Source organism: Lawsonia intracellularis PHE/MN1-00 (assembly GCF_000055945.1).
GTDB classification, from domain to species: domain Bacteria; phylum Desulfobacterota; class Desulfovibrionia; order Desulfovibrionales; family Desulfovibrionaceae; genus Bilophila; species Bilophila intracellularis.
Genome location: NC_008011.1, coordinates 1,138,872 through 1,196,542 on the forward strand (window position 1 = coordinate 1,138,872; position 57,671 = coordinate 1,196,542).

General features: G+C 33.7%; 54 protein-coding genes and 4 tRNA genes (2 of these 58 cut by a window edge). 20 read left to right on the forward strand and 38 right to left on the reverse strand.

Features of this window, described 5'->3' with window-relative positions:
• A protein-coding gene (locus LI_RS04965) for a sulfite exporter TauE/SafE family protein (protein WP_011526994.1) crosses the window boundary here: on the reverse strand, positions 1-413 show its beginning. It extends 484 nt beyond the left edge of the window; the window shows 413 of its 897 coding nt (coding positions 1-413); it begins with the start codon at positions 411-413; the stop codon falls past the left edge of the window.
• A gap of 393 nt (positions 414-806) precedes the next feature.
• On the opposite strand from LI_RS04965, the gene dnaK reads away from it, so the two are divergent.
• Positions 807-2,708 (forward strand): molecular chaperone DnaK, encoded by a 1,902-nt coding sequence (gene dnaK, locus LI_RS04970; RefSeq protein WP_011526995.1) that lies wholly within the window; start codon positions 807-809, stop codon positions 2,706-2,708.
• Between the two features lie 132 nt (positions 2,709-2,840).
• Here the strand turns inward: dnaK and aspA are convergent, their stop codons facing one another.
• Together aspA and LI_RS04980 are read right to left on the reverse strand one after the other, a co-directional pair.
• Positions 2,841-4,256 (reverse strand): aspartate ammonia-lyase, encoded by a 1,416-nt coding sequence (aspA, locus tag LI_RS04975; protein WP_011526996.1) that lies wholly within the window; start codon positions 4,254-4,256, stop codon positions 2,841-2,843.
• 192 nt (positions 4,257-4,448) lie between these two features.
• Entirely contained in the window at positions 4,449-5,372 is a 924-nt protein-coding gene (locus LI_RS04980) for a M15 family metallopeptidase (protein WP_223604169.1), read from the reverse strand.
• A gap of 329 nt (positions 5,373-5,701) precedes the next feature.
• Here LI_RS04980 and LI_RS04985 point away from each other — a divergent pair, with 329 nt between their 5' ends.
• The 4 genes from LI_RS04985 to recR all read left to right on the forward strand — a co-directional run bounded on the left by LI_RS04985 (position 5,702) and on the right by recR (position 9,386).
• Positions 5,702-6,625 (forward strand): branched-chain amino acid transaminase, encoded by a 924-nt coding sequence (locus LI_RS04985; protein WP_011526998.1) that lies wholly within the window; start codon positions 5,702-5,704, stop codon positions 6,623-6,625.
• A gap of 30 nt (positions 6,626-6,655) precedes the next feature.
• On the forward strand, positions 6,656-8,380 hold the full coding sequence (dnaX, locus tag LI_RS04990) for a DNA polymerase III subunit gamma/tau (RefSeq protein ID WP_011526999.1): 1,725 nt from the start codon (positions 6,656-6,658) through the stop codon (positions 8,378-8,380).
• An 18-nt stretch (positions 8,381-8,398) separates the two neighbouring features.
• Positions 8,399-8,710, forward strand: a complete 312-nt coding sequence (locus tag LI_RS04995; protein WP_011527000.1) for a YbaB/EbfC family nucleoid-associated protein — start codon at positions 8,399-8,401, stop codon at positions 8,708-8,710.
• A 64-nt stretch (positions 8,711-8,774) separates the two neighbouring features.
• Positions 8,775-9,386, forward strand: coding sequence for a recombination mediator RecR (gene recR, locus LI_RS05000; RefSeq protein ID WP_011527001.1), 612 nt, complete (start codon positions 8,775-8,777; stop codon positions 9,384-9,386).
• Between the two features lie 160 nt (positions 9,387-9,546).
• Here the strand turns inward: recR and LI_RS05005 are convergent, their stop codons facing one another.
• Both LI_RS05005 and LI_RS05010 read right to left on the reverse strand, forming a co-directional pair.
• Positions 9,547-10,137, reverse strand: coding sequence for a ribonuclease H-like domain-containing protein (locus LI_RS05005; protein WP_011527002.1), 591 nt, complete (start codon positions 10,135-10,137; stop codon positions 9,547-9,549).
• Between the two features lie 164 nt (positions 10,138-10,301).
• Positions 10,302-11,201 (reverse strand): M23 family metallopeptidase, encoded by a 900-nt coding sequence (locus LI_RS05010; protein ID WP_011527003.1) that lies wholly within the window; start codon positions 11,199-11,201, stop codon positions 10,302-10,304.
• An 813-nt stretch (positions 11,202-12,014) separates the two neighbouring features.
• On the opposite strand from LI_RS05010, the gene purD reads away from it, so the two are divergent.
• From purD to lepB, 3 genes are read left to right on the forward strand one after another with little or no spacing between them, the layout of a single operon-like run.
• Complete coding sequence (gene purD, locus LI_RS05015) at positions 12,015-13,301, forward strand: phosphoribosylamine--glycine ligase (protein ID WP_011527004.1); 1,287 nt, start codon at positions 12,015-12,017, stop codon at positions 13,299-13,301.
• On the forward strand, positions 13,288-13,803 hold the full coding sequence (gene purE / locus LI_RS05020) for a 5-(carboxyamino)imidazole ribonucleotide mutase (RefSeq protein WP_011527005.1): 516 nt from the start codon (positions 13,288-13,290) through the stop codon (positions 13,801-13,803). Before purD ends, purE begins: the two co-directional genes overlap by 14 nt.
• Before the next feature lie 60 nt (positions 13,804-13,863).
• Positions 13,864-14,496, forward strand: coding sequence for a signal peptidase I (gene lepB, locus LI_RS05025; RefSeq protein ID WP_011527006.1), 633 nt, complete (start codon positions 13,864-13,866; stop codon positions 14,494-14,496).
• Between the two features lie 13 nt (positions 14,497-14,509).
• On the opposite strand, the gene LI_RS05030 is transcribed toward lepB, so the two are convergent.
• The 4 genes from LI_RS05030 to murJ form a co-directional block, all read right to left on the reverse strand.
• On the reverse strand, positions 14,510-14,830 hold the full coding sequence (locus LI_RS05030) for a multidrug/spermidine efflux SMR transporter subunit MdtI (protein ID WP_011527007.1): 321 nt from the start codon (positions 14,828-14,830) through the stop codon (positions 14,510-14,512).
• Positions 14,831-14,860: 30 nt separating this feature from the next.
• Positions 14,861-15,238 (reverse strand): DMT family transporter, encoded by a 378-nt coding sequence (locus LI_RS05035; protein ID WP_011527008.1) that lies wholly within the window; start codon positions 15,236-15,238, stop codon positions 14,861-14,863.
• A gap of 41 nt (positions 15,239-15,279) precedes the next feature.
• Positions 15,280-17,178, reverse strand: coding sequence for an LTA synthase family protein (locus LI_RS05040; RefSeq protein ID WP_223604174.1), 1,899 nt, complete (start codon positions 17,176-17,178; stop codon positions 15,280-15,282).
• A gap of 155 nt (positions 17,179-17,333) precedes the next feature.
• Positions 17,334-18,848 (reverse strand): murein biosynthesis integral membrane protein MurJ, encoded by a 1,515-nt coding sequence (gene murJ / locus LI_RS05045; RefSeq protein WP_011527010.1) that lies wholly within the window; start codon positions 18,846-18,848, stop codon positions 17,334-17,336.
• Positions 18,849-18,973: 125 nt separating this feature from the next.
• Between murJ and tgt the strand changes: the two genes are divergently transcribed.
• A complete protein-coding gene (gene tgt / locus LI_RS05050) occupies positions 18,974-20,089 on the forward strand; it encodes a tRNA guanosine(34) transglycosylase Tgt (RefSeq protein ID WP_011527011.1) in 1,116 nt (371 codons plus the stop codon).
• A 103-nt stretch (positions 20,090-20,192) separates the two neighbouring features.
• Here tgt and LI_RS05055 read toward each other — a convergent pair whose 3' ends face one another.
• The 14 genes from LI_RS05055 to LI_RS05120 form a co-directional block, all read right to left on the reverse strand.
• Positions 20,193-21,338: a glycosyltransferase family 2 protein gene (locus LI_RS05055; protein ID WP_011527012.1), complete on the reverse strand. Its 1,146-nt coding sequence runs from the start codon at positions 21,336-21,338 to the stop codon at positions 20,193-20,195.
• Positions 21,339-21,448: 110 nt separating this feature from the next.
• Entirely contained in the window at positions 21,449-21,835 is a 387-nt protein-coding gene (rplL, locus tag LI_RS05060; RefSeq protein WP_011527013.1) for a 50S ribosomal protein L7/L12, read from the reverse strand.
• 47 nt (positions 21,836-21,882) lie between these two features.
• The gene (rplJ, locus tag LI_RS05065; RefSeq protein ID WP_011527014.1) at positions 21,883-22,401 is read right to left on the reverse strand and encodes a 50S ribosomal protein L10; all 519 of its coding nucleotides are present in this window, start codon (positions 22,399-22,401) and stop codon (positions 21,883-21,885) included.
• 160 nt (positions 22,402-22,561) lie between these two features.
• Positions 22,562-23,269, reverse strand: coding sequence for a 50S ribosomal protein L1 (gene rplA, locus LI_RS05070; RefSeq protein ID WP_011527015.1), 708 nt, complete (start codon positions 23,267-23,269; stop codon positions 22,562-22,564).
• 104 nt (positions 23,270-23,373) lie between these two features.
• Positions 23,374-23,796: a 50S ribosomal protein L11 gene (gene rplK / locus LI_RS05075; protein ID WP_011527016.1), complete on the reverse strand. Its 423-nt coding sequence runs from the start codon at positions 23,794-23,796 to the stop codon at positions 23,374-23,376.
• A 79-nt stretch (positions 23,797-23,875) separates the two neighbouring features.
• The gene (nusG, locus tag LI_RS05080; protein WP_011527017.1) at positions 23,876-24,460 is read right to left on the reverse strand and encodes a transcription termination/antitermination protein NusG; all 585 of its coding nucleotides are present in this window, start codon (positions 24,458-24,460) and stop codon (positions 23,876-23,878) included.
• Between the two features lie 8 nt (positions 24,461-24,468).
• On the reverse strand, positions 24,469-24,708 hold the full coding sequence (gene secE / locus LI_RS05085) for a preprotein translocase subunit SecE (RefSeq protein ID WP_015353797.1): 240 nt from the start codon (positions 24,706-24,708) through the stop codon (positions 24,469-24,471).
• 30 nt (positions 24,709-24,738) lie between these two features.
• Positions 24,739-24,815 (reverse strand) — tRNA-Trp (locus LI_RS05090).
• A gap of 17 nt (positions 24,816-24,832) precedes the next feature.
• Complete coding sequence (rpmG, locus tag LI_RS05095) at positions 24,833-24,982, reverse strand: 50S ribosomal protein L33 (RefSeq protein ID WP_015353798.1); 150 nt, start codon at positions 24,980-24,982, stop codon at positions 24,833-24,835.
• 9 nt (positions 24,983-24,991) lie between these two features.
• Entirely contained in the window at positions 24,992-26,185 is a 1,194-nt protein-coding gene (gene tuf, locus LI_RS05100) for an elongation factor Tu (protein ID WP_011527018.1), read from the reverse strand.
• 146 nt (positions 26,186-26,331) lie between these two features.
• Positions 26,332-26,408: transfer RNA gene (locus LI_RS05105), tRNA-Gly, on the reverse strand.
• Between the two features lie 74 nt (positions 26,409-26,482).
• A tRNA-Tyr gene (locus LI_RS05110) sits at positions 26,483-26,568 on the reverse strand.
• A gap of 3 nt (positions 26,569-26,571) precedes the next feature.
• A tRNA-Thr gene (locus LI_RS05115) sits at positions 26,572-26,647 on the reverse strand.
• Positions 26,648-26,766: 119 nt separating this feature from the next.
• The gene (locus LI_RS05120) at positions 26,767-29,496 is read right to left on the reverse strand and encodes a M16 family metallopeptidase (RefSeq protein ID WP_011527019.1); all 2,730 of its coding nucleotides are present in this window, start codon (positions 29,494-29,496) and stop codon (positions 26,767-26,769) included.
• A gap of 151 nt (positions 29,497-29,647) precedes the next feature.
• Between LI_RS05120 and thiC the strand changes: the two genes are divergently transcribed.
• Complete coding sequence (gene thiC, locus LI_RS05125) at positions 29,648-30,925, forward strand: phosphomethylpyrimidine synthase ThiC (protein ID WP_011527020.1); 1,278 nt, start codon at positions 29,648-29,650, stop codon at positions 30,923-30,925.
• A gap of 157 nt (positions 30,926-31,082) precedes the next feature.
• Here the strand turns inward: thiC and purF are convergent, their stop codons facing one another.
• Together purF and carB are read right to left on the reverse strand one after the other, a co-directional pair.
• Positions 31,083-32,480, reverse strand: a complete 1,398-nt coding sequence (purF, locus tag LI_RS05130; RefSeq protein ID WP_011527021.1) for an amidophosphoribosyltransferase — start codon at positions 32,478-32,480, stop codon at positions 31,083-31,085.
• A 75-nt stretch (positions 32,481-32,555) separates the two neighbouring features.
• Positions 32,556-35,786, reverse strand: coding sequence for a carbamoyl-phosphate synthase large subunit (gene carB / locus LI_RS05135; protein WP_011527022.1), 3,231 nt, complete (start codon positions 35,784-35,786; stop codon positions 32,556-32,558).
• Positions 35,787-35,929: 143 nt separating this feature from the next.
• Here carB and LI_RS05140 point away from each other — a divergent pair, with 143 nt between their 5' ends.
• From LI_RS05140 to fusA, 5 genes are all read left to right on the forward strand, one after another.
• The gene (locus LI_RS05140; RefSeq protein WP_011527023.1) at positions 35,930-36,412 is read left to right on the forward strand and encodes an NUDIX domain-containing protein; all 483 of its coding nucleotides are present in this window, start codon (positions 35,930-35,932) and stop codon (positions 36,410-36,412) included.
• Between the two features lie 253 nt (positions 36,413-36,665).
• On the forward strand, positions 36,666-37,511 hold the full coding sequence (locus tag LI_RS05145; protein ID WP_015353800.1) for a hemolysin family protein: 846 nt from the start codon (positions 36,666-36,668) through the stop codon (positions 37,509-37,511).
• 169 nt (positions 37,512-37,680) lie between these two features.
• Complete coding sequence (rpsL, locus tag LI_RS05150) at positions 37,681-38,052, forward strand: 30S ribosomal protein S12 (protein WP_011527025.1); 372 nt, start codon at positions 37,681-37,683, stop codon at positions 38,050-38,052.
• Between the two features lie 137 nt (positions 38,053-38,189).
• Positions 38,190-38,660, forward strand: a complete 471-nt coding sequence (gene rpsG, locus LI_RS05155; RefSeq protein ID WP_011527026.1) for a 30S ribosomal protein S7 — start codon at positions 38,190-38,192, stop codon at positions 38,658-38,660.
• A 15-nt stretch (positions 38,661-38,675) separates the two neighbouring features.
• Positions 38,676-40,751: an elongation factor G gene (gene fusA, locus LI_RS05160; RefSeq protein ID WP_011527027.1), complete on the forward strand. Its 2,076-nt coding sequence runs from the start codon at positions 38,676-38,678 to the stop codon at positions 40,749-40,751.
• Positions 40,752-40,778: 27 nt separating this feature from the next.
• Here fusA and LI_RS05165 read toward each other — a convergent pair whose 3' ends face one another.
• Positions 40,779-41,873 (reverse strand): alpha/beta hydrolase family protein, encoded by a 1,095-nt coding sequence (locus LI_RS05165; protein ID WP_011527028.1) that lies wholly within the window; start codon positions 41,871-41,873, stop codon positions 40,779-40,781.
• Positions 41,874-42,108: 235 nt separating this feature from the next.
• Here LI_RS05165 and LI_RS05170 point away from each other — a divergent pair, with 235 nt between their 5' ends.
• The 3 genes from LI_RS05170 (at position 42,109) to LI_RS05180 (ending at position 45,654) form a co-directional block, all read left to right on the forward strand.
• A complete protein-coding gene (locus tag LI_RS05170; protein WP_015353801.1) occupies positions 42,109-42,381 on the forward strand; it encodes a PxxKW family cysteine-rich protein in 273 nt (90 codons plus the stop codon).
• Positions 42,382-43,014: 633 nt separating this feature from the next.
• On the forward strand, positions 43,015-44,883 hold the full coding sequence (gene mnmG / locus LI_RS05175; protein ID WP_011527029.1) for a tRNA uridine-5-carboxymethylaminomethyl(34) synthesis enzyme MnmG: 1,869 nt from the start codon (positions 43,015-43,017) through the stop codon (positions 44,881-44,883).
• 273 nt (positions 44,884-45,156) lie between these two features.
• Positions 45,157-45,654 (forward strand): C40 family peptidase, encoded by a 498-nt coding sequence (locus LI_RS05180; protein ID WP_223604177.1) that lies wholly within the window; start codon positions 45,157-45,159, stop codon positions 45,652-45,654.
• Positions 45,655-45,694: 40 nt separating this feature from the next.
• Here the strand turns inward: LI_RS05180 and LI_RS05185 are convergent, their stop codons facing one another.
• The 4 genes from LI_RS05185 to LI_RS05200 all read right to left on the reverse strand — a co-directional run bounded on the left by LI_RS05185 (position 45,695) and on the right by LI_RS05200 (position 49,487).
• Positions 45,695-46,789: a glycosyltransferase family 4 protein gene (locus tag LI_RS05185; protein WP_011527031.1), complete on the reverse strand. Its 1,095-nt coding sequence runs from the start codon at positions 46,787-46,789 to the stop codon at positions 45,695-45,697.
• A gap of 164 nt (positions 46,790-46,953) precedes the next feature.
• Complete coding sequence (locus LI_RS05190; protein ID WP_231850139.1) at positions 46,954-47,244, reverse strand: hypothetical protein; 291 nt, start codon at positions 47,242-47,244, stop codon at positions 46,954-46,956.
• A 48-nt stretch (positions 47,245-47,292) separates the two neighbouring features.
• Positions 47,293-48,243: an aminotransferase class IV gene (locus LI_RS05195; protein WP_011527033.1), complete on the reverse strand. Its 951-nt coding sequence runs from the start codon at positions 48,241-48,243 to the stop codon at positions 47,293-47,295.
• 200 nt (positions 48,244-48,443) lie between these two features.
• Complete coding sequence (locus LI_RS05200; RefSeq protein ID WP_011527034.1) at positions 48,444-49,487, reverse strand: aspartate-semialdehyde dehydrogenase; 1,044 nt, start codon at positions 49,485-49,487, stop codon at positions 48,444-48,446.
• A gap of 410 nt (positions 49,488-49,897) precedes the next feature.
• On the opposite strand from LI_RS05200, the gene LI_RS05205 reads away from it, so the two are divergent.
• A complete protein-coding gene (locus tag LI_RS05205) occupies positions 49,898-50,119 on the forward strand; it encodes a hypothetical protein (protein WP_041817052.1) in 222 nt (73 codons plus the stop codon).
• Positions 50,120-50,189: 70 nt separating this feature from the next.
• On the opposite strand, the gene LI_RS05210 is transcribed toward LI_RS05205, so the two are convergent.
• The 8 genes from LI_RS05210 to LI_RS05240 all read right to left on the reverse strand — a co-directional run bounded on the left by LI_RS05210 (position 50,190) and on the right by LI_RS05240 (position 56,648).
• A complete protein-coding gene (locus tag LI_RS05210; RefSeq protein ID WP_011527035.1) occupies positions 50,190-50,774 on the reverse strand; it encodes a tetratricopeptide repeat protein in 585 nt (194 codons plus the stop codon).
• Positions 50,767-50,898 carry a CcmD family protein gene (locus LI_RS07450; protein ID WP_172621352.1) on the reverse strand — a complete coding sequence of 44 codons (132 nt, stop codon included), beginning with the start codon at positions 50,896-50,898 and terminating at the stop codon, positions 50,767-50,769. Before LI_RS07450 ends, LI_RS05210 begins: the two co-directional genes overlap by 8 nt.
• A gap of 2 nt (positions 50,899-50,900) precedes the next feature.
• A complete protein-coding gene (gene ccsA / locus LI_RS05215) occupies positions 50,901-51,584 on the reverse strand; it encodes a cytochrome c biogenesis protein CcsA (RefSeq protein WP_011527036.1) in 684 nt (227 codons plus the stop codon).
• A 47-nt stretch (positions 51,585-51,631) separates the two neighbouring features.
• Complete coding sequence (locus LI_RS05220; RefSeq protein ID WP_011527037.1) at positions 51,632-52,309, reverse strand: heme exporter protein CcmB; 678 nt, start codon at positions 52,307-52,309, stop codon at positions 51,632-51,634.
• A gap of 44 nt (positions 52,310-52,353) precedes the next feature.
• Entirely contained in the window at positions 52,354-52,989 is a 636-nt protein-coding gene (locus tag LI_RS05225; protein ID WP_011527038.1) for an ABC transporter ATP-binding protein, read from the reverse strand.
• Positions 52,952-54,994, reverse strand: coding sequence for a heme lyase CcmF/NrfE family subunit (locus LI_RS05230; RefSeq protein WP_223604180.1), 2,043 nt, complete (start codon positions 54,992-54,994; stop codon positions 52,952-52,954). The genes LI_RS05225 and LI_RS05230 overlap by 38 nt, the downstream gene beginning before the upstream one ends.
• 102 nt (positions 54,995-55,096) lie before the next feature.
• A complete protein-coding gene (locus tag LI_RS05235; RefSeq protein ID WP_011527040.1) occupies positions 55,097-55,513 on the reverse strand; it encodes a cytochrome c maturation protein CcmE in 417 nt (138 codons plus the stop codon).
• 88 nt (positions 55,514-55,601) lie between these two features.
• Complete coding sequence (locus LI_RS05240) at positions 55,602-56,648, reverse strand: hemolysin family protein (protein ID WP_011527041.1); 1,047 nt, start codon at positions 56,646-56,648, stop codon at positions 55,602-55,604.
• Between the two features lie 747 nt (positions 56,649-57,395).
• Between LI_RS05240 and rpsJ the strand changes: the two genes are divergently transcribed.
• Positions 57,396-57,671, forward strand: the 5' portion of a protein-coding gene (gene rpsJ, locus LI_RS05245; protein ID WP_011527042.1) for a 30S ribosomal protein S10. The gene runs 42 nt beyond the window's last position; 276 of the gene's 318 nt are visible here — the first part of the coding sequence; it begins with the start codon at positions 57,396-57,398; its stop codon lies beyond the right edge, outside the window.

Genomic DNA, 57,671 nt, shown 5'->3' on the forward strand with positions numbered 1-57,671 from the left:
CTTTTTTTAGGGAAAAAGGAACTAAGTAAACTTTGGGTTAATTTTGCCCCAATAATTAAAAGAACTGTAGCTACAAATATTTTAAAGCTTTGACTATCAGAAAGATAGGTAATACGAATAAGCGCACCTACCATAACACCTGGTATACCCCCAAAAATAATAATCCAAGCAAGAGGCCAAATCATACGATGTTCTCTTGCATATTGGAGTGCTCCTACGGGGTTAGAAATGACATTATAAAGTTGTGTAGTAGAGCTTACCGATGGGTTTGTATAACCAAGAAAAGAAATTTGGAATGGTATAAGAAGAAATGCTCCAGAAAGACCAAGCATTGACATAAAAAATGATACAATAAATGAAGCTAACGGAGGGATAAAAAAAGAGGTTTCTACTCCTGCGGTAGGGAAATACATAGTATAATCCTTATTTATTAAGCTATATTTTAACTTCAAGTAAAATATGCATTATTATACTGTAATCTTTATGGCAAGCATACACTTCATATATGAAATGAAAATGTATTTTTTCATATTATTTTCTTCAAAGCTTAGATATATACAGAAATAGAGCGCATTGAAGAAGTATTTTTAGAGAATTCTAATGAAAATATAGGGGTTAAAAAAAAAAAATTGTCTTTTACCCCTAGACGACTTCACAGCATGCTTTATTTTTCACATCAGAGTTTGAAGTTAAGCATCCTTATTCTAACATAGGGAGAAATAATTACATTTTAACTTAATCAATACATGTTACTTGTATTTGTAATCTCTAGGTATTAGATTAAGGTTTGCGAGGAGGTACTATACATGGGTAAAATTATAGGTATTGACCTTGGCACAACAAATTCTTGTGTCTATGTCATGGAAGGTAAAGAACCAAAATGTATTACAAATCCTAACGGTGGAAGAACAACACCTTCTGTGGTTGCTTTTACTGATAAAGATAGGCTTGTAGGTGATGCAGCAAAACGTCAAGCAATTACAAATTCTGCTCGAACAATTTTTGCTGTAAAACGTCTTATGGGTCGTAGGGCAGACTCTCCAGAGGTTGTACACTGGAAAGAACATGCTCCATATAAGATTGTAGCTGCTTCTAATGGAGATGCTGCTGTAGAAATTGATGGAAGAGAATATAGTCCACAAGAAATTTCAGCAATTATTTTAAGCAAACTCAAAGCAGATGCAGAAGCATATCTTGGAGAATCTGTTAGTGAAGCCGTTATTACTGTTCCTGCATATTTTAATGATGCTCAACGTCAAGCAACAAAAGATGCTGGTCGTATTGCAGGATTAGATGTTAAACGTATTATTAATGAGCCAACAGCAGCTTCATTAGCATATGGTTTTGACAAAAAAGCAAATGAGAAAATTGCAGTTTTTGACCTTGGTGGTGGAACCTTTGATGTTTCCATACTTGAAGTTGGGGATAGCGTTGTTGAAGTACTAGCTACCAATGGAGATACATTTCTTGGTGGTGAAGATTTTGATCAACGTATTATTAATTATCTTGTGGAAGAGTTTAAGAAAGAACAAGGGATAGATCTTTCAAAAGATAATATGGCATTACAGCGTTTGAAAGATTCTGCTGAAAATGCAAAAAAAGAGCTTTCAACAGCAATGGAAACGGAAATTAACCTTCCATTCATTACAGCTGATCAGTCAGGACCTAAGCATCTATTAATTAAACTCACTCGTGCTAAGCTTGAACAGCTTGTTATGGATCTTGTAGGAAGAACAATAGAGCCTTGTAGTAAAGCTTTAGAAGATGCGGGGTTACAGACATCTAACATTGATGAGGTCATTCTTGTCGGTGGGATGACTCGTATGCCTTTAGTGCAGAAGAAGGTAGCAGAGTTTTTTGGTAAAGAGCCAAATCGTTCTGTAAATCCTGATGAAGTTGTTGCTATGGGTGCTGCTATCCAGGGTGGGATTTTAGCAGGAGATGTAAAAGATGTCTTATTGCTAGATGTAACACCTCTTTCCCTTGGGATTGAAACTATGGGAGGCGTTTTTACCAAACTTATTGATCGTAATACGACTATCCCTACTAGAAAAAGTCAAACGTTTACAACAGCTGCAGATAATCAGCCTTCGGTGTCTATTCATGTCTTGCAAGGTGAACGCCCAATGGCAAGTGATAATATGACCCTTGCACGTTTTGATCTGACAGGGATTCCTCCAGCACCTCGTGGAGTTCCTCAGATTGAAGTTGCTTTTAACATTGATGCAAATGGGATTGTAAATGTTTCTGCTAAAGATTTAGGTACAGGGAAAGAGCAGTCTATTCAAATTACAGCATCTTCCGGACTTTCTGAAGCAGATATTGAAAAGCTTATTCGTGAAGCTGAATCTCATGCTTCTGAAGATAAAAAGAAGCAAGAAATTATTGAAGTTCGTAACCATGCAGATGGATTAATTTATAGTACTGAAAAATCTATTAAAGATTTGGAAGGTAAAATTGATGCTGAGTTACAAGCAGATATTACATCTAAAATTGAAGCATTGAAAAAAGTTATGGAAGGCGAAGATAGTGCAGCTATCAAAAAAGCAACTGATGAGTTAGCCTCTGCTTCTCATAAGCTTGCTGAGCAGTTATATAAACAAACACAAGAAACTTCTGGAGCATCGGGTGACCCAACAGACACTAGTGCAAGCTCCAGTAAGAGTGGAGACGATGTAGTGGATGCAGACTTTACAGAAGTAAAATAACCTGTAGATTTCCACTACCCCCACTTATCCAACAAAAGGGCTGCAAGGCCCTTTTGTTGTTTTTTATCTATCAAATAGTAAAAAATAATTTTTACAATAAGACAGGTATGTTTTACTATAAATTACTTAAAGTTACATGACTTTCATTTTGAAAGGAATAGGGTGTATCATATTTTCTGGCTTTAACATTTCATCTAATTCATTTTGCGTAATATGACCTTGCTCTAATAGAATAGTTCTTACAGATTTTCCAGTTTCAAATGCTTGTTTTGCTATTGTTGAGCATACTTCATAGCCAAGAAAAGGCACAAGTACTGTAATAATACCAATAGAGTTATCAACAAATTCTCGGCATTTTTCAATATTTGCTATAATACCGTTGAAACATTTATCTGCAAGTGTATAGCATCCGTTAGAAATGATATTTATTGATTGGAACAAACTATATGCAATTATTGGTTCCATTACGTTTAATTCAAGTTGACCAGCCTCTGCTGCCATTGTGACTGTTATATCATTCCCAATCACTTTAAAAGCTATTTGATTTACAACTTCTGGAATAACCGGGTTAATTTTGCCAGGCATAATTGAGGAACCAGGTGCCCTTGGAGGTAAATTGATTTCTCCCAATCCACAGCGAGGACCACTTGAGAGTAGTCGTAAGTCATTACAGATTTTAGAAAGTTTAACTGTAACTCTTTTAAGAACACCAGAAAGCTGAACATAAGCACCCGTATCTTGTGTAGCTTCTATTAAATCTGGAGAACTAGTGAGGGTTAATTCTGTAATTTCTGTAAGATATGTTGTAGCAAGTTCTTTATACTGGGGGACTGTATTAATACCTGTACCAATAGCTGTAGCCCCAAGGTTAATTTCTTGCATAAGTTTTGATGTTTCTTTTATTCGTTCAATATCTTCTCTCATCATTATTGACCAAGCACGAAATTCTTGACCTAATGTCATGGGAACAGCATCTTGTAGTTGTGTTCTACCTATTTTTATAATGTTTTTGAATTCATCGGCTTTTTTATCTATTGTATCACAAAGATATGAAATACTAGTAATAAGACTTTTTAATTCTTTAATAAGTGCAATACGTAAAGCTGTAGGATAGACGTCATTTGTTGATTGGGACATATTTATATCATTATTAGGATGAAGGTATTGGTATTCTCCTTTCTCATGTCCCATAAGCTCAAGAGCACGATTACAAATTACTTCATTAGCATTCATATTTGTACTTGTCCCTGCACCTCCTTGAATACAATCCACAACAAATTGATCAAGGAGTTCTCCATTTATGATTTCATTACATGCAGCAGAGATAGCATCTTTTTTTTTATCAGAAAGAAGACCAAGTTTATTGTTTGCAAGTGCTGCAGCTTGTTTAACTTGAGCTAATGAAGTAATTAATGAGGGATATTTCCCAATAACTTCACCTGTAATTTGAAAGTTTTCAACAGCACGGAGTGTTTGACAGCCATAATAAGCTTCTATAGGAACAAGCACTTCTCCTAAGCTATCATGTTCTTTACGGAATTCATGCATGACACTTCCTTGTTTTTATTTTTAAGTTTAATTAAATTTTTAAGGTAGTATATAACAGTGAGTTTTGTTTTTGATAAATTAGTGAGGGCGATATATACTTTTTCTATAATGTAGTAAAGGACTTTAGTTATTTTGTTATAGGTTATAATATGATAAAGTTATCAACTTTGCCTTTAAAGTTAATAAGATATATCATGATGAGTGAACTTTGACATGCCATGGTTCAAAACGTACACCGAGAAAATTATCTTTAGGATAACGTAACGAAAGATAACCACTAACTGAAAGTTGTTTATATACAGATGTTGTGGTAAAATCAGCTGTGAAATTACGGTAACCAAAACCACGTTGGCCTACATCAAAATCACCAATTCCATGAAATGAATACCCAGGAGGAGCTAGTGATCTAGAGGCTAGTGATAAATTCCCATTATGCTTTTGTGCTTTTGCAAGAAAAAGATAAAACTGTTTTATAATACCACGGACTCCACTAGTAAGAACAACATCCTTACCAATAATTTTTTGTATTTCTGCCCATTTTTTTTGAGCTAACCCCTTATATATAAAATTCCCCATTCCAGGAACTTTATAAACATTATGTTGGGGAATAGTTGCTGTGAAGGAGTTTAAAGGTTTTTTATCCATAAAACCATAATTAGATGCATCAACATAGAATAACTCCTCTAGAAAAAGAATTTCTTTTTTTGAAAAATTTTCTATAGAAGAACGTTTTGCTACATTAATTGCTTCGTCTACACTGAGTAAGTAAAACCTTCCATGTCCTACTATATCCTGAATTGCAGTTAGCTTAGCCATGCTACTATCAAGTAATGCTTTTTCTTTCGCTTGAAGAATGATATCTGTGGGGAATGGCTTATCAAAGTTACGCATTTTTAGAAAATAGTCTCTAATTTCTTCTTCTGTAAGAGTTGTAATATTTTCTTGACGTTGTGAAGATTTTAGTTTGCCATGTCGATTGTTTTTTTGAAATGGAGCACGAGAAAGTGATTCTTTTTTCTTTAGTTTTCGTGGTGCTGCATAAATATTATGTATCCATGTAAAACACGCAATGACAGCCATTAGTCCTATAGAAAGAAATTTGCGTCTGGTTAACACAAGTTACTCCAATGGTGTAAAGGATGACATTGTCAAAGCCATGTTTAACACTAAACTAATTATATAAGATACAATAGATACCACAAAGTCCTTTTTATGAGAAACTAAAGGTAGTTTCAAGGATATTTTTAAAAATTCTGCTAAAATACAAGCTAACTAAAGGAGTATATCAGAGCAAGTTTAAACAATATAGTTATTTTATACAATAAAATATGATGGTTACATGTTATATGTGTTTATTCTTATTTAAAGCTTCTTGACCGAAAATTTCATTTCACTTAGCGTTATATTTTGTGATATAATAGAATAAATTTTGGTGGGGTGTTTGGATGGTTCAAAAAACAGAGTATATTTGGTTTGATGGGGAATTTATTCCTTGGGATCAGGCAAAAATTCATGTACTTTCACATGCGTTACACTATGGTACAGGAGCCTTTGAAGGGATTCGTGCATACCGTTGTATAGATGGCACATCTGCTATTTTTCGTCTTTCAGACCATGTTAAACGATTATTCCACTCCATAAAAATTCTTGGATTACGTATTCCTCACTTAGAAGAAGATATCTCCTCAGCTATTATTGATACACTAAAAATCAATAAACTTACAGAGGGATATATTAGACCATTATCTTTTGTTGGTGAAGGTATTATGGGTGTACATCCTGGAGATAATCCTATTAAGACTATTATTGCTGTATGGCCATGGGGAGCATACCTTGGAGAAGAAGGTCTTAAAAATGGAATAAATGTAAAAACAAGTTCTTTTGTTCGTCATCATGTTAATGCAATGATGACAAAAGCTAAGCTTTCAGGAAATTATGTTAATTCTGTCCTTGCAAAGATGGAAGCTAAGTCTAGTGGATATGATGAAGCGCTTATGTTGGATTCAGCAGGCTTTGTTTCTGAAGCTTCAGGAGAGAATATTTTTATTATACGTGATGGGGTTATTAAGACAACACCCTTAACCTCTATTTTAGGTGGAATTACACGTAATTCAGTTATAAGCATTGCAAGTGACCTAGGTTATACAGTTATTGAGCAGCAGTTTACTAGAGATGAACTTTATATATCTGATGAAGCTTTTTTTACTGGAACAGCTGCGGAAGTTACACCAATTCAATCAGTAGATAATCGTATCATTGGTGAAGGTAAAATAGGTAGTATAACACATGCTATTCAAAAAAAATATTTTAGTATTGTTAAAGGAGAAGATCCTTTTTATAAAAATTGGTTAACCTTTTTTACCATTTAGTTATTTTTGTTGGAGTAAATAGTTACTTATATGAAGCAGGTATCATTGGCTATCAGATATAGGCCACAGTCTTTTAAGGAGGTTGTGGGGCAAGAAATTGTTAAAAAAATTTTATCTCGTGCTGCTGCTGAAAGTAAAGTTGTTCCTGCGTATTTGTTGAGTGGTACAAGAGGGGTAGGGAAAACAACTATTGCTAGAATTTTTGCAAAAGCCTTAAATTGTCAACAGGCGCCTACAGCTGAACCTTGTAATACTTGTGAGCAGTGTAAACGTATTACTAAAGGTATACATGTAGATGTAGTGGAAATAGATGGAGCTTCTAATCGAGGTGTAGATGATGCTCGTCGATTACGGGAATCTATTGCTTATGCTCCAATGGAAGGGCGCTATAAAGTTTTTATTATTGATGAAGCACATATGCTTACACGAGAGTCATTTAATGCATTATTAAAGACATTAGAAGAACCACCTCCTTTTTCTACTTTTGTTTTTGCTACGACAGAACCTCATAAATTCCCTGTAACTATTATAAGCCGATGTCAACATTTTGTTTTAAAACCACTTACTAAAGAAGAGCTTATTTATAACCTTATTCATGTACTTAAACAGGAAAATATTTGTTATGAAGATAATGCTATTCAGTTAATAGCTCGAAGAGCATCTGGGAGTATACGTGATAGTATGTCATTACTTGGACAAACATTAATGTTTAGTAATGGCATATTAACTGAAAATGTTGTTCGAAATGTATTAGGGTTAGCAGAGCAAGAATTCTATGAAAAGCTTCTTAGAGCATTCAAAGATCAAAATTACGAAGAGGTAGTAAAACTTAACCAAATATTATTAGAGAAAGGAGTTGATTTAGGGTTTTTTCTTAGAGAATTTGCTACGTTGTGGAGAAATCTATTTTTATTGAGAAAAGTTTCTAAGTTAGATGCTAATATGCTGGGTATGCTTCCTGATGAAATACCACGTTTAACTTCATTAGCGAATTTATTTGAGCCTATATACCTTCATGCTGCTTGGCAGATGGTTCTTGAAAATCAACGCCAAATACTTATGAGTCTTGAACCTCCAGTAGCTTTAGAACTTTTATTTCTTAACCTTACATTATTACCTCATCTTGTATCTCTTGAGCAAATTTCTAATGGGTTAGCTGCATTATCTTCAACATCTTTAGAAACAGAGATATCTAATAAACTTAGAGATAACTCTATGAAGAAAGATGTCATCTCTGCTAGTACAGAAAGTGAATCTATTTCTAATACAAAATTTCAAAATGAGTACCAAGAAGTTGTTGAGGGAGATTTGCAATTTATCAGTGTTAAAGATGTAAAAAGTAAGAGAGATACTATTTCCTCTTCTATGAATGAAGGGGAGATTATTGAAGAACCAACATGGGAGGGCTTTTTACAATACTGTAGCAAAAATGGTTCAACTATAAATACATATTTTTTAAATAAACTTACAGGTATATTTCAACAAAATACCTTAGTTATAACAGTAGATTCACAATTTTTATATGAAAAACTTATATCTGATAAACTTGAAAAATTATATGAGCTTGTCCATAACTATGCTGGGGAAAAATATACTGTTCAACTTATAGAGCCTAAAAATACCTTTAAATTAGAAACAGAAATTAAAAAAGATATTGTTTCTCATCCTGTTATTCAAATTTTACAACAAACTTTTGATGCAGAACTATTACGGTGTACTCCAACTACAAATTTACATATTAAACCTAATAAATGAAAGTAAAGGAATACAGTTATGCAAAATATGAATGAATTAGTACGTCAAGCTGGTCTTATGCAGAATAAAATTGCCAATTTACAAAGAGAAATGGGTGATCGTACTATAGAAGCTACAAGTGGTGGGGGGATGGTAAAAGTTATTGCAAACTGTAAACAGGACATTAAATCAATAGAGATTGATCCTAAAGTTATAGAGTCAGGAGATATTGAAATGATACAAGATCTTATTCTTACTGCTGTAAATGAGGCTATACGTATTAGTCGGAATACAATGGAAAAAGAAATTAGTGCTATAACTGGTGGTATGCAACTTCCTGGTATATTATAATACTTTTTTATCTAAAGTTAGACAAAATTTAAATAATAATACATAAAAACTAGTAGGATGTGTTGTGGATCAGCATATACCAGAAATATTAAGGACTGTTATAGGTCAATTAACTAAACTTCCTGGATTAGGGCCAAAATCTGCTATGCGTATTGCTATGACGTTTTTAAAGTGGCCTGAAAGCGAAACTCGTAGTCTTGGGAAATCTATTTATGAATTACGAGATAAACTAGGACTATGTTCTTCTTGTGGTGCACTGTCAGATAGTAACCTTTGTTTTGTATGTGCAGATAGTGAAAGATTAGATAATCTTCTTTGTATTGTTTCTGAGTGGGATAGTATGGTGACATTAGAAGAAGTTGGTTTTTTTCAAGGGCGTTATATGATTTTAGGAGGATTACTAGCACCTCTTGATAATATGGGCTTAGACAAATTAGAGATTGATCGGTTAATAGATCGTTTAAACAAGGGAGAGGTAAAAGAAGTAATTCTTGCATTAGGCTCAACAATTGAGGCAGAAACCACAGCTACAATGATTTATAGTTTAATTAGTAAACGTTTCCCTTATATTCGAGTTACAAGATTAGCTCAGGGTATCCCTCTTGGAGCAGAAGTTAAATTTATGGATAGAGAAACACTGAGGCAGTCATTACAATATAGGCAAGAGTTATCTTAATTTTTTTGTTTTCTAACTTCATTAAAAGCCAATAGATTGGTATTACCTAAGTATATTAGAATATATTCAAGTCATTTATATAAATAAAATTTTTTGAGAGCTATATAAAAAGACTAATATGTTTAGCATGATAAATGGGTAAGTATTTTTTACAAATATCTTACCAATCAACAGGAATTCTTATGCATTGGTTATCATTATTTATAAATTGAACATATTGATTTGAATGCCCAAAAAGAAATAATTTATTAGTGATAGAAACATCATTTTTGCAATATTCAATAATATTTTCTAGATTGCCTTCTTTCCACCACTGTAATGCTTGTAATCCATTTGCTGTTTTTTTTATATTTAATGTAGCTTGTGCTAGATTATCTAGTGATATTCTGTGGGATAGGCTTTTTTTTATTTCTTTGAGTAAATCAAGTGAAGGAAGGTTCTGTAAATTATAGGGGGCAAACGGCTGTAATACAGCATAATCAAATGTTGTATGGTTAAACCCTATAATCAAATCAGCTTTTTTTAAACGTTGAAATAAGGGAAAAATAGTTTCTTGTGTATAGCTAGTAAAAGTATCTGTAGTAGAGTCGTAAGTAACAGCAATACTAATTTCCATTTTTTCTGCAAATTGCCAACCACCGACTTCTTCCGCAGAATAACGACTTTCTATGTCTAATACTAAGTAGTGATTAGGGATTGTTTTATTAGAAAATGTACTGTTGGAAGATGAGATAGTTTGAACTTGTTCCATATTGTTTTCTAATTAATTATAGTAGTATGTAGTTTAATTATAGGTTTATGCTATATATATATATTTAGCATTTTATAGTAAACATTACCCTAGAGTTAGTTTAACTCTATTAGTATTAATAATATAATTAATATATATTAACTAGTTATTGATAATAGTTGAGGTTAATCAAGAATATAACGTAATGGGTCTACATTCATACCATTTACTTTAACTTCATAGTGAAGGTGAGGTCCTGAACTCCGTCCTGTACTCCCAACGTATCCAATAATTTGACCTCGACGGACATTTTGTCCTACTTTGACATCTACTGTGCTCATATGTGCATATCGAGATGTTAGCCCTGAGCCATGTTGTAATACAACACAGTTTCCATATGCACCATCACAGCCAGCAAGGATAACACGTCCATTCCCAGAAGCTTGTATAGGAGTCCCAATTGCTGCACTAATATCTAAACCTTTATGATATTCAATTCGGCCAGTAAAGGGAGATGGTCTATTTCCAAAGTGAGAAGTAATAAAACCAGAAATAGGCCAAATAGATGGGATAGAAGCTAAAGCTTCTTTCTTGTCACGTAAAGTTTGGAGAAGCTCTTGTTGACGAACTTCTTCAAGTCTTACTTCTTCTGATAGTTGTTTAAGGAAATTATTGAGCTTTCGAACCATTAATTCTTGTCTATGTAAGGGAAGATAGGTTCGAGAAAATTCTTCTGTTCTGGAACCACCAATGGATGTAGCTTCAATATCTTTTTCAATATTGACAATAACTCTAAGTTTTGAGTCAAGACGTTGTACTCTTGAAAGGTCTTCTTGGAGTGAACTAATTTTTCCTACTAAACCCATTAGTTGAGTATTTTGTGTTTCAATTGTACGTTCAGATTCAGAAAGTTGTCTTTGGAGTATATTAGTATTTTGGTATTGTTGCCATAATAAGATATTACTAATAATCACTACTCCAAGAAAAATACAAAGTGAACTACCAAGCCAGCCTTTAATATAAAGGTTTTTACTAGTACCGTTTTTTTCTTTAAGTAGTATAATATGATAGTTACCAAAAAACATGTATAACTCATCAAATACTAGGTATGAGGTTTTTAATATAACTAATACTACTACCAAATATTAAGCATTGTAGTATAGTCATAGCCTATTAACTTTTTTAACTAAAACTCTACTATCCAAACTTGTTGCTAAAATTTTATTAGATGTACAATAGTCGTTTCCCCTAGCATTTGTCAATCGTTGTTTATGGGCTAGTTATAGGCAGTAACAAGATTTTTTATAAATTTATAATCATATTTTAGTAGGTTTTTTTTGTTTATTATTTAACTACAGCTGGTTATAAACTGTAGTGACGTAATTTAGTTAGTAAAAATTTTTTATTTTTTTAAATTTATATTTAATTTTACTGTACTAGATATTTTAAAATAATATTTATATCTACTATATAGATATACTAATTATATTTAGTAATACGATAATATATCAATAATAAATATTATAGATTAATTATTAATATATAGATACATACTTAATTTTAACCTTATATTATTTATTACTAAATAGACTAAATAAAATATTCGTTTTAAATTTACTTTAACTATCAATAAATATATAGGTAACTATTTGATATAATTTACTATAATAAATAAGCTACAATATAGCTTATGAAGAATTATACTATTTCTCTGTTTAAGTAATTTATTACTATCTCTTACATTTATTTTCATACTTATATATGCTGTTTATTTTTTATGAATCTTATTCATATTTTTTATTTTTCAGTTTTATTTATTTTAGTTGTTTTTTTATTTATAAGCAGCTACTTCATCTAGAAATATCTTTAAAGTAATATGGAGGGATAGTTTTTTTATTATGAGAGTATTAGTAATAGGTTCTGGAGGACGTGAGCATGCACTGACATGGAAGCTAAAAAAAAGTGAAAAGGTTTCAGAAATTTTTGTGGCTCCTGGTAATGGGGGGACAGCAAAATGTGCTACTAATATTCCTATAAAGGAAGATAATATTCAAGAACTAGTAAAGTTTGTAAAAGAATATTGTATAGATTTAGTGATCCCTGGGCCTGAATTACCATTAACACTAGGTATTTCTGATGCAATGAAAGCTATAGGAGTAGCCTGTTTTGGTCCTTCACGGTGGTGTTCTCAACTTGAAGGAAGTAAGGCTTTTGCAAAGCAACTTATGGTTCAACTTGGTATACCTACGGCTAATTATGGTATTTTTCATCATATTGACGACGCTAGAGATTTTATAAAAAATACTGGTACACCTGTTGTTATAAAAGTTGATGGGCTAGCTTCAGGAAAGGGTGTTTTTGTCAGCCATACAGAAGAAGATGCTCTAAAAGCTTTAGAATATATCATGGATAAAAAAGTATTTGGAGAGTCAGGTGCTACTATTGTAATTGAAGAATTTCTTGAAGGAGAAGAAGTATCATTATTAGCTTTTTGTTCTGGTGATGTAGTATTACCTCTTCCTTCTGTGCAAGATCATAAAGCTGCTTTTGATGGAGATGTTGGTCCTAATACAGGGGGAATGGGGGTATACAGTCCTGCTCCTTGTTTGCCAAAAGATATGCTAGAAGAAATGGCTAATCTTACGATCCTTCCTATAGTCAAAGAAATGTCTAAGCAAGGCCATCCATATGTTGGTATATTATATGCTGGTTTGATGATGACAAAAGATGGGCCTAAGGTTCTTGAATACAACATACGTTTTGGCGATCCAGAATGTCAGGTATTAATGATGAGACTTGAAAATGATCTCATAACATTAATAGAGAGTTGTCTTACAGGCTCACTTTCAGGTATAAATTTGAAGATACATTCAAGTAGTGCTTTGGGCGTTGTTATTGTTGCTGATGGATATCCTGATACTTACCCTAAAGGTATGCTTATTGAAGGGATAGAAAAAGTAAAAGAGCAAAAAGGGATAGAAGTATTCCATTCAGGTACTCAACTAGATAATGGCCAATTTTATTCTAATGGCGGTCGTATTCTTTGTGTTACCTCATTTTCTTCTACTTTATTAAAAGCTCAGCAAGATGTATACCAAGCACTTAAAATGATTCATATAGAGAAGACAAGATATCGTACAGATATAGGTTTGAAAGGATTAAGGTATAAGAATGAAACATGTTAAAGTTGCAATATTTATAGGTTCTCCTTCTGATGAGTCGATTGTAAGCCCTTGTACAGAAATTTTAACGCAGTTAAATATTCCCTATATATTTACAGTAAGTTCCGCACACCGAACTCCAGAGCGTACAGCTGAACTTATAGATAGCCTAGAGGCAAATGGATGTGAAGTTTTTATTTGTGCTGCAGGAATGGCGGCTCATTTAGCTGGTGCTGTAGCTGCCCGTACTTTAAAGCCTGTTATTGGTATTCCTATTACCTCTTCTTCTTTAGGCGGAATGGATGCACTACTTGCTACAGTACAAATGCCTTCAGGCTATCCTGTAGCAACAGTTGCATTGGATACTGCAGGTGCGCGTAATGCTGCATGGTTAGCTGCTCAAATTTTAGCATTACATGATTCAAAAATAAAAAAACAGTTAGATGCTGCTCGTAAAAAATTTAAAGATGATGTACTTTCAGTAAGTAAAAGTATAGAAGATAAATATACTAGTATTATTAGTTAATAAAAATCTTTTTATATTATAAAGTGGTCCTAATGAGATTAGAAGGGGAAATTATTTTTCATGGGTAGTATAGTAAAAATGTTTCAGTGGTTACGTAAAACAGTTTTTTGGGAATATTTAGAAGCTATATTTTGGGCTGGATGTATGGCTATTATTCTCACAACGTTTGTTATCCAAGCTTTTAAAATTCCCTCAGGTTCTATGTTGGAAACATTACAAATAGGTGATCATTTATTAGTAAATAAGTTTCTTTATGGATTAAAAAATCCATTTTCTGATAGTTATTTAATTAAGGGGATTGATCCAAAAGTTGGAGATGTCATTGTCTTTCGTTACCCAAAGGATACCTCTGTTGATTATATAAAAAGAATAGTTGGTGTCCCTGGTGACATTCTCGAAATGAAAGATAAGATTTTATATCGAAATGGTGAAAAAGTAGTAGAACCCTATGTACAACATTCCCAAGAAGATATTATTGTTCCTGTAAGAGATAATTGGGGACCTATAGTTGTTCCTTCTGAAAGTTATTTTGTCTTAGGGGATAATCGGGATGATTCTTTAGATTCTCGTTTCTGGGGATTTGTTAATCAGAAGAATATTTGTGGTAAAGCATGGATAATTTATTGGTCTTCACAAGGACTACATAATATACGTTTTGATCGGATTGGAAAGTTTATCCATGAGGATAATTAAAATATATAATAGATTATGCTAGATTTAGAGATACAATTCCCCCAATAAGTATAATAATACCAATCCATGCAGAAGGTTTAAGCTTTTGTCCAAATAGAAACCAACCACCAAGAGATGTACCTAAAATGCCAAAACCACCCCACATAGCATAAGCAACAGCAAGATCTAAACCTTGAGTTGCATAAGCTAAAGCTAAGAAGGCTAGTCCTACACATATAAGAGAGAGAATACCATAATAGATTTTTTTAAAGCCTTGAGAACGAGCTAACATTAGATTAGCAATAATGTCTAACCCTGCTGCTATAAGAATAGCTCCTATGTAACTATTAAACATTGTTGATAATCTCTCCATATACATTTTGTTTTAGTTATTTGATGAAATATTTACTGTTCCATGGTGAATGAGTATTGCTCCACTAAGTAGGGCAAATAAAGATATTAGCCGAGTAATAGTCATTTTTTCATCTATAACAAAGATACTAACAAGTGTAATAAGTATAAGTCCAAGTCCTTCCCAGAATGCATAAGCTACTCCGATTGGTAACCCTGTAGCAGCAAGTGCTAACATATAATAAGAAAGTCCTATACAGATAAGCATAAGGAGATAGCCAATATTTGGTTCAAATATCCAAGTTCCTAGTTGTGAAAGCTTCATAACAGAAGTGCCTATAACTTCAAGGAGAATCGCTATAATTAAGTATATCCAGTGCTTAACTTGTGAAGTATATTGACGGGGTTGCATAATACCTTCTTTACCTTGATGTTAAAAAATTCACTAAATTGTTAATTCTCTTTATTAGGACGTTTATTATTATAAAGCATATATTTTGCAATAGCAAAGAAGTCTGTAGCAGCTTGTCTCATAGATTGCGTACGTTCAGATTCCTTTTCAATTAAGTTATTGCACTCTGTATCTGCAAGAAAATAGAGCCCTTCTGTTTCTTCTTTTATATAACAATACCCATCTTGTACAAGTCGGATAAACGCTTCAGTTTCACCTGCAATAAACTGTTTAGAGTCATGGTGTGTTGCTGGATCTAAAAGATTTCTTCCCATTGTTTGATTATGATAAGTAATTCCTGCAAGAGAAGCTAGGGTTGGGAATATATCAGGTTGTCCACATGGGTATGGATATTCACCTGGTTGAATTCTTCCTGGAGCATAAAGTAATAGGGGAATATGATTACTTTGTAATCGACAAGCTAGATATCCAGGTGTCATGTTTAAGGATGGATCATTAAGTCCATGATCTCCAAAAATAGCAAATATGGTATTTTGGAACCATGGTTGAGTCTTTGCAAGAGCAAAGAATTCACCTAATGCATGATCAGCAAAGCGCATAGAATTATATTCTTCGTCACTTGTATATCCGTAATTTGCTAATAATTCTGGTGTAGGGTTTAATTTTATAAACCCTGCATTATCGCTAGGTATGGTGTATGGTTTATGAAAGCTTGAAGTTTGGATAACACCAATGAAAGGTAGTGGAGAATTATTAAAAATTTTGATTGCTTCACGAAAGAGATCTAAGTCAGAAATTCCCCAAACATCTACGCTAGGTGAATTCCACTTGCCTTCTTCAAAAAGTTGAAGGTGTTCTATGTTATGATCTAATAGACCTCTTATATTAGCCCAGCTTGCACTTCCACCAAGCATATAATATTTTTCATATCCTTTAAACTCATTCATGATAAGGTGTTGCTCAATAAGTTTTTGATTTCTTGAACTTGTTCCTCCAGATCGATTTACATCAGGAATTCCTGTCATGGTTGTAAAAATTGCTCGAGCAGTAGTTCTTGCTGGGGCAAAAAAGAATGGGAAAAGAAGAGATTCTTTAGCAAGTTTTTTTAGATTTGGAGTAGGATTATCTTCTCCTGGAGCTAGTGATGTGCGAGGCCATGCTAATGATTCCATGATGATAATCACAATGTTTATGGGAGTTGATTGCTTATGACCTTTTATTACACGAATAAAGTTTAGGTTTTTTTCATTAGGGTTAGTGACGTTAAGCCACTCTGCTATTCGAGGATAACTTGTATGTGTTGCAGCAATATCAGGGGGAATCGCAGACATTATTTTATAGGTATCATAAAGGTTTTGAATGGGATTTAATCCTAATATAGCAAGATCTTTGTTGATACTGAAATATGCATTACTCCATCGAAGTGGAAAAAGAGTTGTATTAATTTGGCCATAAGCAAATAAAAATAGTATAATCAATGTTATTATTGTCCAACATCCTCGGGGAAAGGATGATAACATTGTTATCTTATTACTTTTTAGTATTAAATAAATGAAGAAAAGGCATAAAGATAGGGTAAGACAAAAAGCAATACTTATCCAAAAGATAGGGTAGCTTTCCCATACCATATGTAATGAAATTATAGGAGTTGTAAGAAAATCAAAGAGAGTGGCGTCAAGACGTTGTCTTAAATAGAAGAAATATCCAAAATCTGTAATATAAAGAATAAGAACTAAACTAATAATCAGGCCATATAAACTAAGAATATATGGTATGTATTTGGGTAGCCGTTTTTCTAAATATGGGCTTAAAAGAAGTAAACACAGTGGAATAGATATGATGACAGCAATACGTATATCAAATTTACTTCCTATATAAAAAGCATACAAAATTTGTGAAAATGGTATGTTAGAGAGTGCATCATATAATAAAATAAACATACTTATTCTTGCAAGTATGAGTATGCCCCATATTAAAAATAAGAATTTTGTTATAGTATAAATAAAGGGTGGGAGATGTAATTTGATATTCATAGGTAATATAAAATCTTTAGATTAAGATAGTAAGTAGTTATGTATGTACATGAGAAAACTAATTATATTGACGTCGGGTATCTAATATTTTTTATTATTTGGATAAGTTGTTTTTTATCAAGTAAGTATAATGAGGCAACATAACTTATGATACCAATAGGTACAACTAAACATATTGTAATTACTGGAACCCCATCAGATAAAAAATATACTGTAGTGTAACATAAAATAAAAGTACAACAGGCTGCAAGAAGTTGTAGCGATACTTTTTTAAAAGGAAAGTGAACAGGAATAAAGCAATGTAATTTTTTCCATAGTAACCAGCAGTAAAACCATAAACTAAGAGAAGCAGCTAGTGGAGGACCAATAATATTAAAGAAATAAAGGAGTAATGCTCCCAATAGAAAGCTTAGTGTAATGGTTAACATACCTACGTAGAAAGGTACTGTTTGATTATTAATAGCATAATATGTTGAAAGTAGTGTTTTACTTAATGCTATGGCTGGTAGCCCAGGAGCATAGGCACAAAGAGCAAAGGTTGTTATATTAACAGCTTGAAAATTAAATTCACCATGATAAAATATTGCTTGAACTAATGGCATCGAGATAGCTATAAGTCCTAATGCAGCAGGAAAATTTATTGCTAGGATAAGGCTGACGTTTTTTGATACTTCATCTCCAAATATAGATAGTTTATTTTGTCTATATATAGTAGTTAACACAGGTAGAGCTACTATCCCAATAGCGCTACTAAGAATACCAATAGGAAATTCTATGAGTCGCTCTGCATAAAAAAGTGATGCTACATGTCCTGTTGGTAAAAAAGAAGTAAGCGCAGTTGCTAAAATAAATGTGAGTTGTGGGATAGATGCTATAAAAATATTTTTTGGAATTTTTAAAACGTTTTTTGTTAGGATTGATATATTATAGTCTACTTTTGGTTCTGCTTTTTTTAAGTATAAGGCTAATGGTAGTTGTGACATCCATTGAAAGATTCCGCCACAGAGTACACCATAAGAAAGGAATACTCCCCTATCTATTGGGGTATAACCTATTGAAATTAATGCAAATATAATGACTGAACTATTAAAGAGTACAGGAGAGAGGGCAGGTAAAAGAAAATGTCTTTCACTATGTAATACAGCTATACAACCAGACGTCAGAATAGCAAAAATAATATAAGGAAGACAAATACGAAAGAGTTGTATTGTCTCGCTATGTACAGTATGTTCCCAGTTAAATCCAGGTGCTAAGATATCAAGAGCAATAGTAGGGATAAACCATACTACACTACTAATAGTACCTATAATAAGTGCAAATATTACAGCAATACGAAGAGTTAGTTGTATGCCACTATTGGAACATATAGATTCATGTCGGCAAATACTGGTTAAACCTATAGAAAGTGAACCTTCGCCAAGTAGTCTTCGGAAAAAAAAAGGTAAGCGTAAAGCTATAGTTAAAGCATCTGCTGTTGTTGTGCTACCTAAAAGCCAAGCTATTGAAACATCCCTCATTAATCCAAGAAGTTTTGAAAAAAAGGCTCCAATAGTTATAATGAGTGTATGATAGAACATTTTTGCAACATAATAGAAGTTATATTAGATTTAGTTATAAGAATGGAATATATTGAGTAATCATAAAAGGTCAATCATCGTATTGTAACAAATTAACAACATAATAGATTAAAAGGAATATATTATTGAATCCACCAGGAACATTTCATATTACTGCCACAGATGGGAGTGCACGTACAGGTGTACTTTATACAGCACATGGAATTGTAAATACACCTATTTTTATGCCAGTAGGTACAGTTGGTAGTGTCAAAGCAATTGCTCCAGATGATCTTGAGGCTATATCTGCTGAAATTATTTTAGGTAACACATATCATTTATATCTAAGGCCAGGAGATGAACTTATTGCTCGTAGGGGTGGTTTACATGTGTTTAATGCATGGGAAAAACCAATACTTACAGATAGTGGAGGGTTTCAAATTTTTAGTCTTTCTTCTTTAAGAAAGTTACATAAGGATGGCGTAATATTTCGCTCCCATATAGATGGCTCAAAGCATGTTTTTACTCCAGAACGAGTTATTACTATTCAGCGTAATCTTAATTCTGATATAATGATGGTTCTTGATGAGTGTGTTGCTGCAAATGCAGATTACACATATACAGCCCAGTCTCTTGATTTAACTATACATTGGGCAAAGCGATCTCGTGATGTATACCCAAAAGGGGAGGGAGATAATCTTTTATTTGGTATTGTGCAAGGAGGAATGTTTAAATCTCTTAGACATAGTTCAGTCTCACAACTTATAGACCTTGATTTTGATGGGTATGCTATTGGAGGGTTATCTGTAGGTGAACCAAAAGAAATTATGATGGAATTGTTATATGATACAGCACCATTGCTACCTAAGACAAAACCACGGTATCTTATGGGTGTGGGGACTCCATTAGATATACTTAAAGGTATTGAGGCAGGAGTAGATATGTTTGATTGTGTTTTACCTACTCGTAATGCCCGAAATGGAACATTGTATACTTCTCAAGGGAAGTTAAACATAAAACGTAAAGAATATGCAGAAGATGACTTACCTCTTGACGAGAACTGTAGTTGCTATACTTGTCAGACCTTTTCACGGGCATATTTAAGACATCTTTTCCATTCACAAGAGTTATTGGCATTTCGATTGAATAGTATCCATAATCTTACATATTTTTTAAATATAATATTTGGAGCACGAAAAGCTATACATGGTGGATATTTTTTTAATTATAAGCAACAGGTTGAACAGCTTTATTGTAATTAATATTCTGTTTTTCTGTTACTATCTATTAGTTATCCTTTATAAATTATTATGATACCCTTTTGGAACAAATTACTAAAAAAATTAGTATGATTTTCTAGAAAAATTATAAACTATTTGTTATTATACGATTACTTACAAGTTTTTCAAGAGCTTGAAGATAGTTTTTAGTTCTTTTTGAGCGATTATAAAATAATGATTGAATTTCACTACGAAGTGTTTGGAATATTCCTTGACTATTATTGGGTTGTGGAGAGGATGTTACTAATGGGAGAAGGAGTTGTATAACTTTTTTTCTTTCTTTATTAATACAAGCTTCTGCAAAAGGTAAAAGATCTGGCTCGGCATCAACTTCTGGATGTAAGTAATCATCAGAGAACCATTTTATATTTAAATCCGCAAATAGTTCAAAGCTAATTTCAATAATGCGATTTAGCCAACGTATATTTTGTGTATTCATATATGGTAATGTCATTTTTAGATCATTCCAATAGTTTTTATTAAGATAATTAATAAATGGTTTGATAGCATTTGCATCTAATAAGATAGATTTTACTTCTAAATAGTGAACTAATTTTTGTTCAACAAGTAGTTCGGGCGATGGAAGAAGATATTTATGTTCTTGTCTAATGAAGTATAGTTCATCAATACATTGAGAAAAAGGTACATTTGAACTTAGTACATCAAATATAAAGCATGTAGATCCTAAACTAAGTTTAAAGTTTGGATGTAAAAAAGGTCTTCCTGCTTTGCCATTATTCAGAAATGGAAGAGAAAAAATCCAGCGTCCTATTGTGTTACATTCCCAATAATCAGGATTTTCACAAAAAGTTGTATGGTGGATTTCATCATGTGGATTATTGGCTCTAGTATTAAGTGTTTTATCAGAAAATGTTACAGCATTACCACATACCAAAGGAACATTATCTTGAATTGCTATTTTTAAAAGTTGTTCTGCTGCCATTGGAGCTAAAAAATCATCAGCATCAATCCATGTAATAAAATCACCTTTAGCAAGGTTTTGTCCAACTTGTCTGGCAATTCCAGAGCCTTTGTTTGGTTGTGTATGATATCTAATAGTATTCGTAATAGAAGAATAGTGTTCGATAACTTCTTGGGTATTATCTGTGGAGCCATCATTTACAATAATAACTTCAATTTTTTTATGTGATTGCCATAAGCAGGATTCAATAGCAATGGGAAGCCAATAACCCATATTATAAACAGGGATAACAATAGAAAGAGTGGGCATAATCACTCCAATAAGTAATTAGAGAGTTATTCAAATGATTATTATGGTTAAAAGAAAAAAGCGCAATTAAATATATTAATTGCGCTAAATTTTATAATATAAAGCTTGTTTTATTTTACTTCAACAGTAGCCCCAGCTTCAGTAAGTTGTTTTTTGGCTTCTTCAGCATCTTCTTTAGATACACCTTCTTTTAGGGTAGAAGGTGCTCCGTCTACTTTATCTTTTGCTTCTTTTAATCCAAGACCTGTAAGTGCTCGTACTACTTTAATAACTGCAATCTTGTTAGCTCCAGCTTCTTTAAGAATAACATCAAATTCAGTTTTTTCTTCAGCTTCAGCTTCAGCTGATGCAGCAGTAGGCGCTGCCATCATCATCCCAACAGCAGGAGCTGCTGCAGAAACACCAAATTTTTCTTCAAGTTCCTTAATAAATTGGGAAAGTTCTAATACTGTCATATTAGATATAAATTCAATAACTTGTTCTTTGGTTACAGACATGGAATTACTCCTCTAAAATATGTTTGCAATTAATTTAAGTTGTTTGCCTATGCAGCTTTTTTTGCCTCAATAGCTTGAAGAGCATAAAAAAGTGGCCGAATTATATTAGCAAACAGGGATACAAAATTGGTAGGCACAGCATTTAATGTTCCAAGTGTTTGAGCAATAAGCTCAGGTTTACTTGGTAGTTTGGCAAGATCTTCTATATCTTTTGTTGTAAGAAGAGTTCCTTCAAGACTACCATGACGAACAGTAATAAACTTACTAGTTTTTACAAAGTCGTTGATAGTTTTTGCTATTGCCACAGGTTCATTATAGCCAAATGCAATAGCACAATTGTCTTTGAACTGATCTTTTATAATGCTATGGATACCATCGGTGAATGCTATTCGTGCCAGTGTATTTTTTACAACAAGATATTCACCACCGCTTTCACGGAGTTTTGCTCTCAGGCACGTTAGCTCTTCCACCGATATCCCCTTAAAATCTGTGACTACTACAAAAGATGCAGTATCAGCTTTTGCTTTGATTTGAGAAATCAGAGCAGCTTTTTCAGATCTATTCACGTGAATCTCCTTCACGTTATGGGGTTACTATGGTGGAATAGCAAGCCAAAGGTGTTGTCTAGACAGGTTATTTAAGGAAGTTTCCACCTGTTGTCTTCGACTCGAATTCCAGTCCTTAGCCAACCATCTTAGTTGTAAGATGGTACTTTTTCATGAAAGGTTAACTTTCAAGAAATTTTTTTACAAGATTGGTATCTATTTTAAATCCTGGTCCCATTGTTGTAGATATAGCCATACTTTTTATATAAGTGCCTTTTGCTGAGGATGGCTTAAGACGATTCACTGTTTCTACAAGAGACTTTAGATTACCAAGAATTTTTTCTGAACCAAATGAAACTTTACCTAGTGGTGCATGCAAAACACCTGCTTTATCAACTTTGAAATCAATACGCCCTGCTTTAAGTTCTTTAATGGCATTAGTAACGTTGAAAGTTACAGTTCCTGTTTTTGCATTAGGCATAAGGCCACGAGGTCCAAGTTGACGTCCAACTTGTCCTACAAGAGCCATAACATCAGGGGTTGCAACAGCTGCATCAAAATCAAGCCAGCCATCTTTAATTTTTGCTACAAGTTCTTCTGCACCAGCATAGTCAGCACCAGCTTCTTTTGCTTCAGCTTCTTTTTCACCTTTACAAAAAACAGCTACTCGTACTGTCTTTCCTAACCCATAGGGTAAAGTAACAGCACCACGAACCATTTGATCAGAATACTTAGGATCTACTCCTAGGCCAATAGCAATATCTACAGTTTCATCAAAATTTGCAAAAGAAGTTTGTATTGATTGAGTTACAGCATCTTCAAAAGAAAGGTGTAGTGATAAGTCTACTCCTTTTACTGCATTACGATATTTTTTCCCTAGCTTGGGCATTACTATATTCCTTTTATAAAAGAGGTCTTACTATCATCTATTCCCTATATTGGGATGAAATGTTGATGTGTTAAGAAAAATAGTCAGTTAACTTTAACTTTAATTTATTTTATTTCAATTCCCATACTACGAGCTGTTCCTATGATTGAACGTTTAGCTGAATCAAGATCTTTTGCTGTAAGATCTGGTAGTTTGAGTTTTGCAATTTCTTCAACCTGTTCTATAGATATTTTCCCTACTTTATTACGATTAGGTTCACCAGATCCTTTATCTATTTTAGCTGCTTTCATAATGAGAACAGCTGCAGGAGGTGTTTTTGTAATAAAAGTAAAAGAACGATCAGCATAAGCAGTTATAACTACAGGAATAATCATGCCTTTTTGATCTTGTGTTCGAGCATTAAATTCTTTACAAAATTGCATAATATTTAACCCATGTTGGCCTAAGGCTGGACCAACAGGAGGTGATGGATTTGCTACACCTGCTGGAATTTGTAGTTTTATTTTAGCAAGTTCTTTTTTAGCCATTGTTTTTATAACCTCTAATTTGACTAGAGTGTTATAGAACCTATGCTAATTGCATAAGTTCTATCTATATATTTTATCTTTACCCCTTAGAAACTTGGATAAAATCAAGCTCAACAGGGGTTTGTCTACCAAAAATTGATACAGAAACTCGAAGTTTCCCTTTATCGTAATTGACATCTTCAACAATACCGTTGAAACCACCAAATGGTCCATCAATAACACGTATTTCATCACCACGTTCAAAGCTAAATTTAGGCCGTGGTTGTTCTTGGCGTGTTTCCATGAGTGAAAGGATCTTTGAAGCCTCTTCATCTTTCATTGGTGCAGGGCGATTTTTCCCTCCAACAAACCCAGTTACCTTGGGTATAGTTTGAATAAGGTGCCAAGAATAATCAGTCATAGTCATTCGAAGCATGATGTATCCTGGATAGAATTTACGTGTAGTCGTACGTTTTAGACCACCTTTACCTAACTCAACGACTCGTTCAGTTGGTAGGACAACCTCATGAATAAGACCTTCATCTTGTCCACTACGCATCATTTCTTTTATAGTGGCTTCCACACGTTGTTCAAATCCTGAATAAGTATGAACAATATACCATCGAGACTTTCCTGGATCAGCTGTTTTATTAGCTTGAGCAAGAGGTTCATTATGTTCAGTCATGGGAAGTCCTAAAATTTAAGGATATATGCAATAGTTTTTGATAGGCCTAGATCTACTAATCCAAGGAATATTGACATGATAGAAACAAAAACCAATACAATAAGGCTTGTTGTTTTTGTCTCTTTAAATGTCGGCCAAGTAACTTTTTTTAATTCAAAATAAGAAAGTTCAAGATAGTTTTTGAACCAAATAATGTTTCTAAAAAAATTTTTGTGTGTTTCTTCTTGAGTAGACTCTTTCTTTTTCATACAGTTATCCTAGAAAAATAAAAAACCAAATGGCAGGGCAGGAGGGATTCGAACCCACAACATCCGGTTTTGGAGACCGGCGCTCTAGCCGTTAGAGCTACTGCCCTGCAAACTAAATAATACATTATTTGGTTTCACGGTGAACTGTATGTTTTTTATCCCAAGGGCAATATTTTTTCAGTTCAACACGGGCAGTATTGGTCCGCTTATTTTTTGTTGTAGCATAATTACGGCGTTTACATTCAGTACAAGCAAGTAATATATTAATACGCATGAGTTTTGTTTACTCCACAATTTCAGTCACTACACCAGCACCAACAGTTCGACCACCCTCACGAATAGCAAAACGTAAACCTTGCTCCATAGCTATTGGGTATATAAGTTCAACATTAAAAGTTGCATTATCACCAGGCATAACCATTTCAACTCCTTCATTAAGAGTAATAACGCCTGTTACGTCAGTTGTACGACAATAAAATTGTGGACGATAACCTGAGAAAAATGGTGTATGTCTACCACCTTCTTCTTTTGAAAGTACATAAACTTCAGCTTTAAACTTACGATGAGGTGTAATGGATTTTAATGCAGAGAGTACTTGACCTCGTTCTACTTCATCACGTTTTACACTTCTTAGAAGAACTCCAATGTTGTCACCTGCTTCTCCCTGGTCAAGAAGTTTGCGGAACATTTCAACACCTGTGCAAGTAGTTTTTATAGTGGGTTTAATGCCTACAATTTCTATTTCTTCTCCAACTTTAATGACACCTCTTTCTACTCGTCCAGTAACTACTGTACCACGGCCAGAAATAGAAAAAACATCTTCAATAGGCATAAGGAATGGTTTATCGATATCACGTTGAGGATCAGGGATATAGCTATCACATGCATCAAGGAGTTCAAGGATTGGTTTAGCATCATCGCTATCTGCGCTATCTGAGTTTAGCGCCTTCAGTGCTGAGCCACGTATAACAGGGACGTCGTCTCCAGGGTATCCATATGTACTTAGTAGTTCACGAATTTCTAGTTCAACAAGTTCTAGAAGTTCAGGATCATCAACCATGTCACATTTATTCATAAAGACAACAAGATAAGGAACGCCAACTTGACGGGCAAGCAAAATATGTTCACGTGTTTGTGGCATAGGTCCATCAGTTGCAGCAACAACTATAATAGCGCCATCCATTTGTGCGGCACCAGTAATCATATTTTTGATATAATCAGCATGGCCAGGGCAGTCGACATGAGCATAATGGCGTTTTGGAGTTTCATATTCAACATGAGCTGTAGCAATAGTAATCCCACGCTCTTTTTCTTCAGGGGCTTTGTCAATCTCGTCATATCCTACAAATTTTCCACCCATTTTCATAGAAGCTACTTTTGTAATAGCAGCTGTAAGCGTAGTTTTACCATGGTCAATATGACCAATTGTACCAACATTAACATGTGGTTTATTACGTGTAAATTTTTCCTTGGCCATAACTGTCTCCCTTCATTAGTTGCGTCTTAAATCTAGCTAATATTAGAGTAAAAAGTAAAAAACATTGTTATAGTTTTGTATAATATATAGTGGACATTTTGTCATCCAGTATTAATGAATACGGCCAAAAGGAGCAGAGTCATATTTGGAGCGGGAAACGAGATTCGAACTCGCAACCCTCAGCTTGGAAGGCTGATGCTCTAGCCAATTGAGCTATTCCCGCTTAATGTGCCGTAGTCCCCTGGCAGATATTGTGTCTCCTACAGCCGTGTATCTAACTCTATTACATAGTTCTTGTGGTGGAGGGAGAAGGATTTGAACCTACGAAGTCTTACGACGACAGATTTACAGTCTGTTCCCTTTAGCCACTTGGGTATCCCTCCATATGGAGCTGGTGATGGGACTTGAACCCGCAACCTGCTGATTACAAATCAGCTGCTCTGCCAATTGAGCTACACCAGCAACAGGATAAGCTATTTACCTATTCTTTTTGAGATTGGCAAGTAAAAAATATGTTAATTAGCAATCTACTATTTAATTTTTATATTTTTCTCCTAAACAATAATAGTATATTTTTAATATTAAGGCAATATTTTAACGATATAAGGTTTTTCGCTAAGGAGATATCGTTGAGCTAATTCTTTTATCTGTTGGGCAGTTACATGTGTTGCTTTTTTTACTTGTTCCATAGCATAGTTAAGTGGTCTGTTTTCTAATGTAAGCATAGCAGCTTCACTTGCACGACTTCCAAGACTTTGTCTTTCTCTATAGTATTCGCCTTCAATTTGATTTTTTGCTCTATTAAGTTCAGTTTCTGGAAGAAGTTTGTCTATAAGAGATTGTTGTATGGTATCTTTGAATCCTTTTTCAGCAACAGATATTTTGTTTGGTTCTGTACCAATATAGAGGCCTAAATAGCCAGTTTCTGTCGTTTGTCTATTAAATGCTGTAACAGTATATCCAAGTGCTTGTTCATCACGTAGATCACGGAAGAGGAGTCCTCCTTGACCACTAAGAATTGTCTCCATAACATTAAATATAGGTGTTTCAGGATTTGTATCAGGGACTGTTTTATAAATAAGTAATAAGTGAGCTTGATTTCTTCCTGGGATATTAATATCAAGCTCTCTTTCTTTTCCCCAACTAGGTTCAGGTACTACTATTTTGTCTTCGATAGGTTCAGGTAAGTCTCTTACAAATTGTAAAACTTTTTCACGATCAAATTGTCCTGCAATAGCAAGTACCCATGGTTGAGCTATTTGTTTTTCCCAAAATTTTTTAATGTCTTGTTGTGTAAATTTTTTTATTACTTCCGGATTTCCAAGTTGCATATAGCCATATACGCTATGGGGAAAGAGAAATGGAGGAGTTTTTCTAAACGCTAAACCTAGTGGTTGATCTTCTTGTGATTTAATAGCAGCAAGTTGATCTTGAATCCCACGAGATACTTCTGGTTGAAAAAAAACTGGATTTTTAATTATATCTAATACTAGAGGAAATAGTTCATTGTTAAATTTTGATGGTCCTGTAAAGGTAACAGAAAATGTCTTTCTACCAGCTGATGCAGAGAGATCAGCTGCTCTATCAGCTAGAAAATTTTGAATTTCTATTACAGTTTTGTTAGATGTTCCTTTTGTTAGAATTGTTGCTGTAAGAGATGGTAATCCTTGTTGTTCATCAGAGACAAGAGCATCTCCTCCTGAAAAAAGGAGTGTAACAGAACAGTATGGTAATGTATTATCTGGAATAAGAACAACTGTCTTTTTTCCTAATTTAACAATTTCTTCTTTATTGTTAGATTGATTTACTACAGTTGCTTCTTCATGTTTTTTAGGCCAGTTTTTTTCTAATGTTGCTTGTAGATTAGGCATAGGAACGTCTTTAGGAGGAAGAACTACAGCAGCAAATCTTTCTGGACGAATCCATTTAGAAATAGCTTCATCAAGCATATCTATATCTACACTCTGAATAGCTTCAATTGTATTTTTTTCTCCTTCTTCACCATTTAAGAAAAATTCAAAATAACCAAGTTTTGAAGCAAGGCCTGGGAGTGTTTCTTTTGTACGATAAAGATTATCTTCTAAGTTAAGTTTAGCACGATCAAGTTCTTGTTGAGAAAACTTTTTAGCACTAAGATTAGCAAGATCTTTTGTCAATGTATCCCAAAATGGTCTTATTTTGCTAATTTCTACTTCAGCTGTGATTAAGAATACTCCTGTGCGTTCAAAAGAATAATTTGTAACTTGGATATCTTCAACTAATTGTTTTTCATGTTTGTATGTACGATAAAATAAGCTAGTTTTATCACCACCAAGAAGTTGTGCAAGGACATCAAGTGTATTGGATTCAATATTAAGTGCGTTTGAAACAGGAACAGCAGCTGTAAGATAGATTTTATTCCATGTCCCAGGAATAATAGTTACAGTCCCTTGTCCTTCTTTAAGAGGAAGTTCTTCTGCATAATATGGTAAAGGTAATATAATATTTTGTGTATTATTATACTTACTAAATAGATGATTTGCTTCTTGCAGTACTTCATTTGCCTTAACATCTCCAACAACGACAAGAAGCATGTCTTGTGGCTGATAGTGTGTAGCAATATAATCCTTTAAGTCTTGAGAAGTCACAGCATTAATTGTTTCAGGATAACCAATGATTGGTCTAGAATATGGCGTTCCTGCAAGACTTTTTGCAAGAAGTTTTTTAAAGGCAAATGAATGAGGATTATCTTCTCCTCGTGCAAGTTCAGCTAAGATAACTTTTTTTTCAGATTCAAGATCTTGAGGATCAAGCATAGGATGAAATGCCATATCTCTCACAACATCCATACCTAACTTCCATTGGCTAGATGGCATATCAGTTTTATATACAGTATAATCATAACTTGTTGCTGCATTCAGATAGCCACCAACTGCTTCAACTTCTTGACTAATTGTTGCATTTGGACGAGATTCTGTTCCTTTAAAAACCATATGTTCTAATATATGACTGATCCCAGATTGTTCTGGTTTTTCATATGCTGAACCAGTATGAACATAAAGTCTTGTAGAGACAAGAGGAAAGCGATTATCTTCAAGTACAAGAACTGTAAGTCCATTACATAATCGTGTAACAATAGGATGTTTTTTTGTAAGATTTTCAGGTAAAATATCATTTGTCTTTATGATTGATGAGGTTGCCTCTAAAGGTTGAACCATATAAGTGGCCATAAATACTCCTAATAGGAAAATAGAGAAGATAAAAAATAGTCGTTTTTTCATGAATTGAGTTTTCTTTTTATTATTAGAAGCATAAATTGAATTTTGTGGCATAGATGGTTCCTTTCCAGGATAAAAATTTTTTATAAAATAACGCATAACGATTATAATGACAAGTTACATCTAAAATATATACTTAAAAAGTAATTAAAAAACAGTACGTTGTACTAAAACATAATTGTTGAAAAAATAAGGAAGAGCAGCCGTGTTTAGCTTAGAAAAAAATAAGGTGTTGTCTGAGTTAATTAGTAAACATATAGATAAAATTGCATTAGAAGAGAGATTAACCTCTGAGCAAATTAATTTAGGAATTTGTTCTGGTACAATGGTTTTATTAGGTAACCTAAAACATAGTGATGTTAAGCCAACACTTATAGGACAGCCTGCACGTATTAAGGTGAATGCAAATATTGGAACCTCTCCATTAGAAAGTTCTTTTAACAAGGAAATGGATAAACTTAAAGTAGCCTATGAAGCAGGTGCCGATACTGTTATGGATTTATCAACAGGTGGTGATTTATATAAGATAAGAGAAGAAATGCTTGCAGGAACTTCATTACCCCTTGGGACAGTCCCTTTGTATGCAGTTGCCCAAAAATATATCAAAAAACATTCTGATCCAGCAAAGATGGATCCAGAAGAGCTTTTTGAAGAAATTGAGAGACAAGCAGATCAGGGGGTAGACTTTATGACACTTCATTGTGGAGTGACATATAAGGCTGCAGAGTTAGGTTCTCAAAATAATCGTGTATTAGGAATTGTCTCTAGAGGTGGAGCCCTTTTAGCTCGTTGGATGTTTAAAAATAAAAAAGAGAATCCACTATATACAGAATATGATCGACTATTAAAAATTGCTTCTAAATATAATGTAACTATTTCTCTTGGTGATGGACTTCGACCTGGAGGGGGGTGTGACGCTGGTGATTCTGCCCAATGGGAAGAACTTATGGTTCTTGGAGAACTCACAAGACGTGGACAACAAGCAGGTGTTCAATGTATGATTGAAGGCCCTGGTCACGTTCGTTTACATGAAGTTGAAGCACAAGTGATAAGTATAAAAAAGCTTACACATGGTGCCCCATTATATGTATTAGGACCGTTAGTTATTGATTCGTCTCCAGGATATGATCATATCTCAGGTGCAATTGGTGCTGCTGTTTCTGTTCGTGCTGGTGTTGACTTTTTGTGTTATCTGACACCAGCTGAACATCTCTCACTTCCTAACAAAGATGATGTTTATCAAGGAGTTATGGCTTCACGGATTGCAGCACAGGCTGGTGAAGTGTCTTTAGGGCGTCCTTTAGCTTTGGAAAGAGAAGCTTGTATAAGCGAAAGTCGTAAGAAACTTGATTGGGATGGTATGCGGAACGCAGCCCTTGATGCTAATGCTGTAGATTTACGTCGAGAACCTCATAAGAAAGAAAAAGTATGTTCTATGTGTGGAGATTTTTGTTCAATGGATATGTTAAATGATAAATGGTAATAGGTTACTATTATAATTTATTATTATGTTAAATTAATATAACAAGATAAAGTTATTATGTAATTTCTATAAATAAATTCTTTCTGCCAGACTATGCTATATTTCTGGCAGATTTTTTATGTATATTTTGATTTTTCTAACAATATTTTTTTATTATTTATTTAGTACTATCTTTTGTTTTGGGACAACCTGAGCATACACTTTTTTGTTCATATGGAACAGGATATTCTCCATTTAGACATGCAAGGCAGTAGTTATTAGAAGTAGATACAGATTTCAGAAGACCTTCAAGGCTTAAATAATAAAGTGTATCTAGGTGAAGTAAGTTGGGAAGATCTTCAATAGGATGTTTTGCTGCAATGAGTTCTCCTTTTGATGAAAAGTTAATCCCATAAAAACAAGGAAAACGTAATGGAGGACAGCTTACACGGAAATGGATTTCAGAAGCTTTTAATTCACGTAGTTTTTTTACTCTTGTACTTACAGTGGTTCCTCTTACAATGGAATCGTCTATAATACACAATCGTTTATTAGCAATCATTGAGCGAACAGGGTTAAGTTTTATACGTACACCAAAATCCCTAATATTTTGAGAAGGTTGAATAAAAGTTCTTCCAACATAATGATTGCGAATATAAGCTTGCTCATATGGGATTCCAGATGCTTGAGAAAATCCTAGAGCTGCATACACTCCAGAGTCAGGAAAAGGCATAACAAGATCAGCGTGTGTTTTACATTCATTAGAGAGCTCAATACCCATGTTTTTTCTGCAATGATAGACATCTTCTCCAAAGACAATAGAGTCAGGCCTAGCAAAGTAAATAAGTTCAAAAATACATTGACGAGTAGGTACGTTTTTTGAGTGTAGAAGGGGTACAGATGTAACATGTCCTTCATCAATAATAACCATTTCTCCTGGCTTAATATCTCTTATAAGTGTAATATCTAAAAGATCAAAAGCACAACTTTCTGAAGCAAGAGCATATGAATCTTCTATTTTCCCTAAAGTAAGTGGTCTAAATCCATGAGGATCTCGTATACCTACAAGCTTATTTCCTACAAGAATAACTAGTGAATAAGCTCCTTTTACTTGTGTGCAGGAATATAATATAGCTTCTTCTATACTTCTGTTTGTAAGGTTGTGTGCAATAAGGTGGAGAAAAATTTCACTATCACTATTTGTCTGAAAAATAGCACCATCATTTTCAAGTTGTTTTCTTAACTGCATTGCATTAGTAAGATTTCCATTATGTGCAAGTGCTAGTTCTATATCACAAATACGTACAGATATTGGTTGGGCATTTCTTCTGGATGAAATACCAGTAGTAGAGTATCTTACATGCCCAATAGCATAGTGGCCTTTTAATTCTTTACTTAGAATATCTTCACTAAATACATCTGGTACAAGTCCCATATCTACATATGATGTAATATTATTACCATTATATGATGCAATCCCTGCACTTTCTTGTCCTCTATGTTGAAGAGAGTAAAGGCCAAAATATGCCATACGGGCTGCTTCTTCATGATTAGTTATACCAAATACTCCACACATTTTTTTACCTTAATAAACAGAGTTAGGGGAATGAGATAGGGGTAACATCCATTATTAACTGATATAGTTATTATATTACAAATTATAATATTCTTGAATACTTTTTACCTGAATAGGAGTATCTCTTGAAGCTTGGATAGCTCGTGCGATAGCTTTTGCTCCGGCAAGTGTTGTGCTATATGGGATATTATATTGTAATGTGGCTTGTCTGATAGTTCTAGAGTCATTAGTTGTTTGTTTTCCTGATGGTGTGTTTATAACTAAAGCAATATCGCCATTTTTTATAAGATCTATAATATTAGGTCGTCCTTCATATACCTTAAGAACATGTTGTACAGGAATGTTATTTTTACTGAGTAGTACAGCGGTTCCTGATGTTGCAATAAGTTCAAAGCCTAGTTGGAGATATTGTTTAGCTATATCTATAAGAAGAGGCTTATCTCTATCATTAACAGAAAAAAATACTTTACCTGTACTTGGTAGGTACTGTCCTACACCTTGCTGTCCTTTTAAAAAAGCTTCTTCAAAGGTTGAAGCTATTCCCATAACTTCTCCTGTAGATTTCATTTCAGGCCCTAATACAATATCTACTCCAGGGAAGCGGTGAAAAGGGAAAACAGATTCTTTTACAGAAACATATCCTGTTTTTTCTATAGCCCAAGGATTGAGCTCTTTAAGACTTACTCCAAGCATAACTTGCATTGCTAGGTAAGGAAGGGGTACTCCTGTTGCTTTGGAGACAAATGGAGTTGTTCTTGATGCTCTAGGGTTAACTTCCAATATATAAATAACATTATCTTTTATGGCAAATTGGATATTCATGAGTCCAATAACTTGAAGTTCTTTGGCAAGAGCTGTTGTTTGACTTTTTATGTCTTCTATTAATTCTTGGGATAATGAGTGGGGAGGGATAACACAAGATGAATCCCCAGAGTGAATGCCTGCTTCTTCGATATGCTCCATTACTCCAGCAATATATACATTAGTTCCATCAGAGAGAGCATCAACATCCACCTCAATAGCATATTCAAGGAATTGATCAATAAGTATTGGTCGGTCTAAATTACAGTCTTTTCCATATAGAGAAAAGTAGTGTATAAGCTCTTTTTCTTCGTAAATAATTTGCATAGCTCTACCGCCAAGGACATAGCTTGGGCGGACAACTATGGGATATCCAATAGTTTTGGCAATAGAAGCTGCTTCATTTATAGAAGTTGCTGTACCATTTGCAGGTTGTTGTAGTTTTAATTTTTGGAGTAATGCTTGGAATCTTGATCGATTTTCTGCTCTATCTATAGCCTCAGGGCTTGTTCCTAGAATTGGTACGCCAGCACGAACAAGTGGTAATGCAAGATTAAGAGGAGTTTGGCCTCCAAACTGGACAACAACACCATCTGGTTGCTCCTGAGCAATAATATTCATTACATCTTCAAATGTTAGAGGTTCAAAGTAGAGTCTATCAGAAGTATCATAATCAGTAGATACTGTCTCCGGATTGGAGTTAATCATAATTGCTTCTATATTACTATCTTTGAGAGCATATGCTGCATGACAACAACAATAATCAAACTCTATTCCTTGACCAATTCGATTGGGTCCACCACCAATTATAATAACTTTTTTCTTTTTTTCTAAAGAGAGTTCTTTTGCTGACTCATAGGTAGAATAATAATAAGGAGTGAATGCTTCAAATTCTGCAGCACATGTATCTACAAGATAGTATGTTGGAACTATATCTAGTTCTTTTCGTAAGTTACGGATGTCAGATTCTGGTCGTTCCCAGGCTATAGCAAGCTGTTTATCAGAAAATCCAAACTGTTTAGCTTTAAGTAATAAAGGCCTTAGTTCAGGATTAGAAGCAGTTATTGTATTAGATAGTGCAAAGTTATGAAGTATCAACTCCATTTCTATGAGTTCTTTGAATTGATACAAAAACCATGGATCAATATGTGTAAGAGTATGAATATGGTTTAAACTCATTCCAGAAGATAATGCTTGATGAATAGCAACAATACGTAATGAATTAGGGTTTCTTAAAAGTATAGGAAGTTCTTCTTCTGTAAATGTATAGTTAGAGCTATTAAATCCAGGAAGACCAGTTTCAAGTGATCGTAGTCCTTTTTGAAAAGCTTCTTTAAAAGTACGACCAATGGCCATTACTTCTCCGATACTTTTCATGGACGTTGTTAATTCATCTTTTGCACCAGGAAACTTTTCAAAAGTAAATCTAGGGATTTTAACAACACAATAATCTATTGCTGGTTCAAAAGCTGCTGAGGTTTTATATGTAATATCATTTCTTAGCTCATCAAGAGTATAACCTACTGCAAGTTTTGCTGCAATTTTGGCAATAGGAAAACCTGTTGCTTTTGAAGCAAGAGCAGAAGATCGTGATACACGTGGGTTCATTTCTATAACAACAAGTTCTCCATTTTTAGGATTAACACCAAATTGGATATTTGATCCTCCTGTTTTTACACCAATTTCACGCATAATAGCTATGGAGGCATTACGCATTTTTTGGTATTCTATATCTGAAAGCGTTTGTGCTGGTGCAACAGTAATAGAGTCGCCTGTGTGAATACCCATAGGGTCAAGGTTTTCAATGGAACAAATAATGATACAATTGTCAGCTGCATCCCGAACAACTTCCATTTCAAACTCTTTCCATCCTATGACAGATTGTTCTATCATTACTTCATTTGTGGGACTAGCAGTAAGTCCTTGTATTGCAATTAGTTCAAGATCTTCCATGTTATAAGCAATTCCTCCACCTGTACCTCCAAGTGTAAATGCAGGGCGAACAATAACAGGAAATGGGATATTTAATGCAATTTGATGGACTTCTTCGATAGTTTTTGCAATAGCACTAGATGGAACTTTAAGGCCAATATTTTCCATTGATTGTCTGAATTTTTCACGACTTTCTGCTTTTTCTATGACATCTGCGCTTGCTCCAATGAGTTCTGTTCCACACTCATGAAGTATTCCAGATTTAGCCAAATTAAGTGCTATATTTAATGCCGTTTGTCCTCCTAGTGTAGGAAGTAATGCACATGGGCGTTCTTTCCGAATAATTGCAGTAACTGTTTCTAATTCAAGAGGTTCAATATAAGTATGATTTGCAAGGGTTGGATCTGTCATTATAGTTGCTGGATTAGAGTTGACAAGGACAACATTATATCCCTCCTCCTTGAGGGCTTTAATGCCTTGTGTCCCAGAGTAGTCAAACTCACATGCTTGACCAATAATGATGGGGCCAGAACCAATAACCATAATTTTTTTTATATCCGAACGCTTAGGCATTATAGGATTCCTTACTTTAGTAAAATATAGATAAGGCCTTTTCTACTACACATCATTTTTCCCCCTTGCAAGAAGGTTTTCGTTCAGATGAATTTGAGATAGAAAGGTATAGTTAATTGATATATGAGCTAAGGAGTAGAGCAATGGCTGATCAATGTAAGTGTCCTCATTGTGGTAATTATATAAAAGAATACAAAAATCCTCTTCCAGCTGTAGATATTATTATTTATAGTCCTGATCATGGCGTGATAGTTATATCAAGAAAAAATGAGCCATTAGGTTTTGCTTTTCCTGGAGGCTTTATAGAGTATGGAGAAACTGTGGAGCATGCTGCCATAAGAGAATCATATGAAGAAACAGGACTGCAAATTATTTTACAGGGTGTTTTAGGGGTATACTCTAAGAAAGATAGAGATCCTAGACATCACACACTATCAGTTGTATTTGTAGCATGCCCTTTAGATATTGAAAAGCTTAAGGCAGGTGATGATGCAGCTAGTGCAAAGTTTTTCCTTTTAAATGATATGCCAGAGCTTGTTTTTGATCATAAAAAAATTTTTGAAGATTTCAATTGTTTTTTACAAGGGAAGAGACCACTAGCACCTCTTGTAGAACCAACAGAATAGATACTTTTTAGTAATTTAATTATTATTAATAAAAAGTGAAGAGAATTTTTTTACATGTATTTTATAATACTGTATTGCCAGAGTTACCTGATACATTATCATTTAGAATGAATATATGTTTGATTTTAGGTGATTGCATATAATTTTGAGAGAGTATATGTATTAAATTAATTGAGTAAATTTAAGGTTCCTTTAACAGTTAGGGATTATTAACTAGTCTTTGTTTGTGAAAATATAACCAAGGGGTTTGAGTTTGGATCGAAGTACAGAGAAAAATTTATGGTCACGCCTTTTAAGTTTTTTTCATGGACGATCTAATGATTCTCTTGAACAAGCCATTTTAGAAGCTCGAGATGATGGAGAGTTAGATACAGAAGAAGGAAGTATGATTCTTAGCATCCTAAAGTTTGATGAGTTACAAGTGCAGGATGTTATGATCCCAAGAACAGATTTTGATTGTATGCCTTCAGGCTCGCCAGTAAGCGAAGTAGCAAGTTGTATTGTTGAAACAGGTCATTCACGAATACCAATATATAAAGATACAAGAGATAATATAGTTGGTATTGCTTATGCAAAAGATCTCATAGAATTACTTTTAGACCCTTCAAAACATCATACACCTATAGACACAACAATGCGTGAACCTTTTTTTGTTCCAGAAACAAAGCCTGTTAGGGAATTATTACAGGAGTTTCGTACAAGGAAAAATCATCTTGCTATTGCCATTGATGAATATGGAGGTACTTCTGGTTTATTAACTATTGAAGATGTTCTTGAAGAAATTGTTGGGGATATTGAGGATGAACATGATGCTCCAAAAGAAGAAGATATCCATGTAATTGGAGATAATTGTTATGAGCTATCTGGTAGAGCATATCTAGATGATCTTCTAAAATTAGGTATTAACCTTGAAGCAGATGAGGTTGATACAATTGGTGGCTATCTTTCACTTGAAGCAGGACACGTTCCAGAGCAGGGCGAAACTTTTGAATTTGATGGTTGGAAGTTTGAAGTTACAGAAGCTGATGCAAAACAAATTCGTAAAGTGCGAGTGGAAAAATTACTTGATGAATTTAGTAGTAAAGAAGAAAATAATTAAAAAAATTGATACCTGCTTAACTATACTATTTAATAAGATTTTATATATAAAGTAGAATAATGGCTTTTAGTAAGATACTTGACTTTAGATTTGAAGAGGGTTATTGGCAAACTCTTTCTCTGTTAGTTATTTCATAATTTTTATTTTAATTTTGTTGTGGAGGAATTCTATGCCAACTATCAACCAACTTATTCGCCATGAGCGAAAGAAGGTTGTAAAACGTAAAAAAACACCTGCACTTCAAGGGTGTCCTCAACGCAGAGGTGTTTGTACTCGTGTATATACAACAACACCTAAAAAGCCTAACTCAGCACTAAGGAAAGTTGCACGTGTTCGTTTAACTAATGGGCTAGAAGTTACAGCTTATATCCCTGGTGAAGGTCATAATCTTCAAGAGCACTCTGTAGTGCTTATTCGTGGCGGCCGTGTTAAAGACTTACCTGGTGTACGTTATCATATTATTCGTGGTACACTTGATACCTCTGGTGTGCAAGATCGCCGTCAGCGTCGCTCAAAGTATGGTGCAAAGCGTCCAAAGTAATATAGAGCTATTTGTTTTGTATCCCAATGGGAATATTATTATTTAATAGTTTAATACTACCTAATATGATTAAAAAATCATGTTTATAAAACTTATAACTAGTTAAAAAACATTTTACTGCCTTGTGGAGAATATAAATGCCTCGTAAAGGTCCTGTCCCTAGAAGAGAAGTTTTACCTGACCCTATTTATAATAGTCGACTTGCTAGTCGTTTTGTAAATCGCCTTATGTATGATGGTAAGAAAGGTGTTGCTGAAAAAATTTTTTATGGTGCTCTTGAAAATCTTTCTGAGAAAACGGGGGAAGAACCCCTTCGTGCCTTTGAGCGTGCTCTAGACAATGTTAAACCACAATTTGAAGTGAAAGCCCGTCGTGTTGGTGGTGCAACATATCAAGTCCCTATGGAAGTGAGATCTGATAGGCAAATTTCTCTCTCTATCCGTTGGTTAATTACTTATGCTCGCTCACGTGGTGAAAAAGGTATGGTTAATAAGCTTGCAGCAGAATTTCTTGATGCTTTTAATAATCGTGGTGGTGCTGTTAAGAAAAAAGAAGATACTCACCGTATGGCTGAAGCAAACAAAGCCTTTGCACATTATCGTTGGTAAGTTAGGAGAGATATAGTGTCACGAACAGTCCCTATAGAGAAGCAGCGTAACATTGGCATTATGGCACATATTGACGCAGGTAAAACAACAACAACTGAGCGTATTTTATATTATACTGGAGTATCGCACAAAATTGGAGAGACACATGATGGTGCCTCTACAATGGATTGGATGGAGCAAGAACAAGAACGTGGTATCACTATTACTTCAGCTGCAACAACTTGTTTTTGGGATGGTTATCGTATTAATATTATTGATACTCCTGGACATGTAGACTTTACAATTGAAGTTGAACGTTCTCTTAGAGTTCTTGATGGCGCTGTAGCTGTTTTTGATGCTGTTGCAGGAGTTGAGCCTCAGTCTGAAACAGTATGGCGTCAAGCAAATAGGTATGGTGTCCCTAGAGTCTGTTTTGTAAATAAGATGGATAGAATAGGGGCTAATTTTTTCCGATGTGTAGATATGATTCAAGAACGTTTAAGAGCAAAGCCTGTTTGTCTACAACTTCCTATTGGTGCTGAAGATAACTTTGAAGGAATTATTGATTTAATACATGGGGTTTCCTTAAAGTTTGATAAGGAAACAAAAGGCCTTGAAGTTGAAAGGGGTCCTATCCCTCCAGAATTAATGGAGTTATACCAAGAAAAACGTCTTGAAATGATGGAGGCAGCAGCAGAAGAAGATGAGGTATTGCTTGCTAAATATCTTGAGGGAACAGAGCTTACAGCAGAAGAAATTATAGCTTGTATACGTAAAGCCACAATTGAACAGAGGCTTGTTCCTGTACTATGTGGTTCAGCTTTTAGGAATATAGGGGTACAACCTTTACTTGATGCTGTTGTTCAGTATTTACCCTCTCCTCTTGATATTCCACAAATGGTAGGTCATAATCCTAATAGTCCTGAGGAGGAAATAGTTTGTCACTGCTCAGATAAAGAGCCATTAGCAGGACTTGTTTTTAAGTTGGCCTCTGATCCTTTTATTGGTCATCTTTCTTTCTTCCGTATCTATTCTGGATTTGTTGAGTCTGGAATGACTGTTCTTAATACAACTACAGAAAAGAGAGAGAGAATTGGACGACTTCTTAAAATGCATGCCAATAAGCGTGAAGATATTAAATGGGCTGGAGCTGGTGATATTGTCGCTTTAGTAGGTTTAAAACAAGCTTCAACAGGTGATACTCTTTGTGATGAAAAGCGTCCAGTTATTCTTGAATCTCTTGATATTCCAGAGCCAGTTATTGAAGTTGCGATAGAGCCAAAAACAAAGACAGATCGTGATGCTCTTTCAACTGGTCTAAATAAGCTTGCAAAAGAAGATCCTTCTTTTCGAGTAAAAGGAAACGAAGAGACAGGTCAAACACTTATTGCTGGTATGGGTGAGCTTCACCTAGAAATTATCGTTGATAGATTATTACGAGAATTTAATGTAAATGCAAATGTTGGAAAGCCTCAAGTCGCTTATCGTGAAACAATTACTAAGCCTGGGAAGTCTGATACAAAATATGCTAAACAATCTGGTGGACGTGGGCAATATGGACATTGTGTCATTGAAATTGAACCAAATCCTGGGAATGGGTATACATTTATAAATTCTATTTCTGGGGGGGTTATACCTAAAGAGTATATTCCCGCTATAGATAAAGGTATTCAAGATGCATTGAAGTCAGGCATATTAGCTGGTTTCCCTGTTGTTGATATAAAAGTTAATCTTGTTTTTGGTTCTTACCATGAGGTAGACTCTTCAGAACAAGCATTTTATGTTGCTGGCTCTATGGCAATAAAAGATGCTATGCATAAGAGTAATCCTATATTACTTGAGCCTATTATGGATGTTGAAGTTGTGACCCCAGACGACTATCTTGGAGATGTTATGGGTGATTTAAACGGACGTCGTGGTAAAGTCCAATCTATGGAGGCACGTTCTGGAGCACAAGCTATCCGTGCTCAAGTTCCTCTTTCTGAAATGTTTGGTTATGCAACAGAGCTTCGTTCACGTACACAAGGGCGTGCAACTTTTAGTATGCAATTTGATCATTATGAGCGAGTCCCAGCAGCCATTGCTGAAGAAGTTATAAAAAGTCGGAGTTGATAACTATAGGTTATCAAATTAATTTTATTATTTTTTAAATAAACTGAAGCATCTTGTAAAAAATGCTGCACTAGTATTAGCAATTTCTTTTTGTATTAATTGTTTTGTAACATCAAGCTCTTTTGAACACATTTCTGGCAGAACTTGTTCTAAGCTTTCTGAACATGGAGAAATAAGAGTAGCTGTAGAAGCTTCTGATAATACAATCATTTCATAATAAGTAGAAAGCTGCTTTTCAATATATTGTGAGTGATATTTAGGAGGATTAATATAATCTTTTGTTGCTTCTACCAAAAGTATTGGTCTTGATAATGAAGCTAAGCTTTCTTTAGAAAAAAACATTCCAAAACCTGGAGCAACAACAACTATAGCTGTTATCCTAGGGTTATTATATGTTTCTTGAGGATCAATTTGTTGAGCAAGTATGTTCATCTTAGGTTTTACCCATGAAGAACAGTAAGCATCGTTGACTATTATGGATGAAGACGGTAATATAATATTGTTACAATAATCCCACCATGCTGAAGGATCAAGTTTTGCTCCTCCTAATAAAAGAGCTGCAGTTCCTCCTGTACCTATACCAATAATACCTATTTTTTGTGTATCAAGAATATCAAATAGCTCCTGATCATTCATTAAAAAATCTATAATAATATTTAATTGGTGTACACGGCCTGTAATTTGTTTTATAGTAAACATAAGACTCATATCATCAGCATTATCACCTTGATGTGTTACACTTACTACAATGTAGCCCTTTTGGGTTAGTGTTGTAGCAAGCTCATGAAGAGAAAACCGAGATCCAGCAGAGTCATGAGATAAAATAATAGCAGGGTATTTACCTGGATATGGCTTTGCACCATGTGAAGCTATAATATTCCAATCACCATAGTTTATTTGTATAGGTTTTTGTAGAGTGGGATACCAAATAGCTAAATCAAGTTTTGTTTGATTATTTTCAATGCATAAACTTTCAAGTCGGATTCCTGGTTCTATAGAGGCAGCATGGCTTGTGGTGTATGTAATACACTCCAGTAATGTTAATAAAAAGAAATATAGGAAAAAATGTAGATGATGAGTGGTAATAATGTTAAGATAAATATTAAAGAATTTTTTGTACATTAAGGTAAGAAAACTTTATAGGTTAGAAGGATAATATTCTTTTTATACAAGTTGCTAGAGACTTATGAAAGTAGTTGCTCTTTACTATTGTTCTATCCCATAGTGTTAATTAGTTTGTCTAAAAACATACTTAAAATAACGGATAGAAGAATTCTTGACAAGAAGAGAAATATGGGTAATACACCACAGTTTCTTATGAAAAATATTTTTTTAGAGTATGGATGGAGGTTTTATCATGAGCACCAATAAGATTCTTGAAGGTGCAGTTAGGACAAGTGAGGGTGTAGAGCTTAAAGGTGTTATTATGCAACCTATCATAGAAAAATGTGATGGCTGTGGCCATATCCGTGAATTTGAAGAAGAGTCATTTTGTAGTACATATCCTATTCCTTCAAGAAAATGGGCTGATGGCCGTTGTAATTTTGCTACTAATATAAAAATTGAGGTAGGTAAATCTGCTAAGGTTAATCCTCTGAAAGCATCAAAACGTGCTGCTAAAGGCCGATAGTAATTTACTATAGATTTTTTTTAGTTAGGAAGGCTGATAAGTCTTCCTTTTTATTTTATGATGAATAGCTATATTGAATAGTACTTTTTTATAGAAGTAGGAATAAGTTATAAAAGAATAATATAATAATATAGCTATGGCTACTGTTAATTAACAGTTTTTTTTAGTAAATTATATATTTTTTCATCTTAGTGTACATATTGCATTGTAGATAACAAGTTATATAAGAATACATTATTCATTATATATTTTTATTTATATTAAAAAATATAGAGATAACTTTCCTTGTTAACTAACTATATTAAATAAATAAAATTTTTGAACATATATAGTATTATAATATTAAGAAATGTTATTAGTTACAAAGTAAAAGGTACTAGTTAGTTAGAAAGATAATCAAGTATTCAAAGTAATATTTTAGTTATATACAAGTAAGAAATAGTATTTTATTTATATATAGCTGCATGAGATATTATTGTAGGATTATATAAAATTTTATTCTATTTATAGTATGTGTTATATCCAAAATTATATTGTACTAGGTAACTGACATTAGGTAAACAAATAATAATTACCTATAATGATACATAGAACAAATAAGATTTTTTCTATGTTTAAAGATGAGAAGAGTGAATGAGGACAACATTTGATTGTATAGTTGTTGGTGGTGGGCATGCTGGCTGTGAAGCTTCTATGGCTTTAGCACGGTTAGGCCAAAAAGTACTTTTAATTACAGGTAATGTTGATAGAATAGGACATTTATCTTGTAATCCAGCAGTTGGTGGTATTGCAAAAGGACATATTGTTAGAGAAATTGATGCTCTTGGTGGTATGATGGGTTTATGGGCTGATAAAGCAGGGATACAGTTTAGAACATTAAACAGGAGTAAAGGACCAGCTGTTAGAGCAACTAGGGCACAAGTAGATCGTGATTTATATATGCAAGCTGTAAAACAAGATATTTTTTCTCAACCTAATTTATCTGTTTGGCAAGATACAGTTGAGGCTATTATTGTAAAAGATGGACATACAGGAGGTGTTAAAACAGCACTTGGGCAATTATTTAATAGTCAATATGTCATTCTTACAACAGGGACTTTCCTTTCTGGATTGATGCATATAGGACAAAAGAATTTTTCTGGAGGAAGATTAGGTGATGTAGGAACTTCAAAGCTTTCATCATCACTTCACTCTATAGGGTTACATTTAGGCCGCTTGAAAACTGGGACTACTCCTAGGTTACTTAAAACGTCTATTGATTTTACATCAATGGAGATGCAATTGGGTGATACACCAATCCCATCCTTTAGCTTCCATGGTCCAAAGCCTTCTCAACCACAAGTTCCATGTTATATCACTTGGACAAATGAATATACTCATGATGTAATCCGATCAGGAATGGATCGTTCACCTATGTTTACAGGTGTTATTACTGGAACAGGGGCACGTTATTGCCCATCAATAGAAGATAAAGTCGCACGTTTTGCAGATAGAGATCGTCATCAGATATTTGTTGAACCTGAAGGATTAACTAGTCAGGAGTGTTATATTAATGGAATTTCTACAAGTTTACCTTTAGATATCCAATTAGCATTAATCGCAACTATTCCAGGGCTTGAAAATGCACATATGGTGAGACCAGGATATGCTATTGAATACGACTATGTTGATCCTATGCAATTGCATCCTACACTTGAAACAAAGGTTCTCCCAGGTCTATGGCTAGCAGGACAAATAAATGGAACATCAGGTTATGAAGAAGCTGCAGGACAAGGATTATGGGCTGCACTGAATGTATTCTGTAAAATTACACGACAAGAGCCATTTATTTTAGGACGAGATAACGCGTATTTAGCTGTATTAGTTGATGATCTTGTTACACAAGGGACAAAAGAGCCATATAGGATGTTCACCTCTAGAGCTGAATATAGATTGTTGTTGAGAGAAGCAAATGCTGATATTAGATTAACACCATTAGGAAGAAAAATAGGGTTAGTTGGCGACTATCAATGGAATTTATTTCAAAAAAAGATATCAGATATAGATACACTTGTTAATAGATTACAGAATATTAGGATAAAACCAGATACATTGGACCCTAGTATATTTTTAGAATTAGGAGAAAGCATTCCTAATAGGGCATATACATTAGAGGAGCTATTAAAACGTCCTTCTATTACATTCCAAACCTTGAGAAAAATATATTCTGATTTACCTATAACTTCAGAAGATGTATATTTAGAGACTGAAACTATTATAAAATATGCTGGCTATCTTGACCGTCAAGAAGAACTTGTACAGCGGTCTGCAAAGTTAGAACATTCATATCTTCCTAAAGAAATAGATTATACTAAAGTTGCAGGACTTTCTTCAGAAGTTATAGAAAAGTTACAAATAGTAAGACCTCAGACACTTGGACAGGCTGGTCGTATTTCAGGAGTAACTCCTGCTGCTATTACATGCCTTGAAATATATTTAAAAAAGATACATGCTTTTAGATAATGTTTGTTATTCTTTTTAAAGTAGAAGGAATAGATAATTTATAGATATAATTAGAGTGTTAACTTAAATAAGTTTAATAAACTTAAAGAAATAAAAGAATTGTTATCTATCTTTGACTTATTGTTTAATATAATAGACAGTTATATAAGTTAGCTAGATTTTTTATATCATTGTACTATACATTAGTTATAACTGCATATAGATAAATGAAGTATGATGTTAGCCTAACATTTATCATGACTCAGATAGATGCTTATAAAATTTTTTGTTTTTATGAAAACTAAAAGATCTTTTCAACATTATTACTTATTAGTTTTACTTATTACTTATGTTAACTTTTTATTTGGATGTTCTTCAAAAGTTATTGTAGGAGGAGGTTACTCAAAGAAAAATACACTACTTACACAGCATATCGTAAAAACTGCACAGAGTCAGATAGGAACTCGTTATGTGCTTGGTGGGACAACTCCAAGAGGCTTTGACTGTTCAGGTTTAGTTTGGTGGGCTTATAAAAAACATGGGGTATGTATCCCAAGATTGACTGAAGATCAAGCAAGAGCAGGTATTGCTATTAAGTTCCATGCTATTAAGCCTGGTGATATTATTATTTTTAAAACCTGTAAAGGAAGAAGTGGTCTACATTCAGGACTTTATACTGGATGTGGAAGATTTATTCATAGTCCTAGATCAGGAAAGCATGTACGTCATGATAAAATAGAAAATTTATATTGGAAAAGCAAACTACACACTATACGACGTATTATACAATAATTAAAAATAGTTATAGTTAAAAAGTTTTGATTTTGTTATGTTAACTAGCTTTTTGTTGTTGAGGAATAGTACGCATTGGAAATAAGTTACGATATAGTTGTAGATATTGCTTTACCATTGTTGTAGTTGTAAAATTTTCAAGGCTTTTTGTCCCTTCAGATACAATTTTTTCACAAAGTCGTGGTTCTTGCATACAGCGGATCATAGCCATAGCTAGTGCAACTGGATCATTTACTGGAACAAGAAGTCCATTAATTTCATCTTGAATAAGTTCAGCATTTGATTCTAAATTAGAAGCAATAACAGGAATTCCTGTTGCCCAACCTTCTTTTATTGTTGCATTACTTCCCTCACCCTCTACTGAGGGTACAACAACAGCATCAGCAAGAGGTAAAATTACTCGACTATCTTGTTGACCTAATAAAGCAAGTTGAGAAGCTACATTAAGTTCAAATGCTTCATTAAGTAATGATTGAAATAGTTCACCAGAGCCTGCAATACGTACTTCCCATGGGGGCAGATCTTTTGCTTTTTTTATAATATGCATAGCTTGGAGTAAATTACTATATCCTTTTTGACTAGTAAGTGCCCCAATACTTTGAAAAACAAATCGCCCATCTTTTCTATCTTTTTTAGGATAGTATAGAGATGGATCAATACAAGAGTGGATAGTAGATACTTTATTAGGTTCAATCCCTGATTGAATAACTCTTTTACGTATTTCTTCACTAACAGTAACAATACTATCAGCAAGTAGATATTTTTTCATCCGGCTACCAGTATGCAGAGGATAAGATACACGTCTACTGTGCATTAGGAGTATATTATTACCATGTAGTGCCTTACTAAAGGCTCCTAAAGCAGCTGAGTGTGCGTCATTTGTATGGATAATATTAATAGATAATTTCCGAAGGGCTTTTTCTAGTTGGAAGAGTATTAATGGATTTGCAGGGCTTCTACCAAGAAGGGGAATAAAAGGGATCCGTTCTTTTTTACAAACTACTGCAAGAGCGCTAGCTTTTGGACATGCAATAAAAGGTACTACATCAGAATGTTGGAGTTCTTGTGCAAGGTAGTAAACTTGCCGTTGTCCTCCACGTAGTTCAAGTCCAAGATCTAATAGAAGTACTTGCATAATTTAACCTAACAACAAAAGAACTATCCCACAATATAAACAAGACATCTATAACTCATATTATAATTAACCTATAGCATTGACCACCAAAATAGTATACTCCATATTTAACAGGTAATACAAGAAAAAACACTGATCCAGCTAACTGGATCAGTGTTAAGGTATTATTTGCGATAAATAGTTACGTCATCGGCAACTGGAGGCTCACCTTTATAGGCTTTTACTTTTACTTCGTCTCCTACTTTTAGTTCACTGAAAGATACATCTTTATCATCAAAAATTGAACGTTCTATTTCAAAATCGCTTTTTCTTTCAACTTTGAATGAGATGGTTTCTCCATGTTTGTTTTTAATTGTAAACATTTGTTCTTCTTCATTGACTGATGTTACAGTCCCTTTTGTACGAAACTTATCACTCTTTGCATCAGAGAGAGTATAACTAACCATGATCAGCATAAAGCAAGCTAAGAAGGAAGCTAAGATACGACACATAGTCTTCTCCTTTTAGTGGTTAATAGGTATACCATGTTTTAACAAGGTCTTTTTAAGCATGTTTCTTAACATATTGCTTATAGGACCTGTTGTTCCATTGCCAATGATATGTCCATTATACTTTGTGATTCCTATACAAAGATGTGTTGTTCCAAGAACTAATATTTTTTTAGCTGTTAAAAGTTCCTGTTCAGTTATACACTGTAGTTCAATCAATACAGACGGTTTTAACGCTTCAATTGTTTTTTCTAATATTGTTTCAATTAAAATGTTTTGAAATTCTAGGAAGATTAAAGTGTTATCTTGTGATACAATAGCAATGTTAGCAATAGCTGACTTTGTGAAGCACCATTGTTCATTGAATGATAGTGTTAGATTGACTTTTTGTTCTATGGCTTCAAGTTCCATAAGAATACCCAAAATATAACTTACTGTTTTTATATTTGTTAAGAATAAGATAGGGTTTGATAGGATATTACTTTTACATGCAGTAAGTCCATTTTTGTACCAACTCTCCAATAGTTGTGTTGTGTTATAAACTACAATATACAAACTAGAATTTGGATATTCTAATGAACTAATACTAAAACCACCTAGTCCTCTACCAATAAGGACACGTATATTACCCTCATTTTTATTAACTGCTTTAGCAACAGTCATAATGAGTTTTTTCAATTTTGAAGTAGAACATGGGAGAGAAAGTTTTAATTTTTTGCTTGAAGTAACTATACGCTTTATATGTTCCTTCAGCTGAAGGATATGATATTCCATAATAGATAGTGTTTCAAAGACACCATCTCCACGATGAACAAGATGAGCATCAATAGGGATTACCATTTGGTTTGGACCATAGTAAATATCTTCAGAGCTATGGTTATAAAATTCAAGAAGTTTTTCTGCTCCTGGACAAAGTTGATATTGAATATGGTCTACGAAGGCATTTGTAGCTAGTATAGGAAGCATATTATGGTACCTCTTGATGACTACCTATTAATATGTGACCGCTAGCAATACTGATGTTTACTCTGACACAGTATTATCATTATAGTACATATAATATGATTAATACAGTGTATATTATAAACCATATAATATAATAAGATATGTTCTAGTAACTATATTTAAAGTAGCTATGGTTAATTGTTTCTAATGAAGTATAGGGATTATAAAAAAAGATTGGGATTATCAATGGTTAGCAAGTCGTTATTAACAAGATGTTCAGCAATTTGTATAGCATTTAATGCTGCACCTTTTCTAACATTATCAGCAACAATCCATAGGTTAAGCCCATTATCTATACTATGATCTTCACGAATACGTCCTACAAAAGTTAGATCTTCTCCTGTAGCATCAAGAGGAGTAGGGTACATATTCTCTTTAGGGTTGTCATAAACACAAACCCCAGGAGCTTGAGAGAGGATGGCGCGAGCTTGTTGGGGGGTTATTTTATTTTCCATTTCAATATTTACAGATTCCGAATGGCCGTAAAAAACAGGTACTCGTACACAAGTTGCAGTGACTTTGATAGCAGGATCATCAAATATTTTCTTTGTTTCATTAGTTATTTTCATTTCTTCTTTTGTGTAGTCATTATCAAGAAAGCTATCAATATGGGGTATACAATTAAAAGCAATACGGTGAGGATAAATAGTTACTTCAGGTTGTTGTAGGTTAAAAATTTGGAGAGTTTGTTTTTCTATTTCATTGATACCTTTTTGACCTGTTCCAGAAACAGATTGGTATGTAGAAACTATAATACGTTTAATTTTTCCTATATTATGAAGAGGAGCTAATACAACAATCAGTTGAATAGTAGAACAATTAGGGTTAGCAATAATACCTCTATGATTATCCAGTGTATGTGCATTAACCTCAGGGATAACAAGTGGACATCTATCGTCCATACGCCAATGACTAGAATTATCGATTACTACACAGCCAGATGAAACAGCAATAGGAGCATATTTTTTTGATACTTCACTTCCAGCAGAGAAAATAGCAATATCTACATCTTGTAAGCTTTGATCAGTAATTTCTTGTACTGAAAGTTCATCAGAGTTAAATGGAATTTTTATTCCTACTGATTGTGAAGATGCAAAAAGTTTTATATCATTAAGAGGAAAGTTTCGTTCTTCAAAAAGTTTAATACACTCTCTTCCTACAGCGCCAGTGGCACCAACTATAGCAATTACAGGTTTTTTAGACACAAAATACCTCTTCAGAGACAAGTATGATGTTATTATAAACTACCTTTCTTTCTTATATGCCTTTTTTCTACTGTCAAGCATTGTTTTTATTCAGTTAGATTCTTATTTTTAAAAATAAACTTCGAAATTTTAATATATAATATATAACTATGCGATATGTATATTTTTTTATTATGGATGTTACAGTATGCATAGGGTTACAGTGAAAAGAATAATAGACATTTAATATACTATCTAATATATAAAAAACATAGTTATTGGATGTTATTACTTATTAGAAGTATTTTATAATCCTCATCTGTAATCATATAATAGAAGGGTTGTCAGTATGATTAATTGTTCTTATACTGTATAAGACATGTTTTCAGAGAGGGGTTCTTTTTATAGTATCCTGAATGTAAGGAGTATATATGGCAACATGGGCCCAAAATGAAGATATTTCCTTTGCGCTCCAAATCAAGCAGCTTGCTGATGAAGAGTTACTTGATTTTTGGGAAGAAACTCAACAAATAGAGTCTGCACTTCGGGCTGAATATCAACAGCCAGTGGCACCTGCTCAAGATTATGAACGCCTAATTGTTATGGAATTACAATTGCGTTCTTGTCAGAGACAAGGCATAGAAGGTATTTAGACTAATTATTTTCTATTTGTATTTAGTTAGTAATAAGTATCACAAAAAGAGATTAATTAGCTATTATTTTTTATTTATGATTAGCTAATAGCTGTTGAGTAGTTTGTTTCATTTCAGGTGTACTTTTGGGATTATCTATAACTTGTTGTAGATATTGTAACCCCTGATTTTTTTCGTCTAAATAGTATAGATAGAGCAATCCTAAACTATACTGCGCTGATGGGTCAGGTTCTATTATAAGTACTTTTTTGAACGAATTAACAGCATCAATGTATTCTTCTTGATTATATTGTGTAATACCTAATAAGTAAAGTATATCTGGATTATTAGGCTCTACTATTAATGCATGTAGAAGAAAATATTCTGCTTGTTTCCATTCGCAGAGTTCTATAAAATATTTACTTAATTCAAGTAAAATCCTAGCATCATTAGGATTTGCTTGTAGCTTTTGTGTAAGTGTGAGTAAGTCTGTTTGACTAGCATTAGTTATATTTTTATCTTGTTGAATAGCAGAGGCTTCTTGTTGTTCAATATGCATTGTAAGTGTTGGATGTTCAATAAAATAGGAAGTTGTTCCACAAATAATAGAAAGAGCACCTACTATAATTATAAGTAAAATATATTGTTGTTTTTTTAATATAGCTCGTTTACTCATTATCTAAGTATTCCATTTTTTTAAGACGTTTTTCAAGTCTTATCTGTTTATATCCAATAAAACAAACATAACTGCAAAGTAATATCCATATTATAATATTTGTATACACAAGCCAATTTATCATAATCATTTTCCTTTCCAAATTTGTGTACTAGTAAGAGCAGCAAGTCGTTCTTTTTGTATATATTGTTTCCCTCGTATACTAATAATGCATAACCAGAAGAATCCAAAACATATAATACATGCAATAAGCGTAAGTTTCATTTCTGAATCTAGTCCTCCATTATTAGAGGCAAAAACTGTGGGATGAATAGAGCGCCAGATTCTAGCAGAAAGAAAGACTAAAGGAACGTCTAAAAATGCAATGATACCTAAGACAGAGCATAGTAAAGAACGTCGCTCTTGAGGAATATCTAACTGTCTTAATACTAGATAAGCACTGTAAAGAAACCAGAGGACTAATGCAGTTGTAAGACGAGGATCCCATGTCCACCAAACACCCCAGGATTGTTTCCCCCATATAGAACCTGTAATAATAGTTGCACTACTTAGAATAACACCAATTTCAGCTGTTGCACCAGATAATGCATCCCAATAAGTTTTTCGTGTTTTAAGATATCCTATACTTGCTATACAGACGATAAAAAAACTTATTAGAGCCCACCAAGCAAGTGGTAGATGAAGGTAAAAGATTTTTTGGATAATTCCTAGTTCACTTTCAATAGGTGCATAGCAGTAAATAAGGTATTGGCAAAATGCCATTCCTAATCCACTGAGTGAAACTAAGGTATATAGCCATAGTGGCTTCATATAGTAACCTTTTTTTTAATTATAACAATATTCTTTAATATCATAACTTATTCATCTCCTAAAGATATAACTGGGAAGAGAGCAAGGGCTGATGCAGCAAAAATAGCATCAAAAGCTATAACAATATGCATCCATGAATACATAGCTTCTGTAGACTCTGAAGAGAGTGCATCAGTACATGTATGAATACCTGCAAGAAGAAGAGGAACTACAAGTGGAAATAAAATAATGGAAATGAGAGACTCTTGGGTAGATTGCCCTTGAGATAAGCCCCCTATTAGTGAACCTATAGATACAAGACCTATATTAATAAGAAATATAATGAGTAGTGATTGTGCCCAACATATTCCAGGTTCTTGATTAAGAAAAACAACAATTGCAGGAATAAAAATAAGTTGAGCAACAGAAATGATAATAAACCCTGTTAAAGCTTTTCCTAACCAAATAGCTTGAACAGGACATGGTGTAAGTAACAGTCCTGACCATGTATCACTTTTTTTTTCAATATGATAGAGAATATTAAATGTAAGAACCTGGCAAAAGATAGAAGCTAACCAGAAGATGGTAGCTGCTGCTTGAGCTGTTATATTTTCATCTAATGGTTTTGATAAACTAAAAATAAAAATGAGTAATAATCCCAGAAGTAATGCCTGTATGACCCCTATACCTCTAGAGAACAGAAGTTTTATATCTTTTTGTGCAATGATAATAGCATGAGTAAACATAGAGTAACAATCATCCTTTAAATCAATATTTCAATTGATGTTACTTATTGTTGAAATGCATAAGGTTCTTTTTTGGTATATTCAATCTTTTTGTTTTTAAGTATAATATGTTGATCTACCTTTTCATTCTTAATAAGATTATGGGAAATCCAAACTATACCAGCACCTGCAGTCTTTGCATTAATAATTTCATTATAACATATTGAAAGAGATTGGTTGTCAAGCCCAGATTCAGGTTCATCTAATAATAGAAGCTTAGGTTTTAACATCAGCACTCGTGCAAAGTTAAGCCGTTGTAACATGCCACGTGAAAATGTTCTTGTACGTTCATAGATGAAACGAGTAAGTTTCATTTGTTCAATAGCAGTTGCTATTTGTTTTTTATCAAGACGTTTTTTATAAAGCCGCCCCCAAAAGAGAAGATTTTCATAGGCTGAAAGATCTTGATAAATAAATGGAGTATGCCCAAGATAACCAATTTCTTCTAAGCTACAGTTAAATATAATTTCTCCTGACGTTGGTTTTAGAAGCCCTGCCATGATCTTGAGTAATGTACTTTTACCAGCTCCATTTTCTCCTGTTAAATATGTTATAGTATTAGAAGTAATATTAAGTGATATGTTTTTGAGGATAGGCCGATTACTATATACTTTGCTGATAGCTATTAGCTGAAGAAGCATAATTTTTTCCCCTATAACTGGATATAATAGAGAAGAATGGTAGCAAACTTATAATGGCACCACCAATCCAAATCCAATTGACTAAAGGCATAGAGCTTAATCTGAATAGAGCACGATTTTGATGATCTACAGCTAAGAGAGAAGCATAAAGTTCATTTCCAAGAGAAGGAATAGTATCGGCTTCAGCAAATTGCATTTTCCCCCATTTTTTATAAATACGACGTTGGGGGGCAATAAAATCAATAAACTTCCCATCCTTACGTACTTCAAGTAAGCCTTCTATATAAGCATAGTCAACTAGTTCTCCTTCTTGGATTTTGATAAGTTTTATATCAAAATTTCCTACTTTTATTGTTTCTCCTTCATGTAGTATTTGTTCAATTTCTATCTTATAGGGACCAGAGAAAGCAATTCCCATAGCAATAAGCGCAACTCCAAAGTGAATGCCATACGCTAGTAACATAGGTTTATTTGAACGTGTTTGTTTGTCTAATACAAGTAATACTGTACTTGTCATGATAGCAAAGGCAGACGAAGCTCCTAGAATGGCGATAGGTAACTGATATCCTGATAGATACATTATGCATGAAGATGTAAAAAAAGTAATAAGAACAAGAGTAATATTTTTTAGATTATGGATACCTCTTGTCCATCCTAACCAAGGACATAAAGAGAGAAGAGCCATAAGTATTGCAAAAAGAGGAAGACATGTTTTATTATAAAAGTCTGACGTAAGTCCTATACTTCCTGCAGATTCTTGATTGATGGAAGTAGAAGACTGGAGAATTGATTGTCCTAATATTATTTGATTCCAAAAGGAAGTAAAGACTGGCCACATAGTTGCAAGAAGAATTAATATTGCAAGAGCAAGTAATAGCCAAGAAGTAAAGATAAGAAATCCTATACGACTATTAATAGTAGAAAGTTCACTGTTATCTTTTGTTGAGTATGCAGTATAGAAAATAGAGATAATAGTTATTGTTGCAAATGTTATAAAAATAAGGAGAGGTTTCCCAACATTGCTTGTTCCAAATGCATGTACAGATTGAACAATGCCGCTACGTACAAGGTAAGTGGCAAAAAAAGTGGAAAGAGTTGTTAGTGCCATAAGAAAAACGTTTATGTGAGTTAGTACATTTTTATGTGTTTGAATAATAATAGTATGTAATGCAGCTGTTGATATAAGCCATGGAATGAGGGATGCATTTTCAACTGGATCCCATGCCCAGTAACCACCCCACCCAAGTTCCATATAAGCCCACCATCCTCCAAGAACAATTCCAGCAGTAAGAAATGCCCATGCCGAGAGTATAAATGGCTTAGAAATAACTATCCAGCTAGGTTCCTCTTTTTGATTACTTATTGTTTGTGCAAGAGCAAGGCAGCCAGGGATAGTAAACCAACCATATCCTAAAAATAATAAAGGTGGATGAAAAATCATGCCTGGATTTTGGAGTAAGGGATTAAGGCCATTTCCATCTATAGGTTTTATATCAAGTAAAATAAATGGGTTATTCCATGTAATGAGAAGAAGCCCAAAGAATGCCATAATACTTAAATAAAGTATCCAAAACCAAAGTTTTGTGTCTATAGAAAGTTTTTTATAGAGATAAGTATGTTGAAATATACAGCTAGCAATGGAAGTAGATAGTGCCCAGAATAACATTGAACCTGCTTGGCCAGCCCAAAAGGCTGTAATACGATAAAAAAGAGGTAGAAATTGATCAGTATAACTGGCTACATATTGTAATGAAAAGTTATAACTAGCTAACGCATACGTTAAAATACCTGAAGCAATGGAAAGCAATATTGTAATACTTATAGAAGTAATTTCTGCAAGTGTAAGGCTTACTTTTTTTGATGATTGATTAGGATATTTATTTTTTATTATTAATATGAATTTATTTAATTTATGCCATGGCCAAAGTGTATTAGCTATCCAGAAGATATCAATTAAAGCTATAGTCATAATAGCCGCTAAGACACTAAAGGCAAAATAGTACATCTTAACTCCAACAACTATTTTTATTATATCTTATCTTGGTTACTACTAATTGTTTCATTCAGAGAAGAAATTAGGTTATTATTTTTTGTATCTATATTATAATTAACTTTTTTTCTCTTCTTTTTCGTATTTAGATGGACATTTTGTCATAAGTGTTTTTGCTTGAAAGATTCCTTCAGGGGTAAGTGAACCTTCTACAATGGCTTCTGCACCTGTTCTGAAGGTGTCTGGAATAACTCCTGTATATTCAACAGATATTACGTTTGAAGGATATTCTTTATCTCTTAATTGGAAAGAAATAGTTTTTCCATGTTGCTGTGTATAATGTTCTGCTATAACAATACCAAAAAGTCTTGCAGACTTAAGTTTTTCACTAGGCATTGCTATGGCTTCTTTTACATTAAGAAAATATACACTATTTTCATAGAATCCTATAAATGCAAGATAGCCAATACCTACTATGAATAATAAGAGAGCTATTATATATACATAAGTAGTATTAGAAGTTTTTTTATCCATACTCACTCTCCTACTTTATTTTGAAAGGTGTTTCAGCTTACACTTTAAGTTATATTAATACTTATTAGAGAGTAAAGGTATATTTCTGTTATTTTAAAAGAGTATTTTTATTATTTTGGATTAATGCACTATGTCTTTTTTTTGCAAGTGCTCTAAGATCAGGTGTTGTATCACTTTCATCAACAATTTCTCTTCCAAGCATAGTTTCTAATACATCTTCTAAGGAAACAACACCAGATAATCCCCCATACTCATCAAGTACAATAAAAAGATGTTGTCTTTCTTCTAAAAATGCAAGAAGTAAATGATCTACAGTTTGACTTTCAAGGACAAATTTTGCTGGTTGCATAATTTCTAAAAGTTTTTTTTCTGTTTCTCCATTGGTCATATATCGTCCAATTTCATATCGTTGGATAATGCCAGTAATGTCTTCGTTATTTTCTCCATAAGTAGGGATGCGACTATAGTTCCATATTTTGGGGTTGCTATAAGCTTCAGAGACAGTAAGGTTTTCATGAAGTGAAAAGACCATAGTTCTGGGAGTCATAATTTCATGAGCATATTTTAAATCAAGACTAAGGATATTTTTTATGACATGTTCTTCATATGGCTTAATACGACCAGACTCTCTGGAAAGACTTGTAAGTGCACGGATGTCATCTTCTGTAACTGTAGGACGTTTTCGAGGTGAAACAAGTCGTGTTAAGTAGCTTGAAAGCATAATAAGGGGTTTTAAAGTAACTATAAGAATACAGAGAGGATTAAGGAGAATTATAGCAATACGTTTAGAGTAAGCAACACCTAGTGTTTTAGGTATAATTTCCCCAAAAGCTAAAATAAGCAAGGTGAGGATTGCTGCAAAGAAAGGCATAGTAGATTCATGAAGTGTTGTTGTAGCAATTGCTCCAGCAAGGGCAGCTCCAGCAGTATTTGCTATAGTATTCAATATTAATACGGCTGTAATAGGCTGATCAATATTACTATGTAAATAATAAAGTTTTTCTCCTTTTTTGCTTCCCTGTTCACGAAGGTGTTCAATATAAGTAATAGGGATAGAGTATATAGCAGCTTCCATCATTGAGCATAATGCAGAGATAAGAACAATAAGAAAAACAGTTCCTAAAAGGATTATCATGATTATTGTCCTAATAAATTGCTCTAATTAGAAGTGCTGCTAACATAGCGTAAGTTATTATAGCTTGTGCTAATTAAAAGTTGATATGTACACCTATAGTTAATTTTTTTCTAACAAGTAGATAATTGAAGATCAATATGTTGAGGAAAGTAATAGTAATTAGCAATTATATTGATAAGTCTACACATCTTACTTAATTTACTATACAATTTTTTTTTAAGTTAAAAAATTTTTAATAAAAAAATATAACATTGAGTCATCAGTACTTGACGAATATGTTTCACTTAGGTATTAATGCCTTTCCTATGTGTTATGGGATTCCCTGTGCGGCAGGGAAGAATAATTTTAAAAGATTATTCTATTGTTGGATTGCCAGCAATAAATTACAAGGTATAGACTTTTAAGGGTAGATTCACTTTAGATGCAATATAAATTTGCTAATAATTAAAGTGTATTTTAGAGTAAGAATATAATTAATTAAATAGTCTAAGTACCTTGTGGGACCACCTGTCTTTTCCTGGACTGTTCCAGTTTAGGCCAGGCTTAGCAGTAATTATTTTTATTAATTTTTTAGGATGCTGCTAGGTTGGCTCTTGTCCCGATATTCCGCATAGTGCTAGCTGTCTAGCCAACAGAAAGTAGTACTTATAAAGGTTAGCTTTAACCATGGTTGGGCTATTGTTTGATTTTAGTTATCTTAGGTGGGCGCTGATAGGTTTTTGTTGATATTTAGTATGGAGTAAGACAATGACGACAGTAAGCAGTGATCGTATACGTATAAAGTTAAAGGCATACGATTATCGCATTCTTGATAAGGCAGTAGCAGAAATTGTAGATACAGCAAGAAATACAGGTGCAAGTATTGCTGGGCCTATCCCTCTTCCTACCAATATCCATAAATTTACAGTAAATCGTTCTGTTCATGTAGATAAAAAGTCCCGTGAGCAATTTGAGATGAGAATCCATAAGCGTCTTATGGATATTTTAGAACCTACACAGCAAACAGTAGATGCTCTTGGTAAA

Coding starts and splice junctions, on each gene's coding strand:
- dnaK (WP_011526995.1), top strand. CDS start 807: ATGGGTAAAATTATAGGTATTGACCTTGGCACAACAAATTCTTGTGTC.
- aspA (WP_011526996.1), bottom strand. CDS start 4,256: ATGCATGAATTCCGTAAAGAACATGATAGCTTAGGAGAAGTGCTTGTT.
- LI_RS04985 (WP_011526998.1), top strand. CDS start 5,702: ATGGTTCAAAAAACAGAGTATATTTGGTTTGATGGGGAATTTATTCCT.
- dnaX (WP_011526999.1), top strand. CDS start 6,656: ATGAAGCAGGTATCATTGGCTATCAGATATAGGCCACAGTCTTTTAAG.
- LI_RS04995 (WP_011527000.1), top strand. CDS start 8,399: ATGCAAAATATGAATGAATTAGTACGTCAAGCTGGTCTTATGCAGAAT.
- LI_RS05005 (WP_011527002.1), bottom strand. CDS start 10,137: ATGGAACAAGTTCAAACTATCTCATCTTCCAACAGTACATTTTCTAAT.
- LI_RS05010 (WP_011527003.1), bottom strand. CDS start 11,201: ATGTTTTTTGGTAACTATCATATTATACTACTTAAAGAAAAAAACGGT.
- purD (WP_011527004.1), top strand. CDS start 12,015: ATGAGAGTATTAGTAATAGGTTCTGGAGGACGTGAGCATGCACTGACA.
- purE (WP_011527005.1), top strand. CDS start 13,288: ATGAAACATGTTAAAGTTGCAATATTTATAGGTTCTCCTTCTGATGAG.
- lepB (WP_011527006.1), top strand. CDS start 13,864: ATGGGTAGTATAGTAAAAATGTTTCAGTGGTTACGTAAAACAGTTTTT.
- LI_RS05030 (WP_011527007.1), bottom strand. CDS start 14,830: ATGTTTAATAGTTACATAGGAGCTATTCTTATAGCAGCAGGGTTAGAC.
- LI_RS05035 (WP_011527008.1), bottom strand. CDS start 15,238: ATGCAACCCCGTCAATATACTTCACAAGTTAAGCACTGGATATACTTA.
- LI_RS05040 (WP_223604174.1), bottom strand. CDS start 17,178: ATGTTTATTTTATTATATGATGCACTCTCTAACATACCATTTTCACAA.
- murJ (WP_011527010.1), bottom strand. CDS start 18,848: ATGTTCTATCATACACTCATTATAACTATTGGAGCCTTTTTTTCAAAA.
- LI_RS05055 (WP_011527012.1), bottom strand. CDS start 21,338: ATGCCCACTCTTTCTATTGTTATCCCTGTTTATAATATGGGTTATTGG.
- rplL (WP_011527013.1), bottom strand. CDS start 21,835: ATGTCTGTAACCAAAGAACAAGTTATTGAATTTATATCTAATATGACA.
- rplA (WP_011527015.1), bottom strand. CDS start 23,269: ATGCCCAAGCTAGGGAAAAAATATCGTAATGCAGTAAAAGGAGTAGAC.
- rplK (WP_011527016.1), bottom strand. CDS start 23,796: ATGGCTAAAAAAGAACTTGCTAAAATAAAACTACAAATTCCAGCAGGT.
- nusG (WP_011527017.1), bottom strand. CDS start 24,460: ATGACTGAACATAATGAACCTCTTGCTCAAGCTAATAAAACAGCTGAT.
- secE (WP_015353797.1), bottom strand. CDS start 24,708: ATGAAAAAGAAAGAGTCTACTCAAGAAGAAACACACAAAAATTTTTTT.
- rpmG (WP_015353798.1), bottom strand. CDS start 24,982: ATGCGTATTAATATATTACTTGCTTGTACTGAATGTAAACGCCGTAAT.
- tuf (WP_011527018.1), bottom strand. CDS start 26,185: ATGGCCAAGGAAAAATTTACACGTAATAAACCACATGTTAATGTTGGT.
- LI_RS05120 (WP_011527019.1), bottom strand. CDS start 29,496: ATGCCACAAAATTCAATTTATGCTTCTAATAATAAAAAGAAAACTCAA.
- purF (WP_011527021.1), bottom strand. CDS start 32,480: ATGTGTGGAGTATTTGGTATAACTAATCATGAAGAAGCAGCCCGTATG.
- carB (WP_011527022.1), bottom strand. CDS start 35,786: ATGCCTAAGCGTTCGGATATAAAAAAAATTATGGTTATTGGTTCTGGC.
- LI_RS05140 (WP_011527023.1), top strand. CDS start 35,930: ATGGCTGATCAATGTAAGTGTCCTCATTGTGGTAATTATATAAAAGAA.
- rpsL (WP_011527025.1), top strand. CDS start 37,681: ATGCCAACTATCAACCAACTTATTCGCCATGAGCGAAAGAAGGTTGTA.
- rpsG (WP_011527026.1), top strand. CDS start 38,190: ATGCCTCGTAAAGGTCCTGTCCCTAGAAGAGAAGTTTTACCTGACCCT.
- LI_RS05165 (WP_011527028.1), bottom strand. CDS start 41,873: ATGTACAAAAAATTCTTTAATATTTATCTTAACATTATTACCACTCAT.
- LI_RS05170 (WP_015353801.1), top strand. CDS start 42,109: ATGAGCACCAATAAGATTCTTGAAGGTGCAGTTAGGACAAGTGAGGGT.
- mnmG (WP_011527029.1), top strand. CDS start 43,015: ATGAGGACAACATTTGATTGTATAGTTGTTGGTGGTGGGCATGCTGGC.
- LI_RS05180 (WP_223604177.1), top strand. CDS start 45,157: ATGAAAACTAAAAGATCTTTTCAACATTATTACTTATTAGTTTTACTT.
- LI_RS05185 (WP_011527031.1), bottom strand. CDS start 46,789: ATGCAAGTACTTCTATTAGATCTTGGACTTGAACTACGTGGAGGACAA.
- LI_RS05190 (WP_231850139.1), bottom strand. CDS start 47,244: ATGCTGATCATGGTTAGTTATACTCTCTCTGATGCAAAGAGTGATAAG.
- LI_RS05195 (WP_011527033.1), bottom strand. CDS start 48,243: ATGCTTCCTATACTAGCTACAAATGCCTTCGTAGACCATATTCAATAT.
- LI_RS05205 (WP_041817052.1), top strand. CDS start 49,898: ATGGCAACATGGGCCCAAAATGAAGATATTTCCTTTGCGCTCCAAATC.
- LI_RS05210 (WP_011527035.1), bottom strand. CDS start 50,774: ATGAGTAAACGAGCTATATTAAAAAAACAACAATATATTTTACTTATA.
- LI_RS07450 (WP_172621352.1), bottom strand. CDS start 50,898: ATGATAAATTGGCTTGTGTATACAAATATTATAATATGGATATTACTT.
- ccsA (WP_011527036.1), bottom strand. CDS start 51,584: ATGAAGCCACTATGGCTATATACCTTAGTTTCACTCAGTGGATTAGGA.
- LI_RS05220 (WP_011527037.1), bottom strand. CDS start 52,309: ATGTTTACTCATGCTATTATCATTGCACAAAAAGATATAAAACTTCTG.
- LI_RS05225 (WP_011527038.1), bottom strand. CDS start 52,989: ATGCTTCTTCAGCTAATAGCTATCAGCAAAGTATATAGTAATCGGCCT.
- LI_RS05230 (WP_223604180.1), bottom strand. CDS start 54,994: ATGTACTATTTTGCCTTTAGTGTCTTAGCGGCTATTATGACTATAGCT.
- LI_RS05235 (WP_011527040.1), bottom strand. CDS start 55,513: ATGGATAAAAAAACTTCTAATACTACTTATGTATATATAATAGCTCTC.
- LI_RS05240 (WP_011527041.1), bottom strand. CDS start 56,648: ATGATAATCCTTTTAGGAACTGTTTTTCTTATTGTTCTTATCTCTGCA.